The sequence below is a fragment of the Sphingomonas oligophenolica genome, assembly GCF_006438955.1.
GTDB classification, from domain to species: domain Bacteria; phylum Pseudomonadota; class Alphaproteobacteria; order Sphingomonadales; family Sphingomonadaceae; genus Sphingomonas; species Sphingomonas oligophenolica_A.
Map to the genome: position 1 here is coordinate 169,508 of NZ_RCZK01000005.1, position 52,576 is coordinate 222,083.

Annotated in this window: 68 protein-coding genes (2 of these 68 cut by a window edge); 24 read left to right on the top strand and 44 right to left on the bottom strand. The window is 66.0% G+C overall.

Annotated elements, in window-relative coordinates; all coding sequences use genetic code 11:
* On the bottom strand, nucleotides 1-13 hold the 5' portion of the coding sequence (gene murJ, locus EAH84_RS08245; RefSeq protein ID WP_140870473.1) for a murein biosynthesis integral membrane protein MurJ. 1,562 nt of this gene lie to the left of the window's left edge; 13 of the gene's 1,575 nt are visible here — the first part of the coding sequence; it begins with the start codon at nucleotides 11-13; its stop codon lies off the left edge, out of view.
* Nucleotides 14-37: 24 nt separating this feature from the next.
* A complete protein-coding gene (secB, locus tag EAH84_RS08250; protein ID WP_140870476.1) occupies nucleotides 38-553 on the bottom strand; it encodes a protein-export chaperone SecB in 516 nt (171 codons plus the stop codon).
* Nucleotides 554-744: 191 nt separating this feature from the next.
* On the opposite strand from secB, the gene EAH84_RS08255 reads away from it, so the two are divergent.
* The 3 genes from EAH84_RS08255 to EAH84_RS08265 all read left to right on the top strand — a co-directional run bounded on the left by EAH84_RS08255 (nucleotide 745) and on the right by EAH84_RS08265 (nucleotide 3,361).
* On the top strand, nucleotides 745-1,392 hold the full coding sequence (locus tag EAH84_RS08255; RefSeq protein WP_140870479.1) for a Tim44/TimA family putative adaptor protein: 648 nt from the start codon (nucleotides 745-747) through the stop codon (nucleotides 1,390-1,392).
* A gap of 117 nt (nucleotides 1,393-1,509) precedes the next feature.
* The gene (gene mltA, locus EAH84_RS08260; RefSeq protein WP_425326448.1) at nucleotides 1,510-2,832 is read left to right on the top strand and encodes a murein transglycosylase A; all 1,323 of its coding nucleotides are present in this window, start codon (nucleotides 1,510-1,512) and stop codon (nucleotides 2,830-2,832) included.
* Nucleotides 2,813-3,361 (top strand): Smr/MutS family protein, encoded by a 549-nt coding sequence (locus tag EAH84_RS08265; RefSeq protein WP_425326449.1) that lies wholly within the window; start codon nucleotides 2,813-2,815, stop codon nucleotides 3,359-3,361. Before mltA ends, EAH84_RS08265 begins: the two co-directional genes overlap by 20 nt.
* A gap of 24 nt (nucleotides 3,362-3,385) precedes the next feature.
* Here EAH84_RS08265 and dapE read toward each other — a convergent pair whose 3' ends face one another.
* Nucleotides 3,386-4,525, bottom strand: a complete 1,140-nt coding sequence (gene dapE / locus EAH84_RS08270) for a succinyl-diaminopimelate desuccinylase (RefSeq protein ID WP_241656512.1) — start codon at nucleotides 4,523-4,525, stop codon at nucleotides 3,386-3,388.
* Nucleotides 4,526-4,536: 11 nt separating this feature from the next.
* Between dapE and EAH84_RS08275 the strand changes: the two genes are divergently transcribed.
* Together EAH84_RS08275 and EAH84_RS08280 are read left to right on the top strand one after the other, a co-directional pair.
* Nucleotides 4,537-4,998, top strand: coding sequence for a cupin domain-containing protein (locus EAH84_RS08275; RefSeq protein ID WP_140870485.1), 462 nt, complete (start codon nucleotides 4,537-4,539; stop codon nucleotides 4,996-4,998).
* A gap of 447 nt (nucleotides 4,999-5,445) precedes the next feature.
* Entirely contained in the window at nucleotides 5,446-5,667 is a 222-nt protein-coding gene (locus EAH84_RS08280; RefSeq protein ID WP_140870488.1) for a hypothetical protein, read from the top strand.
* A 115-nt stretch (nucleotides 5,668-5,782) separates the two neighbouring features.
* Here the strand turns inward: EAH84_RS08280 and EAH84_RS08285 are convergent, their stop codons facing one another.
* The 8 genes from EAH84_RS08285 to EAH84_RS08320 all read right to left on the bottom strand — a co-directional run bounded on the left by EAH84_RS08285 (nucleotide 5,783) and on the right by EAH84_RS08320 (nucleotide 10,664).
* The gene (locus EAH84_RS08285) at nucleotides 5,783-6,451 is read right to left on the bottom strand and encodes a glutathione S-transferase family protein (protein ID WP_140870491.1); all 669 of its coding nucleotides are present in this window, start codon (nucleotides 6,449-6,451) and stop codon (nucleotides 5,783-5,785) included.
* Between the two features lie 39 nt (nucleotides 6,452-6,490).
* Nucleotides 6,491-7,096 (bottom strand): SOUL family heme-binding protein, encoded by a 606-nt coding sequence (locus EAH84_RS08290; protein ID WP_140870494.1) that lies wholly within the window; start codon nucleotides 7,094-7,096, stop codon nucleotides 6,491-6,493.
* 73 nt (nucleotides 7,097-7,169) lie between these two features.
* Complete coding sequence (yihA, locus tag EAH84_RS08295; protein WP_140870497.1) at nucleotides 7,170-7,805, bottom strand: ribosome biogenesis GTP-binding protein YihA/YsxC; 636 nt, start codon at nucleotides 7,803-7,805, stop codon at nucleotides 7,170-7,172.
* Nucleotides 7,802-9,508: a membrane protein insertase YidC gene (gene yidC / locus EAH84_RS08300; protein ID WP_241656513.1), complete on the bottom strand. Its 1,707-nt coding sequence runs from the start codon at nucleotides 9,506-9,508 to the stop codon at nucleotides 7,802-7,804. The genes yihA and yidC overlap by 4 nt, the downstream gene beginning before the upstream one ends.
* A 16-nt stretch (nucleotides 9,509-9,524) precedes the next feature.
* Complete coding sequence (gene yidD / locus EAH84_RS08305; protein WP_140870503.1) at nucleotides 9,525-9,737, bottom strand: membrane protein insertion efficiency factor YidD; 213 nt, start codon at nucleotides 9,735-9,737, stop codon at nucleotides 9,525-9,527.
* Nucleotides 9,734-10,084: a ribonuclease P protein component gene (gene rnpA / locus EAH84_RS08310; protein ID WP_241656514.1), complete on the bottom strand. Its 351-nt coding sequence runs from the start codon at nucleotides 10,082-10,084 to the stop codon at nucleotides 9,734-9,736. The genes yidD and rnpA overlap by 4 nt, the downstream gene beginning before the upstream one ends.
* A gap of 56 nt (nucleotides 10,085-10,140) precedes the next feature.
* A complete protein-coding gene (rpmH, locus tag EAH84_RS08315; protein ID WP_140870725.1) occupies nucleotides 10,141-10,275 on the bottom strand; it encodes a 50S ribosomal protein L34 in 135 nt (44 codons plus the stop codon).
* An 89-nt stretch (nucleotides 10,276-10,364) separates the two neighbouring features.
* Nucleotides 10,365-10,664, bottom strand: a complete 300-nt coding sequence (locus tag EAH84_RS08320) for a hypothetical protein (protein WP_140870506.1) — start codon at nucleotides 10,662-10,664, stop codon at nucleotides 10,365-10,367.
* A gap of 127 nt (nucleotides 10,665-10,791) precedes the next feature.
* On the opposite strand from EAH84_RS08320, the gene EAH84_RS08325 reads away from it, so the two are divergent.
* On the top strand, nucleotides 10,792-12,300 hold the full coding sequence (locus tag EAH84_RS08325) for a YifB family Mg chelatase-like AAA ATPase (protein ID WP_140870730.1): 1,509 nt from the start codon (nucleotides 10,792-10,794) through the stop codon (nucleotides 12,298-12,300).
* A gap of 124 nt (nucleotides 12,301-12,424) precedes the next feature.
* On the opposite strand, the gene EAH84_RS08330 is transcribed toward EAH84_RS08325, so the two are convergent.
* The 7 genes from EAH84_RS08330 to EAH84_RS08360 all read right to left on the bottom strand — a co-directional run bounded on the left by EAH84_RS08330 (nucleotide 12,425) and on the right by EAH84_RS08360 (nucleotide 18,103).
* Nucleotides 12,425-13,009 (bottom strand): DUF305 domain-containing protein, encoded by a 585-nt coding sequence (locus EAH84_RS08330; protein WP_206663951.1) that lies wholly within the window; start codon nucleotides 13,007-13,009, stop codon nucleotides 12,425-12,427.
* 43 nt (nucleotides 13,010-13,052) lie between these two features.
* A complete protein-coding gene (locus EAH84_RS08335; RefSeq protein ID WP_140870509.1) occupies nucleotides 13,053-13,646 on the bottom strand; it encodes a c-type cytochrome in 594 nt (197 codons plus the stop codon).
* Nucleotides 13,647-13,657: 11 nt separating this feature from the next.
* Entirely contained in the window at nucleotides 13,658-14,797 is a 1,140-nt protein-coding gene (locus tag EAH84_RS08340) for a copper resistance protein B (RefSeq protein ID WP_140870512.1), read from the bottom strand.
* Complete coding sequence (locus tag EAH84_RS08345) at nucleotides 14,794-16,656, bottom strand: copper resistance system multicopper oxidase (protein ID WP_140870515.1); 1,863 nt, start codon at nucleotides 16,654-16,656, stop codon at nucleotides 14,794-14,796. The genes EAH84_RS08340 and EAH84_RS08345 overlap by 4 nt, the downstream gene beginning before the upstream one ends.
* A gap of 111 nt (nucleotides 16,657-16,767) precedes the next feature.
* The gene (locus tag EAH84_RS08350) at nucleotides 16,768-17,349 is read right to left on the bottom strand and encodes an RNA polymerase sigma factor (RefSeq protein ID WP_241656515.1); all 582 of its coding nucleotides are present in this window, start codon (nucleotides 17,347-17,349) and stop codon (nucleotides 16,768-16,770) included.
* Complete coding sequence (locus EAH84_RS08355) at nucleotides 17,346-17,783, bottom strand: periplasmic heavy metal sensor (protein ID WP_140870517.1); 438 nt, start codon at nucleotides 17,781-17,783, stop codon at nucleotides 17,346-17,348. Before EAH84_RS08355 ends, EAH84_RS08350 begins: the two co-directional genes overlap by 4 nt.
* The gene (locus EAH84_RS08360; RefSeq protein ID WP_140870520.1) at nucleotides 17,783-18,103 is read right to left on the bottom strand and encodes a hypothetical protein; all 321 of its coding nucleotides are present in this window, start codon (nucleotides 18,101-18,103) and stop codon (nucleotides 17,783-17,785) included. Before EAH84_RS08360 ends, EAH84_RS08355 begins: the two co-directional genes overlap by 1 nt.
* A 211-nt stretch (nucleotides 18,104-18,314) precedes the next feature.
* On the opposite strand from EAH84_RS08360, the gene EAH84_RS08365 reads away from it, so the two are divergent.
* From EAH84_RS08365 to EAH84_RS08410, 10 genes are all read left to right on the top strand, one after another.
* Entirely contained in the window at nucleotides 18,315-18,650 is a 336-nt protein-coding gene (locus tag EAH84_RS08365) for a DUF3147 family protein (RefSeq protein ID WP_277753726.1), read from the top strand.
* A 697-nt stretch (nucleotides 18,651-19,347) separates the two neighbouring features.
* Entirely contained in the window at nucleotides 19,348-20,514 is a 1,167-nt protein-coding gene (locus tag EAH84_RS08370; protein WP_161978368.1) for a TolC family protein, read from the top strand.
* Nucleotides 20,511-21,776 (top strand): efflux RND transporter periplasmic adaptor subunit, encoded by a 1,266-nt coding sequence (locus EAH84_RS08375; protein WP_140870528.1) that lies wholly within the window; start codon nucleotides 20,511-20,513, stop codon nucleotides 21,774-21,776. Before EAH84_RS08370 ends, EAH84_RS08375 begins: the two co-directional genes overlap by 4 nt.
* Nucleotides 21,773-24,931, top strand: a complete 3,159-nt coding sequence (locus tag EAH84_RS08380) for an efflux RND transporter permease subunit (protein WP_140870531.1) — start codon at nucleotides 21,773-21,775, stop codon at nucleotides 24,929-24,931. The genes EAH84_RS08375 and EAH84_RS08380 overlap by 4 nt, the downstream gene beginning before the upstream one ends.
* 52 nt (nucleotides 24,932-24,983) lie before the next feature.
* A complete protein-coding gene (locus EAH84_RS08385; RefSeq protein WP_140870533.1) occupies nucleotides 24,984-25,523 on the top strand; it encodes a Chromate resistance protein ChrB in 540 nt (179 codons plus the stop codon).
* Nucleotides 25,516-26,226: an ABC transporter ATP-binding protein gene (locus EAH84_RS08390; RefSeq protein WP_140870536.1), complete on the top strand. Its 711-nt coding sequence runs from the start codon at nucleotides 25,516-25,518 to the stop codon at nucleotides 26,224-26,226. The genes EAH84_RS08385 and EAH84_RS08390 overlap by 8 nt, the downstream gene beginning before the upstream one ends.
* On the top strand, nucleotides 26,223-27,125 hold the full coding sequence (locus EAH84_RS08395; protein ID WP_140870539.1) for an efflux RND transporter periplasmic adaptor subunit: 903 nt from the start codon (nucleotides 26,223-26,225) through the stop codon (nucleotides 27,123-27,125). The genes EAH84_RS08390 and EAH84_RS08395 overlap by 4 nt, the downstream gene beginning before the upstream one ends.
* 17 nt (nucleotides 27,126-27,142) lie before the next feature.
* A complete protein-coding gene (locus EAH84_RS08400; protein WP_206663952.1) occupies nucleotides 27,143-28,282 on the top strand; it encodes an FtsX-like permease family protein in 1,140 nt (379 codons plus the stop codon).
* A 13-nt stretch (nucleotides 28,283-28,295) separates the two neighbouring features.
* Nucleotides 28,296-28,898, top strand: coding sequence for a cation transporter (locus EAH84_RS08405; protein WP_140870544.1), 603 nt, complete (start codon nucleotides 28,296-28,298; stop codon nucleotides 28,896-28,898).
* Nucleotides 28,899-28,998: 100 nt separating this feature from the next.
* Nucleotides 28,999-29,538 carry a J domain-containing protein gene (locus EAH84_RS08410; protein WP_140870546.1) on the top strand — a complete coding sequence of 180 codons (540 nt, stop codon included), beginning with the start codon at nucleotides 28,999-29,001 and terminating at the stop codon, nucleotides 29,536-29,538.
* A 67-nt stretch (nucleotides 29,539-29,605) separates the two neighbouring features.
* Here the strand turns inward: EAH84_RS08410 and EAH84_RS08415 are convergent, their stop codons facing one another.
* From EAH84_RS08415 to EAH84_RS16090, 12 genes are all read right to left on the bottom strand, one after another.
* Complete coding sequence (locus EAH84_RS08415; RefSeq protein WP_140870549.1) at nucleotides 29,606-30,010, bottom strand: SufE family protein; 405 nt, start codon at nucleotides 30,008-30,010, stop codon at nucleotides 29,606-29,608.
* 25 nt (nucleotides 30,011-30,035) lie between these two features.
* A complete protein-coding gene (locus tag EAH84_RS08420; protein WP_140870552.1) occupies nucleotides 30,036-30,275 on the bottom strand; it encodes a hypothetical protein in 240 nt (79 codons plus the stop codon).
* Between the two features lie 14 nt (nucleotides 30,276-30,289).
* A complete protein-coding gene (locus EAH84_RS08425) occupies nucleotides 30,290-30,526 on the bottom strand; it encodes a hypothetical protein (protein ID WP_140870555.1) in 237 nt (78 codons plus the stop codon).
* The gene (locus tag EAH84_RS08430) at nucleotides 30,526-30,810 is read right to left on the bottom strand and encodes a hypothetical protein (RefSeq protein ID WP_140870557.1); all 285 of its coding nucleotides are present in this window, start codon (nucleotides 30,808-30,810) and stop codon (nucleotides 30,526-30,528) included. Before EAH84_RS08430 ends, EAH84_RS08425 begins: the two co-directional genes overlap by 1 nt.
* A 7-nt stretch (nucleotides 30,811-30,817) precedes the next feature.
* Nucleotides 30,818-31,144, bottom strand: a complete 327-nt coding sequence (locus EAH84_RS08435; protein WP_140870560.1) for a hypothetical protein — start codon at nucleotides 31,142-31,144, stop codon at nucleotides 30,818-30,820.
* Nucleotides 31,145-31,156: 12 nt separating this feature from the next.
* Entirely contained in the window at nucleotides 31,157-31,426 is a 270-nt protein-coding gene (locus tag EAH84_RS08440) for a hypothetical protein (protein WP_140870561.1), read from the bottom strand.
* 25 nt (nucleotides 31,427-31,451) lie between these two features.
* On the bottom strand, nucleotides 31,452-31,757 hold the full coding sequence (locus EAH84_RS08445; protein ID WP_425326450.1) for a hypothetical protein: 306 nt from the start codon (nucleotides 31,755-31,757) through the stop codon (nucleotides 31,452-31,454).
* A gap of 25 nt (nucleotides 31,758-31,782) precedes the next feature.
* Nucleotides 31,783-32,073 (bottom strand): hypothetical protein, encoded by a 291-nt coding sequence (locus EAH84_RS08450; protein ID WP_140870739.1) that lies wholly within the window; start codon nucleotides 32,071-32,073, stop codon nucleotides 31,783-31,785.
* Between the two features lie 34 nt (nucleotides 32,074-32,107).
* Nucleotides 32,108-32,488 carry an envelope stress response membrane protein PspC gene (gene pspC, locus EAH84_RS08455; protein ID WP_140870564.1) on the bottom strand — a complete coding sequence of 127 codons (381 nt, stop codon included), beginning with the start codon at nucleotides 32,486-32,488 and terminating at the stop codon, nucleotides 32,108-32,110.
* A gap of 1 nt (nucleotide 32,489) precedes the next feature.
* The gene (pspB, locus tag EAH84_RS08460) at nucleotides 32,490-32,756 is read right to left on the bottom strand and encodes an envelope stress response membrane protein PspB (RefSeq protein ID WP_140870567.1); all 267 of its coding nucleotides are present in this window, start codon (nucleotides 32,754-32,756) and stop codon (nucleotides 32,490-32,492) included.
* Nucleotide 32,757: 1 nt separating this feature from the next.
* Nucleotides 32,758-33,426 carry a phage shock protein PspA gene (pspA, locus tag EAH84_RS08465; protein ID WP_140870569.1) on the bottom strand — a complete coding sequence of 223 codons (669 nt, stop codon included), beginning with the start codon at nucleotides 33,424-33,426 and terminating at the stop codon, nucleotides 32,758-32,760.
* A 66-nt stretch (nucleotides 33,427-33,492) separates the two neighbouring features.
* Nucleotides 33,493-33,639, bottom strand: a complete 147-nt coding sequence (locus tag EAH84_RS16090) for a hypothetical protein (protein ID WP_170209851.1) — start codon at nucleotides 33,637-33,639, stop codon at nucleotides 33,493-33,495.
* Between the two features lie 173 nt (nucleotides 33,640-33,812).
* On the opposite strand from EAH84_RS16090, the gene pspF reads away from it, so the two are divergent.
* Both pspF and EAH84_RS08475 read left to right on the top strand, forming a co-directional pair.
* Complete coding sequence (pspF, locus tag EAH84_RS08470) at nucleotides 33,813-34,859, top strand: phage shock protein operon transcriptional activator (protein ID WP_140870572.1); 1,047 nt, start codon at nucleotides 33,813-33,815, stop codon at nucleotides 34,857-34,859.
* A gap of 72 nt (nucleotides 34,860-34,931) precedes the next feature.
* Nucleotides 34,932-35,534, top strand: a complete 603-nt coding sequence (locus EAH84_RS08475; RefSeq protein WP_140870574.1) for a superoxide dismutase — start codon at nucleotides 34,932-34,934, stop codon at nucleotides 35,532-35,534.
* A gap of 93 nt (nucleotides 35,535-35,627) precedes the next feature.
* Here EAH84_RS08475 and dcd read toward each other — a convergent pair whose 3' ends face one another.
* Nucleotides 35,628-36,182 carry a dCTP deaminase gene (gene dcd / locus EAH84_RS08480; protein WP_140870576.1) on the bottom strand — a complete coding sequence of 185 codons (555 nt, stop codon included), beginning with the start codon at nucleotides 36,180-36,182 and terminating at the stop codon, nucleotides 35,628-35,630.
* Between the two features lie 60 nt (nucleotides 36,183-36,242).
* Between dcd and EAH84_RS08485 the strand changes: the two genes are divergently transcribed.
* The gene (locus tag EAH84_RS08485; RefSeq protein ID WP_140870579.1) at nucleotides 36,243-36,704 is read left to right on the top strand and encodes an NUDIX domain-containing protein; all 462 of its coding nucleotides are present in this window, start codon (nucleotides 36,243-36,245) and stop codon (nucleotides 36,702-36,704) included.
* Nucleotides 36,701-37,330 carry a GNAT family N-acetyltransferase gene (locus EAH84_RS08490; protein ID WP_241656516.1) on the top strand — a complete coding sequence of 210 codons (630 nt, stop codon included), beginning with the start codon at nucleotides 36,701-36,703 and terminating at the stop codon, nucleotides 37,328-37,330. The genes EAH84_RS08485 and EAH84_RS08490 overlap by 4 nt, the downstream gene beginning before the upstream one ends.
* Here the strand turns inward: EAH84_RS08490 and EAH84_RS08495 are convergent.
* The 3 genes from EAH84_RS08495 to EAH84_RS08505 are packed head-to-tail and all read right to left on the bottom strand — an operon-like array spanning nucleotide 37,311 to nucleotide 38,943.
* Entirely contained in the window at nucleotides 37,311-37,787 is a 477-nt protein-coding gene (locus EAH84_RS08495) for a cytidine deaminase (protein WP_140870582.1), read from the bottom strand. The genes EAH84_RS08490 and EAH84_RS08495 overlap by 20 nt on opposite strands.
* Nucleotides 37,784-38,449 carry a GH25 family lysozyme gene (locus EAH84_RS08500; protein WP_241656517.1) on the bottom strand — a complete coding sequence of 222 codons (666 nt, stop codon included), beginning with the start codon at nucleotides 38,447-38,449 and terminating at the stop codon, nucleotides 37,784-37,786. Before EAH84_RS08500 ends, EAH84_RS08495 begins: the two co-directional genes overlap by 4 nt.
* 11 nt (nucleotides 38,450-38,460) lie before the next feature.
* Nucleotides 38,461-38,943: a UPF0262 family protein gene (locus EAH84_RS08505; RefSeq protein ID WP_140870587.1), complete on the bottom strand. Its 483-nt coding sequence runs from the start codon at nucleotides 38,941-38,943 to the stop codon at nucleotides 38,461-38,463.
* A gap of 97 nt (nucleotides 38,944-39,040) precedes the next feature.
* Here EAH84_RS08505 and EAH84_RS08510 point away from each other — a divergent pair, with 97 nt between their 5' ends.
* Nucleotides 39,041-40,534 carry a replicative DNA helicase gene (locus EAH84_RS08510; protein WP_140870589.1) on the top strand — a complete coding sequence of 498 codons (1,494 nt, stop codon included), beginning with the start codon at nucleotides 39,041-39,043 and terminating at the stop codon, nucleotides 40,532-40,534.
* A gap of 45 nt (nucleotides 40,535-40,579) precedes the next feature.
* Here the strand turns inward: EAH84_RS08510 and EAH84_RS08515 are convergent, their stop codons facing one another.
* The 8 genes from EAH84_RS08515 to EAH84_RS08550 all read right to left on the bottom strand — a co-directional run bounded on the left by EAH84_RS08515 (nucleotide 40,580) and on the right by EAH84_RS08550 (nucleotide 48,060).
* Nucleotides 40,580-41,338, bottom strand: coding sequence for a phosphoadenylyl-sulfate reductase (locus EAH84_RS08515; RefSeq protein WP_140870592.1), 759 nt, complete (start codon nucleotides 41,336-41,338; stop codon nucleotides 40,580-40,582).
* Entirely contained in the window at nucleotides 41,331-41,759 is a 429-nt protein-coding gene (locus EAH84_RS08520; RefSeq protein ID WP_140870595.1) for a DUF934 domain-containing protein, read from the bottom strand. The genes EAH84_RS08515 and EAH84_RS08520 overlap by 8 nt, the downstream gene beginning before the upstream one ends.
* A gap of 117 nt (nucleotides 41,760-41,876) precedes the next feature.
* Complete coding sequence (locus tag EAH84_RS08525; RefSeq protein WP_140870598.1) at nucleotides 41,877-43,502, bottom strand: nitrite/sulfite reductase; 1,626 nt, start codon at nucleotides 43,500-43,502, stop codon at nucleotides 41,877-41,879.
* The gene (locus EAH84_RS08530; protein ID WP_140870601.1) at nucleotides 43,502-43,798 is read right to left on the bottom strand and encodes a DUF2849 domain-containing protein; all 297 of its coding nucleotides are present in this window, start codon (nucleotides 43,796-43,798) and stop codon (nucleotides 43,502-43,504) included. Before EAH84_RS08530 ends, EAH84_RS08525 begins: the two co-directional genes overlap by 1 nt.
* Nucleotides 43,795-44,622 (bottom strand): uroporphyrinogen-III C-methyltransferase, encoded by an 828-nt coding sequence (gene cobA / locus EAH84_RS08535; protein ID WP_140870603.1) that lies wholly within the window; start codon nucleotides 44,620-44,622, stop codon nucleotides 43,795-43,797. Before cobA ends, EAH84_RS08530 begins: the two co-directional genes overlap by 4 nt.
* Before the next feature lie 138 nt (nucleotides 44,623-44,760).
* Nucleotides 44,761-45,126 carry a hypothetical protein gene (locus tag EAH84_RS08540; RefSeq protein WP_140870606.1) on the bottom strand — a complete coding sequence of 122 codons (366 nt, stop codon included), beginning with the start codon at nucleotides 45,124-45,126 and terminating at the stop codon, nucleotides 44,761-44,763.
* Between the two features lie 106 nt (nucleotides 45,127-45,232).
* Complete coding sequence (astD, locus tag EAH84_RS08545; RefSeq protein WP_140870609.1) at nucleotides 45,233-46,645, bottom strand: succinylglutamate-semialdehyde dehydrogenase; 1,413 nt, start codon at nucleotides 46,643-46,645, stop codon at nucleotides 45,233-45,235.
* 56 nt (nucleotides 46,646-46,701) lie between these two features.
* Entirely contained in the window at nucleotides 46,702-48,060 is a 1,359-nt protein-coding gene (locus EAH84_RS08550; protein ID WP_140870610.1) for a protein adenylyltransferase SelO family protein, read from the bottom strand.
* A 38-nt stretch (nucleotides 48,061-48,098) separates the two neighbouring features.
* Between EAH84_RS08550 and EAH84_RS08555 the strand changes: the two genes are divergently transcribed.
* From EAH84_RS08555 to EAH84_RS08565, 3 genes are all read left to right on the top strand, one after another.
* Nucleotides 48,099-48,986 carry an alpha/beta fold hydrolase gene (locus tag EAH84_RS08555; protein ID WP_140870613.1) on the top strand — a complete coding sequence of 296 codons (888 nt, stop codon included), beginning with the start codon at nucleotides 48,099-48,101 and terminating at the stop codon, nucleotides 48,984-48,986.
* 1 nt (nucleotide 48,987) lies between these two features.
* Nucleotides 48,988-50,124: a glycosyltransferase family 4 protein gene (locus tag EAH84_RS08560; RefSeq protein ID WP_140870615.1), complete on the top strand. Its 1,137-nt coding sequence runs from the start codon at nucleotides 48,988-48,990 to the stop codon at nucleotides 50,122-50,124.
* Nucleotides 50,125-50,199: 75 nt separating this feature from the next.
* Nucleotides 50,200-51,603: an NAD(P)H-dependent flavin oxidoreductase gene (locus tag EAH84_RS08565; RefSeq protein ID WP_140870618.1), complete on the top strand. Its 1,404-nt coding sequence runs from the start codon at nucleotides 50,200-50,202 to the stop codon at nucleotides 51,601-51,603.
* Between the two features lie 44 nt (nucleotides 51,604-51,647).
* Here EAH84_RS08565 and EAH84_RS08570 read toward each other — a convergent pair whose 3' ends face one another.
* Nucleotides 51,648-52,052, bottom strand: coding sequence for a low affinity iron permease family protein (locus EAH84_RS08570; RefSeq protein ID WP_140870621.1), 405 nt, complete (start codon nucleotides 52,050-52,052; stop codon nucleotides 51,648-51,650).
* 12 nt (nucleotides 52,053-52,064) lie between these two features.
* Nucleotides 52,065-52,576, bottom strand: partial view of a 2-hydroxyacid dehydrogenase gene (locus tag EAH84_RS08575; RefSeq protein ID WP_140870623.1) — the 3' portion only. The gene runs 502 nt beyond the window's last position; 512 of the gene's 1,014 nt are visible here — the last part of the coding sequence; its start codon lies beyond the right edge, outside the window — the gene reads right to left on this strand; it ends in the stop codon at nucleotides 52,065-52,067.

Below are 52,576 nucleotides of genomic sequence, written 5' to 3' on the forward strand. Positions count from 1 at the left end.
TGGTGAGGTTCATGTCATCGACGCCCCCCGAGATCGGTCAGGCCTGACCCATCTCGCCGGTCGTCATCTCGCCGCCGCGCGCCTCGGCCTGCTGCATGTAGAGCTGAGCGAAATCGATCGGTTCGAGCAGCAACGGTGCGAAGCCGCCATCGCGGACGCAATCGGCCAGGACGCGGCGTGCGAACGGGAACAGCAGCCGCGGCGCTTCACCGAGCAGGAACGGCTGGACATGCTCGTCGGGAATGTTGCGCAGGCCGAACAGCCCGGCATAGGTCAGGTCGACGATGAACGCGGTCTGGCCCTCGGCCTCCGCCTTGACGTCGATCTTCAGCACGACCTCATGCACCTCGTCGCCGACCTGCGCGGTGCCGATGTTGAACTGGACGTCGATCGCGGGGGGCGTCGTGTTCTGGAAGATCGCGGGCGCGTTCGGATTCTCGAACGACAAGTCCTTGACATATTGCGAGATCAGGCCCGCCGCTGGCATCGTGTCCTCGCCGTTCGCGAGCGGTGCCGCGACGTTGATCGTGGTGCCGGTATTCTCGTCGGCCATCAATTCGGTCCTCTTATTTCGAAGGGTCTGCGGGCCGATGCGCGTCGCCGCGCGTTAGGTCCCGAATGGCGCTGGCGGGTAGCAGTGCCGCGCGCGGGTTTCAACGGGCGGTGTCGGCATGCGGCATGGCGCTGAGCCTTTGTTTGAAACCCGGTGCGGATGCGCCTATGTTGACGATGAAACGGAGGCCCATGTTCTACGTAGTTCTTCTTGCGATGGTAGCCGGGTTCCTGGCGCTTCGGCTGTACAGCGTTCTCGGCAAGCGTACCGGGCACGAGCAGCAACCGCTGCCGCGCACCGCCGACGAGCGTCCCGCGACCGTACCGGTCCCGCGGACGATCGATCTGGTCCCCGAGCCGCGTGAAGCCGCCAACCGACATATCGAGCCCAAGGCCGAGGCGGGGTTGCGTAGCGTCGTTGCAGGTGAGCCGGGGTTCGACGTCGGTCAGTTCATCGACGGCGCGAAGGCAGCGTATCGCATGACGCTCGAGGCGTATTGGCGCGGCGACGAGAAGGAACTCGAGCAATTGGCGCAGCCCGATGTCGCGCATGCCTTTGCCGAGGCGATCGCGGCGCGCGCCGATTCGGGCGAGACGCTGGAGAATCGGCTGGTGTCGATCGAGCAGGCGACGATCGTCGATGCCGCGGTCGCGGGCCGCGAGGCGCAGATCACGGTCCGGTTCGATGCCGATATCGCCGCAGTGACGCGCGACGCCGACGGCCATGTCATCGCAGGCTCGCTCACTGATGCTGACCAGACCCACGACGTGTGGACCTTCGCCCGGACGCTCAAGAGCGGCGATCCAAACTGGCGGCTGTCGGACACGGACGAGGAATAGGTCGGCGGCTGATCCGCGCAATCTGCGCTTGCATCATTATGTGATCGACGCGAGGTCGGGTGACGGCGCTGCGCCGTTGTGGCACGGATCGCAGCGCTGACAGTCGGGGGTACATGCGTGTCGAGTTTTCGTGTCTTGGGTGGATTGACTGCGGCGTTCGCGCTGGCGGCGTGCGGTGGCCGCATCGTGCCCCCGTCGGTGGGCTCCACGCCGATCAGGCAGACGGCCGCACGACCGCTGTCGCCGTCGCGCACCGCCTCCACCTATCGCGCCATTCCGAGCGGGCGACCGTTCGATGGGCGGATTTCGGGTGCCACCCCGTTGCTCGCAGCACCGGTGGCGACAACGCCCGGCGCCACCACCGCGGCTAGTGCCGGATTGGTGGCTGGCCCGGCGATCGCGTCACTGGCGATCCCCGACGCTCAGGCCGAGGCGGCGCGCGCGGCGTTTCTCTACAGTTGCCCCGGATTGTTACGCCGCACCGATGCATCGGGGCTGACCCGCGGTGCCGACTGGCAATCGGTGTGCGATGCCGCCCGATCGGTGCCGCGCGACGGCGCGATGCAGTTCTTCGCGGATAATTTCGAGACCGTCCAAATCGGTGACGGCAAGGCGTTCGCGACCGGCTATTACGAACCCGAGATCGCCGCCTCGCGCGAGCGGCGATCGGGATATGACGTTCCGATCTATGCCCGGCCCAGCGACTTGATCGATGTCGATCTCGGCCAGTTTTTGACCGACCTGAAGGGCAAGAAGATCCGCGGGCGGGTCGATGGCAGCAGTTTCGTTCCGTATTACGACCGCGCCGCGATCGTGCAGGGCGCGGTGACCACCAAGGCACCCGTGCTGGCCTGGGGTGCCGACGAGGCGGCGGTGTTCTTCCTCCAAATTCAAGGGTCGGGGCGGCTGAGACTGCCTGACGGATCGTATATGCAGGTCGGCTACGATACCCAGAACGGACGCGATTACACCGGCATCGGCAAGCTGATGAAGGATCGCGGGCTGCTGGGTCCCGGCCAGACCTCGATGCAGGGGATCGTCGCCTGGCTCCACGCGCATCCGGCCGAGGGCCGCGCGATCATGGACGAGAACAAGAGCTTCATCTTCTTCCGCGAACTCGACACGCCCCCGGTCGGCGCGATGGGCTATGTCGTCAGTGGCGGGATCAGCGTCGCCGCGGACACCAAGTTCGTGCCGCTCGGCGCGCCGGTGTTCCTGTCGATGGATCGCCAGGATGCGAGCGGGCTGTGGGTGGCGCAGGATACCGGCGGCGCGATCAAGGGATCGAACCGGTTCGACACCTATTGGGGCGCTGGCCCCGCGGCGGAAGCGACCGCGGGCGGGATGGCGGCGCGGGGAACCGCGTTCGTGCTGGTGCCGCGGGGGACGCTGGCACGCGCGGGCGCGCAGGCGGGACCGGGTGCGCCAACTCAATTCTGACGAAGCCGCGCTGTGGGCGAAGGTGATGGCGAGCGTGAAGCCGCTGCGCGCGGTGACGCTCGCGGCGCATGTCCCCGATCCGATCGCGGTCGAGCGACCGGCGGCGGTGCGATCCATGCCCGCCATCGAGCGACCCCGTGGCAGGCCAGCGCCGGTGGCCACGTCCACGCCAGCGCGCGCTCCCGCGAACACGCTCGACGGCGGGTGGGATAAGCGGATCGCGAAGGGCATGATCATGCCCGACAGCGCGATCGATCTTCACGGGGAGACATTGGCGTCGGCGCACGCGCTGCTCGACCAGGGGCTGGACCGCGCGATCCGGCGCGGCGACCGGGTGCTGCTGTTGGTCACGGGCAAGCCGCCACGGCCCGAGAGCGAACGTCCGCACGCGCGCGGCGCGATCCGGGCGGCGGTGGCGGACTGGATCGGCGCGTCGCGACACGCCGATGCGATCGCGGCGGTGCGCGGCGCGCATCCGCGGCATGGCGGGCAGGGTGCGCTGTATCTGGTGCTGCGGCGGGGGCGGTAGCGCACGGTCGCGATATAAGCGACGTTACAGCCTCGCAACGCGCGCGATAACGTCGGCATAGATCACGGTCAGCGATTCGAGGTCCGCGACCGCGACCGCTTCGTCGACCTGGTGCATCGTCGCGTTGACCAGCCCGAATTCGATCGTCGGGCACAGCCGTGACAGGAAGCGCGCGTCGGAAGTGCCGCCGGTGGTCGACAGGTCGGGGACCATTCCGGTGTGGGCGGCAATCGCGTCGCTCATCAGCGTCGAGAGCGGGCCGGGTTCGGTCAGGAAGGCTTCGCCCGAGATGCTGGCGGTGACGGTCGCCGCGGGGGCGTGACGCGCGACGATGGCGGCGATGTATTCGACCAGCGCCTCGCCGCGCTGTTCGTCGTTGAAGCGGATGCTGAGCCGCGCGGCGGCGCGGGCGGGAATGACGTTATGCGCGGGGTTGCCGACGGTGAGGTCGGTGACCTCGATGTTCGATGGCTGGAACCATTGGTTGCCGGTGTCGAGCACGATCGCCTCGATCTCTGCCAGGGCAGCGATCAGCCGCGTGATCGGATTGTCGGCGAGGTGAGGGTACGCGACGTGGCCCTGGCGTCCGGGTACGTCGATCCAGATATTGACCGACCCGCGCCGCCCGATCTTGATGGTATCGCCGAGCCGCGTCGCCGAGGTCGGTTCGCCGACGATGATATAATCCGGCGCGAGGCCGCGGTCCGCCATGCGATCGATCAGCGCGCGGGTGCCGAAGATGGCGGGACCTTCCTCGTCGCCGGTGATGGTCAGCGACAGCGGCGCGGTGCGCGGCGCCCGCGCGATGGCGGCGACGAAGGCGGCGATCGCGCCCTTCATGTCGACCGCGCCGCGCCCGAAGAGCATGTCGCCGCGGACCTCGCCCGACCAAGGCGATCCGGTCCAGCCTTCGCCGGGCGGAACGACGTCGAGATGCCCCGCAAAAGCCAGATGGCGTCCGGTGCCAGCACGCGTCGCGAGCATGTTTTCGACCGGGCCGTCGGGGGCTTCGCCGGTCACGAAGCGATCGATGGCGAAACCCAACGGTTCGAGCGCAGCGGCAAGCACCGTAAACACCATGGCCGGGGCGGGAGTGACGCTGTCGGCGCGGATCAGCGCTTGTGCGAGCGCGATCGGATCGGGCAGCATCGGAGAGGATATCATGGGAGGCGACATTGCCGAAGCTGGACCTCGACACAATCCCGCAGACCAACCTGACCGGTTATCCACCGCCGTTCGACGCGGCGGTCGAGGGGCGATGGTACCGACGGCTCGCGCCCGCTGCGGGGCTGTCGTGCTTCGGGGCAAGCCACGTCACGCTGAAACCGGGCGCGTGGTCGTCGCAGCGGCATTGGCACGCAGGTGAGGACGAGTTGGTCGTGATCCTGGCGGGCGAGGCGGTGCTGGTCGAGGATGGCGGCGAGACGATCGTGCGCGCGGGCGACATCGCGGCGTTTCCGAAGGGGGTACGCGACGGCCATCATCTGCAGAACCGGTCGGACCGCGACTGCATCTTCGTCGCAATCGGCGCGGGCGAGGACGATTGGGGCGACTATCCCGACATCGACATGCGTTTCACCGGCGATGAGTATCAGCACAAGGATGGGACTCCCTATCCGACCGAACGGATACCCTGAGCGACGTTTCGTGTGCGGGTGCGCGACAAAGGCCACACAAGGTCACGCCAGTGCGCGTTGCATCGTGGCGTTCGGACGAACGATCGGGAGTGATCGTCTGCCACGGGCGAATGTGGAATAGGTTGAACCGATCGCGCCAGTTTGAGGAACTGGTCGGCAGGGGCCGGTGAAAGGGCCAGAGGGCGGCAAAGATCGCATCGCGCGACCCTGTCATAGCGCGACGATGTAGGACAGCACGGGCGGCGTGAGAGTGCGGATCGTCATGCCGCTCCCCGTCATCCCGGTGGAGGCCGGGATCCATCAGGCCGCGCGGGCTGGTGGAGCGATGGACCCCGGCCTTCGGCGCAGTGACGACGGGGGCGGGTTTCGCCCCGGTTGCGGACTTTAGAGGTCATCTATGCGCTGCGCAATTGCGGTCGCTAGTTCACGCGCGCATACGAGGCAACGATGTTTATCGAGCGCTCCTACGCAGAACGAGAAAGCCTATCCGATCGCGATTTGGAACGGATTCGTGCCAGTCTTGTCGATCAGGTTCAGCGTTTTAAAGACGCGATACGCGGTTACGCGCCTGACAAAATGGAAAAGTACGGACAGCCGTTCCTAGCTGGCCTTTTACAAAAAGTAGCCGATGTTGATGCGACCATAGCTTCGCGCGGAAGCGGCAATTAAGCACAGCATCCCGTCCTAAGCTGCGGGACCGCCTTCCACCAATCCTTGCCATTCATGTAAAGCAAAGGCGGCTGTTCGCTCGCGTTTCCCGAACCTTCACGCGCCGCCCTCGGCGCTATTGCCCCGCGACCGGTTGCTCATATTGTTCGATCACCCATTCCTCTTCCTGCGCGGCGGCGATCCAGTCCTGCATGAAGGGGTGGCCGAACACCGCGTCCATGTACGGTTTGGCGAAGCGGGCGATCGGGAGCTGGTAGGTGACGATCCGGGTGCAGACCGGCGCGAACATGATGTCCGCCGCGCCGAATTCGCCGAACAGGAAATCGCCCGCGCCGCCGAACCGCGCGCGCGCCTGCGCCCATAATTCCATGATCCGCTGAAGCTCGGCGAGCACGTCGGCATCGGGCTGCTGACGGGGAAAGACCTGGCGGATGTTCATGCTGTGCTTGCGGCGCAGCGCCTGGAAGCTCGAATGCATCTCCGCGGCCATCGATCGCGCCATCGCGCGCGCCGCCTCGTCCGCGGGCCAGAACCGCTCGCGGCCGACCTTGTCGGCGAGATAGTCTATGATCGCGAGGCTGTCCCACACCACCGCCTCGCCGTCCCACAGGATCGGCACCTTGCCCGACGACGGCGCGAATTCGTCGCCTTCGCGGCGCTTGTCCCATTCGTCGTCGTACAGCGGCACGACGACCTCTTCGAACGCGATGCCGGACTGTTTGGCGGCGAGCCAGCCGCGGAGCGACCAGGATGAATAGGCCTTGTTGCCGATGATCAGTTTCATGCCCGCAATCGGTAGAGTGCGCGTCCGCGCCCGGCAAGATCAGCGTGCGATCGGGATCAGCACCTCGTTCCGGCGCAGCGGCGGCGCGACCATCGGCGAATTGTAGAAGGCGTATTCGGCAGCCCCGGCGGGGACGTGACCCTTGGCGACCAGCCATTCGCGCAACGTGCGCTCGCGTGCGCGGAGGGTATCGTCGCTGGCGAGACCGGCGAAGCGGATCGCGGCGACGCGGCGCGGGGCCAGGGTTTCCTTGCCGACCCCGGCGGCAGGGGTCGGGAGCGTGCCGCTGGTCATCGTGGCCGGCATGACGAAACGGGTCCGCCAGCGTCCACCCGCGCGATCCTGTAACACCGGTGCGGTCATCGCGATCGGTTGCTCCGACGCGCCGTCGCCGCGCTTCTTGGCACCGATATAGCTGACGAGGCGGCGGAACCCCTCGCCGAGCGCGTGGTCGCGCTCGCCCGAGGTCAGCGTCTCGACGACGAGGAGATCGGGGTAATCACGGAGCTCGATCGCGCCGGTCTCGATGCTGGTATAATCGGGCTGTTCGACCGATTTCTCGCGGAGTTTGAACAGCGCCGATGCCGCGCCGGTCAGCGCGATCAGCCCGCCGCCGATCGCTGCGATCCTGGTCCAGGTCTTCATGCGTCTCTCCCTCGACTGTTCGAGACTGCCATATAGGCAGCGGGCACGATCATGCCACCGGCAGCGTCCGCGATCAGCCGATCGCTTCGATCACCGCGGCGCGCAGTTCGGGGATGCCCATGCCGCCCTCGCTCGAGGTCGCGAGGATATCGGGATGCGCGGCGGGGCGCTTGCGCGCCTCCTCGGCGGTGGCCTTCATCACCGCGTCGAGATCGGTCGCCTTGATCTTGTCGGCCTTGGTCAGCACCAGCCGATAGCTGACCGCGGCGCGATCGAGCATCTCCAGGATGTCGCGGTCGACGTCCTTGATGCCGTGCCGCGAATCGATCAGCACCAGCGCGCGTTTGAGCGTGTCGCGCCCGCGCAGGAAATCGTTGACCAGGAATCGCCATTTCTTGACGATATCCTTGGGCGCCTTGGCGAAGCCGTAGCCCGGCATATCGACGAGGCGGAAGGTGAGCGGATCGCCGACGTCAAAGAAATTGAGCTCCTGCGTCCGCCCCGGCGTGTTCGAGGTCCGCGCCAGCGCGTTGCGCCCGGTCAGCGCGTTGAGCAGCGAGGATTTGCCGACGTTCGAGCGGCCCGCAAACGCGACTTCGGGGACGTCGGCGCCGGGCAGGAATTCGAGCGCGGGGGCCGATTTCAGGAAGGTAACCGGCCCCGCGAACGTCTTGCGCGCGGATTCGAGCGCGTCGTCGTCGAACGTCACTTCACCGCCGCCGTTTTCAGGTCGGGATGCCGCGCGTACAGGATCCGCTGTTGCAGGATCGCGAGGCAGTTCGAGGTGATCCAATAGACCTGCAGCCCGACCGCAAACGGGGCCATGACGAACATCAGTACCCAGGGCATCAGCGCGAAGATCTGTTTCTGCGTCGCGTCCATCGGCGCGGGATTGAGCTTGAACTGGAAATACATGCTGATGCCGAGCAGGATCGGTACGACCCCGATCGCGATGAAATGCGGCGGCACGAAATGCAGCATCCCGAACAGGTTGACTGGGGTGAGCGGATCGGGCGCCGACAAGTCCTTGATCCACGCGACGAAGGGCTGGTGGCGCATCTCGATCGTTAGCATCAGCACCTTGTAGAGCGCGTAGAAGATCGGGATCTGGAGCAGGGTGGGCAGGCAGCCCGCGACGGGGTTGACCTTTTCGGTCTTGTAGAGGGCCATTACCTCCTGCTGCTGCTTGACCTTGTCGTCCTTGTAGCGTTCCTGCAGCGCCTTCATTTTGGGCTGGATCGCGCGCATTTTGGCCATCGAGGCGAACTGGCGCTGCGCGATCGGGAACATCAGCCCGCGGATCGTAACCGTCAGCAGGATGATCGCGACGCCGAAATTACCGACCATCCGGAACAGCCAGTCGAGATAGGTGAAGATCGGCTTTTCGACAATTTCGAACCAGCCCCAGTCGATCGCCTTGTCGAGTTTGGCGACACCGCCGTCGTTCTCGTAATGCTGGAGAAGTTTGACCTCCTTGGCACCCGCGAAGAAGCGGCTGGTCTGCGAGAACTGCTGGCCCGGCGCGACTTGCTTAGGCTGATAGGTGTAATCGGCCTGGTAGCTCGATTGGTCACCGCTGCGGAACTGGCCGTCGAACGCCGCGCCCTGATCGGGCACCAACGCGGTCAGCCAATATTTGTCGGTGAACCCGAGCCAGCCGCCCGTGGTCGAGAACTTCTCGGGCGCGTCATCGACGTCCTTGAACTTGACGCCATAGTCGGCACCGCCGTTGTGGACCGACATCGGGCCGGTGTGGATCGTCCAGCTGCCCGGGTCCTTCGACACCCCGGCGCGATTGACGAATCCATAGGGCGCGACGGGCACGGGACTCGATCCGGCGTTGAACACGGTTTGCTTGACGGTGAACATATAGCCGTCGTCGACCGCGATCTCGATCCGAAAGCGCTGGCCCGCGCCGTTCGCAGCCTCCAGCGCAACGGGGTGGCCGGGCGAAAGAACGCTCGATGACGTCGTCCACACCGTATCAGGGGCGGGCGGGGCGAGACCGTCGGTGCGCCAGCCGAACCCGGCAAAATACGCATCAGGCGCGCCCGCGGGCGACAGCAGCCGGATCGGCGGCGAATTCTTGGCGATCGTCTCCTTGTAATCGGCGAGCACGAGGTCATCGATCCGCGCGCCCTTGAGGTTGATCGACCCCTGCAGCGTCGGCGTGTCGATGCGGATCCGCGGGGTTTCGGCGATCACCGTCCGCCGATCGCGGACCGCGGCGGGGCTGTCGGCGGTGGGATCGGCATTCGGCTTGGCGACGGGCTGCGACTTGCCGTTGACGATCGTGGTCGCCGGTGGGTTCGCGGTCGGGAAGAACTTGCCCTGGATCAGCGGCCAGCCGAACAGGATCAGCGCCGCGACTACCGCGAACAGCACGAAATTCTGGCGGTCGTTGTTGTTCAAAATCTTGCCCCAATCGTCAGGGTACGGGATCGGGTCCGTACCCGCCCCAGGGATGACACCGCGCGATGCGTTTCGCCGCCAGCCACCCCCCCTTGCGGGCGCCATAGCGGCGAAGCGCGGTGATTGCATAGGCCGAACAGCTCGGACTGTAGCGGCACGACGGGGGCAGGATCAGCGATGGCCCGAGCTGCCACCCGCGTGCGACCAGGATCAGGAGCCGTGCGATCACTTACTTTTCCGTTCGCCCTGAGCCTGTCGAAAGGCGTGGGCTCCAGGTGCTTCGACAGGCTCAGCACGAACAGGAGGGGTAGAACGCCGGATCTTTGCCAGCGCCTTGGCCAGTTCGACCTTGAGATGCGCGAAATCACGCTCGATTCCGCCCTGGCGCCCGATCAGGACATGGTCGGCGCCCGGAACCCCGCTCGTCGGAAGCAGATCGCGCGCCAGCGCCCGCAAGCGACGCTTCATGCGGTTGCGAACGACCGCGTTGCCGATCTTCTTGGTGACGGTATAACCGACGCGCATCGCCGGATCATCGTCGCGGCGATCGCGCACCAGCAGGACGAAGCCCGGCATCGGTGCGCGCTTGCCGCTGTTCGCCGCGAGGAAATCGCGGCGTTTCGAAATTACATTTATGCCGAGAGCTTCTTGCGGCCGCGGTTGCGGCGCGCGCGAATCACCGACCGGCCGCCGACCGTCGCCATCCGCGAGCGGAAGCCGTGACGGCGTGCCCGCACTAGGTTGCTCGGCTGAAAGGTCCGCTTCATGGGTCATTCCTCGATACGTCTGAATAGAAAATGGCCGCCACGCGGGACGGCCTTGCTGAGGGTGCGCTTAGCGAGGAGGGGGCGATAAGTCAATTCGCGCTCGGGGCATCGGCGAGCTCGCGTGATCGCTGCTTGTCGCGTGCATGACGCCGAAGCGCGGATCGGCGTCGCATCGTGCGATCGAGCAAGCTGCCGATCCTGGGCCAACGCCGTTTGGCGCGCGCAAACCGCAGCCGCGCCCAGCGCGAATTGCGGAGAATGAGGATCAGCCCACCCGCGAACAGGAAAATCCCCCCCGGCCCCGGCAACGGCCCGATCACGCCCGCGCCGATGATCAGCAACACCCCGATCACGAGCTGGACGATGCGGCTGACGGGGTGGCGGGTCATCGGCCACACGTGGGTGCGCTGTGGTGGATCGGCAAGACGGCGGCCCGGACCGTGGCCCAGTGGACGGTAAGGCCGTTTCCCCGCTTGCGAAAACGCGTATGAACGGGAGGTGACGGGGGGGACGGTGATGGTGGCGATCGTGCAGACGGTGGCGTATCTGGGGCTCGAAGCGCGCGGCGTCGAGGTGCAGGTGCAACTCATCCCCGGCCTGCCCGCATTCAATGTCGTCGGGCTGGGCGACAAGGCGGTCGGCGAAAGCCGCGAACGGGTGCGCGGCGCGATTGCGGCGATGGGGCTGGCGTTGCCGCCCAAGCGGATCGCGGTGAACCTCTCCCCCGCCGATCTGCCCAAGGAAGGATCGCATTTCGACCTGCCGATCGCGCTGGCGCTGCTCGGCGCGATGGGTGTCGTCGATGTCGAGGCGCTGGCGGATTACGTCGTGGTCGGCGAACTCGGGCTCGATGCCCGGATCGCGCCGTCGCCCGGCGTGTTGCTCGCCGCGCTCCATGCGAGCGCAGAGGGCAAGGGGCTGGTCTGCCCCGCCGCGCAAGGATCCGAGGCGGCGTGGGCGGGGTCGGTCGAGGTGCTGGCGGCGCCCGACCTGCTGGCGCTGATCAACCATTTCAAGGGACATGGCCTGCTCAGCCCGCCGCCGCCGGGCGAGGCGGACGATGCGGTCCACGGCCCCGACCTCAACCAGGTGAAGGGACAGGAGACCGCCAAGCGTGCGCTGGAGATCGCCGCCGCCGGGGGGCACAATTTGCTGATGTGCGGGCCGCCGGGGGCGGGCAAGTCGCTGATGGCCGCGTGCCTGCCGGGAATATTGCCACCGCTCGATGCCGCCGAGGCGCTCGAGGTGTCGATGGTGCAATCGGTCGCGGGGACGCTGATGGCGGGGAAGCTGACCCGCAACCGCCCGTTCCGCGCCCCGCATCACTCGGCGTCGATGGCGGCGCTGACCGGGGGTGGGCTCAAGGTGAAGCCGGGCGAGGTCAGCCTTGCGCATCTGGGGGTGCTGTTCCTCGACGAGTTGCCCGAATTCCAACGCGCGGTGCTCGATTCGCTGCGGCAGCCGCTTGAGACCGGCACGGTCAGCGTCGCGCGCGCCAACGCGCATGTGACCTTCCCTGCACGCGTCCAGTTGATCGCGGCGATGAACCCCTGCCGGTGCGGGCATTTGGGCGACGCCAGCCTGGCTTGTGCGCGCGCGCCGCGCTGCGCGGCCGATTACCAAATGAAGGTGTCGGGGCCGCTGATGGACCGGATCGACCTGCACGTCGATGTCGCCGCGGTGAGCGCCGCCGACCTCGCTCTGCCACCCCCGGCAGAGGGATCGCGCGACGTCGCCGCCCGGGTCGCCGCGGCGCGGCGGGTCCAGGCGGACCGGTATCGCGACGCGGCGGTGCGGACCAACGCGGAGGCCGATGGCGCATTGCTCGATACGGTCGCGACACCGGACGAACCGGGGCGCCGGTTGCTCGCGCAGGCCGCCGAGGCGACGCGGATGTCGGCGCGCGGCTATTCGCGGGTGCTCCGCGTCGCGCGGACCATCGCCGATCTCGCGGACAGCGACGCGGTCGGTCGAATCCACATCGCCGAGGCGCTGAGCTATCGCCGCCGCGCGCCGGTGAATTGACGCCAGACGGTTGCGACGGCGGGCCGTGGGTGGTCGCGGGAAAGCATCGCGCGATCAAACCGTGGAATCGAACACCCCGCTTGCGTCAGCGACGCGGCGAGCGCGTCGGCAAGAACCGAACAACTCAGTTAATCGGCTGCTGCGTGTCGATCCCTGCGCTGGCGTCGGTCTGCGGTGCGGGAGGAGCGGCGCCCGCTTCCTGATATGACGGCAGATCGGGCGCGCCGGTCGGAGTTGGCCTTGCCTCCAGCCTGGTGATCATCGCCTTCATCTCGGCAATTTCGCGCACCTGCGCGTCGATGATGCCGTCAGCCAGCTTGCGGACTTCGGGATCCTTGATATGGGCGCGCTCGCTGGTCATGATTGCGATCGAGTGATGCGGGATCATCGCCTTCATGTAGGAGACGTCATCGACCGTCTCCTGACTACGGACCAGCCACAGTGCGCCCGCGAAGACGACGACGCTGCCCGCGATGATCGCCAGGTTGACTCGCCGGTTCGAATACATCGACCACATGAAGCCGATCATGATGATCGCCATCACCGCACCCATGTAAATCGCCATCCAGGTGCGCGTCTGGCTGTAGAAGGCGTGGCTGAGCGCATAGGTGTTGAGATACATCAGACCGAACATCACGACGGTTGATGTCGCGATCATCGCCGCGAACCGGGCATAGCCCATCGTCATACTGCCCTGTTTGTCCTGCATAGTTACTCCTTTGATGGGGTCGATCACGCGCCGCAACGCGCGATCAATGGTGATGATCTGCCCCGTGACCGTGGGCCGCCTCACCCATCATCTCGTCGTGATCGGCGGGCGCGCTGGCGATGGCGGCCTGATATTGCGCGGGGGTCATCGTCGGCAGGCGGCGCAGGAATGCGACCATGTCCCAGATCAGCGGATCGGGATGGGTTCGCCCCCAGGCGGGCATCGCGGTCAATTTGACGCCGTGCTTGATGATCCAGAATTGCTGCGCGGGGTTCATGTCCTGCGACTTGGCGAGTTCGGGGGCCTGAGGGTACAGCCCCTGGCTCAGTTCGCTCCGCTCCAACCCTGGGCCGAGATGGCAGCCGGTACACATTTCGGCGTACAACCCGGCACCGCGGTCGAGCCGCGCCGGGGAGGCCAGATCGGCGGGCACCGTGATGGCACGCGCGCGCACCGTGATCGATCGGTCGCGGACGCGTTCGAGCAGTGCATGAACGGGCGCGGTATGCGGCGCATCGGCGGCAACGTCATACGCGCCGACCTGGACCGCGATCGCACTGACCAGGATCACGAGCGCGATGGCCACCGCGACGAATCCCAAGCTCGGGAAATGACGCCGGAAAAAATCATTGGTCATTGTTCGTAACCTCAGAACCAGAAGTGGACGCCAGCGACGAAGCTGGTCGTCGTCGGATCCTCGCCATCGGCGCGGGCGAAATCGGCGGTCCGCCCAACCTTCGCCTGATAGGACACGCCGACATAGGGCGCGAATTCGCGGCTGATCTCGTACCGTAACCGCAGCCCAAGTTCGGCGTCGACGAGGCCCGCACCATAGCGGTTCTCGGGCACGTCCTGCGCGGCGAGGTTGAGCTCGACGCGGGGTTGAAGGATCAGGCGCTGGGTGAGCCGCTGGTCGTAATAGCCTTCGAGTCGTCCCAGCACATCGCCCCGGTCCGACAGGAAGGCCGCGCCTTCGAGATCGAACATATAGGGGGCCAGCCCTTCGAACCCGACGGTCGCATAGGTTCGGGTCGGTGAGGGCTGGAAGTCGTGACGAACGCCCGCCTGCAGGTTGAAATAGGGACCGATCGCGCGGCTGTAGAGCGCCTGGAGTTCGGCGCTCTCGACGCCCTTGTTGAAGGCGCCTTCGCCTTCGGTCTTGAGCACCAGCCGATCGAGATCACCCCCGAACCAGGCCTCGCCATCCCAGCGATAGCCGTCGTGGCCGTTGCGGACCTGCAGCTCGGCAAGGTTGAACATCACCTTTGCAAACCGCTGTCCGCCCTGCTCCCGCATCATCTCTTCACGCGCCTCGGTCATCGCGTCGGCGGGGTAGAAGCGGTCGGCATAATGGTCTGCGGGGGGCATCGGCGCCGGTGCATCGCCCGCGGCAAGCGCGGTGCCGGTCTTCGCGCCGATCGACATCGCCATGGCCTGGTCCTGGTCGCCGGCTCCCATCGCCATCCCGGACCTCGGCGCTTCCTTGCCCGGCATCGTCCCCGGGTCCATCGCCCCGTGATCCATCGCCCCGTGATCCATCTGCGCCATCGGCTGGTCGGTGGTTGAGTTCGGCTTCGTTGTCACGCGGCGGGCAGGCTTAGCGATCGGGCTTTTCGCAGGCGGCTTCTTCGCGGCGGGTTTGGCGACGGGTGGCTTGGCGACGGATGGCCTGGCCGGGGGCATTTTCATGCCGGGCATCATCATCCCCGGCATCGAATGATCCTGCGCCAGCGCCGGGGAGGCCGCGACCGCGACCGCCGCGACCGCGATCGTCAACACCCGGCTCACGCCGCCTTCCCCTTGGGCCGGACGCTCACGGTGCGCATCATCCCGGCATGCATGTGGTAAAGCAGGTGGCAGTGGAACGCCCAATCGCCAACCGCATCGGCGGTAAGATCCCACGTCACCTTGCCCCCCGGCTGGACGATCACGGTATGCTTGCGCGGCGCATGATCGCCATGCCCAGTTACGAGTTCGAAAAAGTGGCCGTGCAGATGGATCGGATGCGCCATCATCGTATCGTTGATCAGCGTGACGCGGACCCGCTCACCCTCGGTGAACGCGAACGGCTCCATCGTGTCGGACATCTTCACTCCGTCGAACGACCACATGAACCGCTCCATGTTGCCGGTCAGGTGGATGTCGAGCGTGCGCGACGGCGCGCGGACGTCGGGATTGACGTCGAGCGCGATCAGGTCGCGATAGGTCAGGACGCGATGGCCGACGTCCTCCAGCCCCTGCCCCGGATAGTCGGTGCGATCGGCCGGCATCGCGGCGATCGTCGCGACCCCGGCGGATTTCTTGACGCCCGGCGCGTGATCGAAATCACGCATCGACATCTCACCCATCGCCATGCCGCCGTGATCAATTCCGGCCATCGCGCCCATATCCATCGCACCCTGCTTCATGGCGGGCATCGCCATGTCGCCCATCGGTGCGGCGGCGACGGTGGCGAGGGCGGCGGAGGCGTTCTGCTCGGCGGTCGGGTCGATCCCGCGGTCGCCCGCCATGCCGCCCATCGCCATGCCGCCCATGTTCATTCCCATGTCGGTCATCGTCGCGAGCGGCCGGTCGCGCAGCGCGGGGACGGGTGCGACCATCCCCGCGCGCGGGGAGAGCGTGGCGCGCGCCATGCCCGATCGATCGACGCTTTCGCCGACCAGCGTTAACGCGCGGTCCTCGGTCGGCACGACGATCGCGTCATAGGTCTCGGCGACCCCGATCTGGAACTCGTCCACGCTCACCGGCTTCACGTTCAGTCCGTCGGCCTGGACGATCGTTAGCGGAAGTCCCGGAATCCGGACGTTGAAGGTCGTCATCGACGAGGCGTTGATGATCCGCAGCCGCACGCGTTCGCCGGGCGTGAACAACGCGGTCCAATTGTCGCGCGGGCCGTGGCCGTTGACGAGATACGTATAGGCCGCGCCGGTACCGTCGGCGATGTCGGTTGGTTCCATCCGCATCCCGCCCCACTTCAGCCGTTCCGCCGCCTTCTGATCGTCGCCCGCGATCAGCCCCGACAACGTCTGTTTCTGGCGGTTATAATAGCCCGACATCAACTTCATGTGGCGGAAGATGACGTCGGGGCTTTCCTGGCTGTGGTCCGACAACACGATGACGTGCTCGCGGTCGTACCCAATCGGGTCGACGCCCGCGGGATCGATCACGATCGGGCCGTAATGCCCCAGCTGCTCCTGCAACCCTGAATGGCTGTGATACCAATAGGTGCCCGCCTGACGGATCGCGAATTCATAGTCGAAGGTCGAGCGCGGCTTGATGCCGGGAAACGAGATTCCCGGCACGCCGTCATATTGCATCGGTACCAGCAGCCCGTGCCAGTGGATCGAACTGTCCTCGTCGAGATCGTTGGTGACGCTGAGCCGCACCGTCTGGCCTTCGCGCAACCGGATCAGCGGCCCGGGCACGACGCCGTTCAGCCCGATCGCGTTCGAGCGATGCCCGTCGATCATCATCGTCTGGCGCGCGATCCTCAGCGCGATCGTGTCTCCCGCGACGGTCGGCAGCGGTGCGACGATGCCCGGCGACACGCTCTGCGCCCAGGCGGGCAGCCAGGCGATAAGGCCGACTCCCGCCGCGCCGATGCTCGCACCGCGTAACAGCTGGCGACGATCGATAATGCTGTTCATGGGCCTCCAAGGTGCTGCAATAGAATGATTCATCTCCATTACGCACCAAGGGTCCGGACCCCTCAGCTGCCAAGAATTATTCGTGACAGCGCGCGAACTAAAGACCGAATGTCAGCTCGCGAGGATCTCGACGAGCTTTGCGCGTGCGCGCCGGATGCGGGTTTCGACCGCCTTTTCGCTGATCGACAATATCTCGGCGGTCTCCGCCTGGCTCATGCCCTCGATCGTGTGCAGGACCAGCGGCTCGCGCATCGACGCGGGAAGGTCGCGCACCGCTCGTTGCAGGCGTACCAGTTCCTGTCGATCCGCCTCCTGGTGTTCGGGCGATGGCCGGTCGGACGCGATGTTTTCGATGTTGTCATCGATCGGCCGCGCGAACCATAGAGCCCGCCGTACGGCTCGGCGCCGCCCCCAATCGCGACACTTGTTGATCGCGATGGCCGCCAGCCATGCGCGGATCGATCGTGCCGCATCGTAGCGACGCAGCGCGCGGTGTGCCGACAGGAATGTTTCCTGGACGAGATCAAGAGCCTCATCGGCATCGCCGATATTGCCGACGACCAGCCGGTAGATCATGGTCCGATGCCGGTTCATGATCTCGGCGTAGGCCGCGTCGCGTCCCGCAATACTCAACGCGACCAACTCGTCATCAGTGAGCAACGACAGGTCCAGCCGCGTCGCCGGGTTCGTCACTGCGCGTCGGCGGTCAGTGCTTTCACCACCGCCCGGTCGAAAACAGGCCACTGCGCTGGCTTCAGAATCTGCCGCATCGCGAAGACGTGAGCGAGCGTCGCTTTTTGAAGTTCGCCCATGACTCGATGCGACGCATCGACCGCCGCCGTGACGCGAGGACCGTTACCATGTTCCGCCTCGATGGCCTCGGCGAGCTGCGCGTTCTTGGCGCGCAACTCGAGCTCCAGTGCCTTGCGACGGATGACGAAACGGTCTTCGAGCGCCGCTAGCTGTGCCTGCTGCGCACCATCGAGGGCAAGCTGATGGTGTAATAGTTCGTGCAATTCGGATTGCGGGGCTGCGCGCGGGGGTATCAGCGCGCGACCAAGAAACACCCCCGCGATCGCCGCAAGAAAGGTGATCGCTGCGATCAGAACGAGCCGCCGAACGGGCATCAGCGATCAGTCGCCAGCAAGGTCGATGGTGCCAGCGGACCCAACGGTGCGAACGGCGCAAGCGCTGGCCCTGACATCGGGTTTTCGAGTGCCCGCGTTGACGCCGCGCCGATCGCCACCGCCGCCAGCGCGGCTAAGATCGGGAGGCGAAATCCAATATGCTGATCGTCACCACGCCGCGCATGAATGTGCGCCATCACCGCGTCATCGATCACCGCAAGCCGAGGATGATCGGTAAGCGCCGACAGGCGGCGAAGGTTCGCATCGATGTCCATCGTCACTCCCTTGGGTCCATAGGGCCATTCGTCGATACTACGCATCCGTGCCGCGTTCCCCTCGCCTTATGCCATCCCGTCTGGCTTGTAAGGGGCGGGCGGGTCCGATGCGGATTTTGTAATAGACCCGAAAGCCGCGCATGGCGTTGGGTGAGTGGGGAAAGATTTACACTATGCGGCGAACGGCAGTGTCGGAATGTGCTTCTCGTGGAACGCGACCCGATCTACGGGACACGCAGTCACGTTTTAACTCGCGCTGAAAGCTGCACTGTCGGGCGTGATGATCGCCATCGCGTCGACCCTAGCGAAGCGCTATCCGGGATTCGGCGCGCTGGTGGCGTCATTGCCCCTGGTTTCGGTCATCGCGATGATCTGGCTGTGGAGCGATAAGCCCGACGCCGAAGACATGGCCGCGCATTCGGGGGCGACGTTCTGGTATGTCCTGCCATCGGTCCCAATGTTTCTGCTCATCCCGGCGTTGCTGCGCCACGGCGTCGGATTTTGGCCCGCCCTCATCGCCGGATGCGCGCTGACCGTCGCGCTGTATGCGACGATGACCTGGCTGGGTCCCCGCTTTGGGTTGCAACTCTGATGCGACGGCGTCAGACCGTTCGTCCAGCGCGATCCCAACGGTGCGGGGCGACTACCTGAATATTGCCGCCCACGACAGCGAGACCGTCGCACCGATCCCGGCGAATTGACTTTGGTGCGCGGTGCGATCACTCGACGGCCTGTGTTGCGCCGTCTTCGCCTCGTTCTCTTCGCCATCGCGGCGTTCGGGCTGTTCGGCCAGTCGACGGCCATGGCGATGGCACCGGCGGGCGGGGTATCCGCACCGATGGCGGGGATGGCGGGGATGACCTGCGCGGACATGCCCGCGCCGAGGTCACCGAAGGCTCCCTGCAAGGGGATGACGCTCCAGTGTATCGCGCAAATGGGTTGTACGGCTCCGGCGGTACTTGAACCGACTACGGTCAGCCCGCGCGAACCTATTCGCAGCGGTTATCTCCATCATTCGACACAGGCCGCGCCGCTCATCGGCCGCGCCGATGCGCCTTTCCCGGATCCTCCCACACTCCTCATCTGACACCCGCAATCCGTCCTCGCGGCCGCTTCCAGCGGCACCGGGGACGCCCCTGTTCAGATCGAGGATCCAGTCCGTGCTCATCCAATTCGTCGCTCCTTACAGCGCCACGACGGCTCTGTTGCGTGTCACACCAACACAAATGATCCGCGTTGCCGCCGGTGTTGCGATGCTCCTGACCGCTCCATCGGCAACCGCGCAACGCTTGACGTTCGGGCAAGCGCTCGATGTCGCCGCGGCCAGTTCTCCCAGGGTCGATGCGCGCGAAGCGACGACCGCGGGAGCTCGGCGTACCGCGGTGGCGGCAGACCAACTCCCCGATCCGAAGCTGGACCTCAACTTCAACGATGTCAGGCTCACCCAGGCCGAACGCGATCCGCCGTTTCCCAACACCTACATCCGCCAGACCGTGGGGGTGCGACAAGATATTCCCAATGCGAAGAAGCGCCATGCGCGCGCCGAACGCGCGAGCGCCGATATCGTCGCGGCGGAGGCCGGTGAAGCGGTCGCGACGCGCAACGTTCGGATCGGTGCGGCGCTCGCCTGGATCGACCTTTATTATGCCGAGCGCCGGTTGGACATCCTGAAGAAACTCGCGGTCCAGATCGACGACCTGACGCAGACCATCGGCGCGCGCCTCACGTCGGGCAGCGCCACCGCGGCGCAAGCATTCGATCCGCAAATCCTCAAAGCCCAGCTCTCCGATCGACAGAGCGAACGGCAGGCCGCGATCGACAAGGCCAGGGCGCAGCTCATCCGGTGGACCGGCGTCGCCGATCCCGAAATTGCGGGGCAGGCGCCTTCGCCCGCGATCGATGCGGAGCGCTTGCGGGCGGGCGTAGCCACGCTACCCGATCTGCGCGCCGCCGACGCCTCGATCGCCCAGAGCGAGGCGGATATCGCGCTCGCGCGGGCGCAGAAGAATCCGGACATCAGCGTGACCGCGTCGCTCGCGCGGCGCCAGCCACAGTTCGGTACGTTTGCGTCGGTCGGCGTTTCGATCGATTTACCGCTGTTCGCCAAGAAGCGGCAGGATCCGCGGATCGATGCAAGTGTGCGGGCGGCGCAAGCCGCGCGGCTCGACCGCGCCGACGCCGAGCGCGCGGCGCTCGGGGCGCTCAGTTCCGATCTGGCGGATCATCGCATGTACCGCGAGAAGTTCGAGCACGCGCGCGACCTGATCGTTCCCCTATCGAGGCAGCGCGCGCTGGCGGCCCAGGATAGCTACGCGGCGGGACGCATCGACCTCGGGAGCGCGCTCAGCGAAACCGTCGCGCTCGCCAATGCCGAAATCGATCTGCTCGACCGTGAGGCCGCGCTGGAGCGCGATGCGGTGCGGATCATGCTCGTGAACACAGGAGATGTCCGTTGACACCCGATCGAACGCAAAAGGCAACACTTGGCGCTGCGATCGCCGCGATCGCGCTCGCGGCGGCGGGCGGGGGCTATTATCTTGGCACATCGGGAGGCGATGCGAAGACCGCCGCCGATGGTCGAAAGATTCTCTATTACTTCGACCCGATGGTGCCGCAGGAGCATTACGACAGCGCGGACGCGAAGTCGTCGATGGGGATGGCGGTCGAACCCAAATATGCCGACGAAGGCGGAACAAGCGCACCGGGCGTAAAAATCCCTGCCGAGGCGATGCAGAATCTCGGCGCCCGCACCGCGATCGCGCGGATCGGTACGCTGGAATCGAGCCTCGACGTTACCGGCGCGATCGACTTCAACCAGCGTGATGTTGTGATCGTCCAGGCGCGCGCGGGCGGTTTCGTCCAACGCACCTATGGCCGCGCGCCGAGCGACATCGTTCGCGCGGGCGCCCCGATCGCCGATCTGCTGGTGCCCGAATGGGGCGGCGCGCAGGCCGAGTATCTGGCGCTCCGGCGCAGCGGTAATGCGGGACTGGCGAACGCCGCTCGCGAGCGGTTGAAGCTCTTGGGGATGCCGACGGGCACGATCGCCAGCGTCGCACGCACCGGGCGGCGTCAGGATGTCGTTACGATCTCGACGCCGGTCGGCGGGGTCATCCAGACGCTCGACGTACGCCCTGGGATGACATTGGCCGCGGGGCAAACGCTGGCGCAGGTCAACGGGCTCGGCACCGTCTGGCTCAATGCCGCAGTGCCCGAAACACGCGCGGGGGAGATCAGAGTTGGCCAGTCGGCGGTCGCCGAACTGGCGAGCTTTCCGGGTGAGCGTTTTGCCGGAAAGATCATCGCGGTGCTTCCCACCGCCGAAGTGACGAGCCGTACGCTGACGGTGCGGGTGGAGTTGCGCAATCGTGGCGGGCGGTTGAAGCCGGGGATGTTCGCGACCGTGCATCTGGGCGATGTCGGCAAGCCCGCGCTGCTGATCCCCAGCGAAGCCGTGATCCGTACGGGTAAGCGCACGCTGGTGATGCTGGCCGGAAATGGCGGCCGCTATCAGCCCGCCGAAGTCCAGATCGGCGGGAGCGGGGGCGGGCAGACCGAAATTCTCGCCGGGCTCTCGGCGGGCGAGAAGGTCATCACGTCCGGGCAGTTCCTGATCGATTCCGAAGCCAGCCTGTCGGGGATTCAGGTGCGGTCACTGGACTCGGCGGCGGCGCCCAAACCTGCCGCGAGCAACCAGCCGACGAGAGCCGCGCCATGATCGCTGCCATCATTCGCGCCAGCGTGCGCGGCCGGTTCCTGGTATTGCTCGCGATCGCGGCGTTGCTCGGGGTCGGGCTGTGGGCGGTGAAGACGACGCCGGTTGACGCGCTGCCCGACCTGTCCGACGTCCAGGTCATCATCCGCACCAGCTATCCGGGGCAGGCCCCCCGGATCATCGAGGATCAGGTGACCTATCCGCTCGCCACCACGATGCTGTCGGTGCCGGGCGCGAGGACCGTCCGCGGCTATTCGTTCACCGGCGACAGCTACGTCTACATCATCTTCAAGGATGGCACCGATCTCTATTGGGCGCGCAGCCGCGTGCTCGAATATCTCAGCCAGGTGCAGAGCCGCCTGCCCGAGGGGGCGGTGGCCGCGCTCGGTCCCGATGCGACCGGGGTCGGCTGGATCTACGAATATGCGCTGGTCGACCGCTCGGGGCAACACGACCTCGCCCAGCTACGGAGCATCCAGGACTGGTTCCTGCGCTATGAATTGAAGACCGTCCCCGATGTCGCCGAGGTCGCCAGCATCGGCGGGATGGTGAAGCAATATCAGGTCGTGCTCGATCCCGTCCGGATGGCCTCCTATGGCGTCACGCAGGACGCCGCGATCGCCGCGATCAAGCGCGCCAACCAGGAAGCGGGCGGTTCGGTCGTCGAAATGGCCGAGCGCGAATATATCGTCCGCGCGACGGGCTATCTGCAGAAACTCGACGATTTCCGGCTCATTCCGCTGAAAACGCTGGCAGGCGGCGTCCCGGTTTCGCTCGGCGACATCGCCACCATCCAGGTCGGGCCGGATATCCGGCGCGGGATCGCCGAGATCAACGGCCAGGGCGAGGTCGCGGGCGGGGTCATCATCCTGCGGTCGGGCGAGAATGCGCGCACCGCGATCACCAACGTCAAGGCCAAGCTCGCCGACCTTGCCAAGAGCTTGCCGCCCGGCGTCGAGATCGTTCCGACCTATGACCGGTCGACGCTGATCGATCGCGCGGTCGAGAATCTCAACAGCAAGCTGATCGAGGAGTTCATCGTCGTCGGCCTCGTGTGCGGGCTGTTCCTCTGGCACGTCCGCTCGGCGCTCGTCGCGATCATCACGCTGCCGTTCGGGGTCATGATCGCGCTGATCGTGATGCGCATCCAGGGGGTCAACGCGAATATCATGTCGCTCGGCGGGATCGCGATCGCGATCGGCGCGATGGTCGATGCCGCGATCGTGATGATCGAGAATGCGCACAAACATGTCGAGCGATGGCGTCACGACCATGACGACCGCGAACCGCCCGCCGCGGACCGGTGGCGGCTGATCACCGAATCCGCGGTCGAGGTGGGGCCGGCGCTGTTCCTGTCGCTGCTGATCATCACCTTCTCGTTCATCCCGGTGTTCAGCCTCCAGGGGCAGGAAGGCAGGCTGTTCGCGCCGCTCGCGTTCACCAAAAGCTATGCGATGGCGGGCGCGGCGCTGCTGTCGGTCACGCTGATCCCGGTGCTGATGGGCTATCTGATCCGCGGCAAGATCCCGCCCGAGAACGCCAATCCGGTCAACCGCTGGCTGACGCGCATCTACCGGCCCGCGCTCGACCAAGTCCTGGCGCGTCCCAAGGCGACGCTGGTCGTTGCCGGGCTCGTCTTTGCGACCGCCCTATGGCCGGTCAGCCAGCTCGGCGGCGAGTTCATGCCGCAGATCGACGAGGGCGACGTGCTCTACATGCCATCGGCGCTCCCGGGGATTTCGCCCGCCAAGGCGTCCGAACTGCTCCAGCAGACCGATCGCCTGATCAAGACCGTGCCCGAGGTCGCCAGCGTGTTCGGCAAGGCGGGGCGCGCCGATACCGCCACCGATCCCGCGCCGCTGACGATGTTCGAGACGGTCGTCCACTTCAAGCCGAAGGACCAGTGGCGCAGCGGGATGACGTCCGAGAAACTGGTCGAACAGCTCGACCGGGCGGTGAAGGTGCCGGGCCTTGCCAATTTCTGGATTCCCCCGATCCGCAACCGTATCGAAATGCTCTCGACCGGGATCAAGAGCCCGATCGGGATCAAGGTATCGGGATCGAACCTCGCCAGCATCGACCAGGTCGCGCAGCGAATCGAGACCGTCGCCAAGACGGTGCCGGGGATCAGCTCCGCGCTGGCCGAACGGCTGACGGGGGGCAATTATATCGACATCAAGATCGATCGCGCGCGCGCCGCGCGCTACGGGCTCAACATCGCTGACGTTCAGTCAGTCGTATCGAGCTCCATCGGCGGACAGACGATCGGTCAGACCGTCGAGGGACTCGCGCGATACCCGATCAGCGTGCGCTACCCGCGCGAGATCAGGGACAGCGTCGACAGCATCCGCGGCCTCCCCGTGCTGACGCCGACGCTGCAGCAGATCACGCTCGGCGATGTTGCCGATGTCGCGGTGAGTTCGGGACCACCGATGCTGCGCAGCGAAAATGGCAGGCCGACCACATGGATCTATGTCGACAGCCGCGGTCGCGATCTGGTGTCGGTGGTCGATGACCTACAACAGGCAGTGTCGCGGCAGGTCAAGCTGCCCCCCGGCGTCAGCCTCGCCTACACCGGCCAGTTCGAATATCTGCAACGCGCCGAACAGCGGCTGATGATCGTCGTGCCCGCGACGCTGCTGATCATCTTCGTGCTGCTGTACCTGACGTTCGGGCGGTTTGACGAGGCGCTGCTGATCATGGCGACGCTGCCGTTCGCGCTGACCGGCGGGCTGTGGCTGCTCTATCTGCTTGGGTTCAATCAATCGATCGCGACCGCGGTCGGGTTCATCGCGCTGTCGGGGGTCTCGGCGGAGTTCGGGGTGGTGATGCTCATCTACCTCAAACAGGCGTTGGCGGATCGTGGAGACAATCCGACATCGCACGAGATCGATGACGCGGTTCGCGAGGGGGCGTTGCTGCGGGTTCGTCCCAAGGCGATGACGGTCGCGGTGATCCTCGCCGGATTGCTGCCGATCCTGCTCGGGACCGGAACCGGATCGGAGGTGATGCGCCGGATCGCCGCGCCGATGATCGGCGGGATGCTGACCGCGCCGCTGCTGTCGATGCTGGTGATTCCCGCCGGGTATTTGATGCTGAGGCGGCGGGAAGCGCGGCGGCGATCGCTGCTCAAAGAGGACGTGGGTGAGCAAGTATAGAAGTGTCGTCGCTCGGATTGTAATGTTACAGCCGTAACATTATATCCGTGTGATGCAAATTCAGTGGTTGTTATTTACTTACAAAATTCCCGCCGAGCCCGCTGCAGGGCGGGTCGGGGTCTGGCGCCGACTCAAGGGCATGGGGGCGGTGTACCTGCAAAGCGGCGTCTGCCTGCTGCCCAAGACCGACGATCACATTCGTCGTCTCAAGATGCTCGAACATGACGCGATGGCGATGGGCGGTGAGGCGGTGCTGCTCGAAACCTTCGCGTTCGACGCGGTGCAGGAAGCCAAGGTGCTCACCCGGTTTCGCGCCGATCGCGATGATCAATATCGCGAATTCATCGGCAAGTGCGACGCGTTCGAGGCGGAAATCGCGAAGGAATTCGCCAAGGAGAAATTCACCTACGCCGAGCTGGAGGAGGAGGATGCCGATCTCCGCAAGCTGCAAGGATGGATCGAAAAGATCAGGAAACTCGATTTCTACGATGCGCCGCTCGGGGTCACGGCGGCGGACCAGCTGGTGACGTGTGAAGCGGCACTGGCACGCTATGCGGAGCGCGTGTTCGAGGTGCAGGGCGACGATGCCTGACGCCGCGGCGGTCGCGGCGGTGTCATGCCGCGGGCTCACCAAAAACTATGGTCGCGGTGAGGCCAGTGTCGCGGCGCTGCGCGGGGTCGATCTCGATGTCGCTCGCGGCGAGGTCGTGATGCTGATGGGCCCATCGGGCTGCGGCAAGACGACGCTGCTCTCGATCATCGCCGCGCTGCTGGACGCCGACGCGGGGCGCTGTGCGATTGGGGGCACCGACACCGCCGGGATGACGCGCACCGCGCGCGCGACACTGCGCGCGGCGAAGCTGGGGTTCGTGTTTCAGGCGTTCAACCTGCTGCCCGCGCTCACCGCCCGCGAAAATGCCAGCGTACCGCTCCTGCTCGCGGGGGTGGCGCGACGCGCGGCGGAAGCGGCGGCGGAAAACGCGCTGGCCGAGGTCGGCCTCGCGGATCGCCGCGATTATTTCCCGCGCCAGTTGAGCGGGGGACAGCAACAGCGCGTCGCCATCGCGCGCGCCATCGTTCATCCGCCCGACCTCCTCTTGTGCGACGAACCGACGAGCGCGCTCGATCATGACGCGGGGCACCAGGTCATGGCCGTGCTGACGAGCCGCGTTCGTTCGCTGGGCGCGGCGTTGCTGGTGGTAACGCATGACCCCCGCATCGCGCCGTTCGCCGATCGGGTGATCCGGATGGAGGATGGCGCGATCGTGGCCGATGACGGGCGCGTCGCCGCATGAACTGGCCGCTTCGCATCATGATCGCGCTGGCGGTGGCAGGCGGGATCGCGGGGGGCGTGATGGTGGTGCGCGACTCCGCGGTGCCGTCGTCCGCGACCGCCGCCCCTGCGCCGGCGAACGACGGCCGGGTCGCGGGCAGCGGGATCGTCGAGGCGAGCACGGGGACGATCGCGGTCGGCACGCCGGTGACAGGGCTGGTCGACCGGATGGACGTGACCTGGGGACAGCAGGTCGTCAAGGGCGCGCCGTTGTTCACCATCGACGCGCGCGATCTGATCAACCGGCGTGCGCCGTTGATCGCCGCGATCGACCAGGCGAACGCGGGACTGCCCGCGGTGCAGCGCAAGCTCGATGCGATTACCGATCCGCGGATGGCGGGTTTCGTCACCCGCAACGATCTGGTCCAGCGCCGGTCGGACCTCGCGGTCGCCCGATCGAACGTCGCCGCCGCCCGCGCCCAATTGCACGAACTGGACGCCGATATCGCGCGCCGCACGGTCCGCGCGCCGGTGACGGGCCGGATCCTCAAGATCAACGTCCGCCGGGGAGAAGTCGCGGAAGCGACCGGCGTGGCCCAACCCGTGCTGCTGCTGGGTGGCGACGAACGGCTGAACGTCCGCGTCGATATCGACGAACATGATGCCTGGCGCGTGCGCGGCGGCATCCCCGGCGAAGCGTTCGTGCAGGGCCATCACCAACTCCACACCCCGCTGCGGTTCGTGCGGGTCGAACCGTTCATCCAGCCCAAGACGAGCCTGACCGGCGCCGCCGCCGAACGCACCGACACCCGCGTCCTGCAACTCATTTACAGTTTCGATCCCAAGGCATTGCCGGTGTATATCGGACAGCAGGTCGATGTCGTGCTGGACGCGCGCGATGCGGCCAAGTCCCACCCGTGATCCGGGTTGCGCTTCGTATGCTAGTCGGCGACATCGGCAAGTTCGCCGGGCTGGTCGCGGGAATCGCGTTCGCCTCGTTCCTGTCGTGTTTCGCGGCCGCCTATTTCGCGGGATTCATGACGCGCAGCTTCGCGCTCGTCGCCGAACAACCCGGCGACGTGTGGGTGATGGACCGGGCCACCGCGTCGCCGGACCAGTTCGCCAACCTCTCCGCATCGGCGCGTGATCGGGTACGGTCGGTCGCGGGCGTCGCCGACGCCAATGTGCTCGCGCTCGGCACTGCCGATGCCCGCTTCCCTGACGGTCGGCTGCAACCGATCGACGTGATCGGGCTCGATGATGCGACGTTGGCAGGGGCACCGCGGGTCGGCGATGCGGCGGGAGGACCGCTGCTGCGCGCCGCCGATGCCGCGATCGTCGATCCGGGCGGATCGGACGCCGCCAAGCTGATGACCCACGACCGCGCCGGTACGGGTCCCGCGCGACCGTTGCGTGCCGGCGACGAGATGCTGATCGCCGATCATCGCGTCGTGGTGGCAGGTATCGCGCACGGCCTGCCCCGATTTCCGCCGCGCCCGCTGCTCTATATGAGTTGGTCCAACGCCGCGCGCGTGCTGCCGATCGAACGCCTGCGGACCTCGTTCGTCATCGTCCGTGCCGCGCCCCGAATCGATCACCGCGCGCTCGCGACCGCGATCGAGCGACGTACCGGCTTCGCCGCTTACACGCGCGATGATGTCGAGGCCGCGACCGTGCGCTGGTTTCTTGCCACGTCGGAAGATGTCGGCGACATCGCGACCATGTTGACGATCGCGGTCGCGATCGGGTTCGGGTTCACCGCGGTGATGCTTTACATCTTCACCGCGGAGCATTTGCGACAATATGCGATGCTGACCGCGCTCGGCGCATCGCCCGCAACGTTGCGCCATATGGTGTTCGCACAGGCCGGGACCGCGGGGCTGCTCGGCACGGGAATCGGCATCGGCCTGTGTACGATCGGAGGGCTGGTCGCGACATCGGTCGGCCTTCCCTATCGGATGATGTGGTGGGCGGTGGCGGGATGCGCGTTGCTCAATGCGCTGGCGTGCCTTGGCGCGGCGCTGCTGAGCATGCGGCCGGTGCTGCGGCTGGAACCGGCCCGCGTGTTTGCGCCATAGGATGGAGAACGCGATGTCACACGATCCGGACGGTCCACCGAACCGAGCGCTCCGCCGCGTGGTCGGCGTGGTCGCGTTCCTCAACCTGGCGTATTTCGGGGTCGAATTCGCGGTCGCGCTCAGGATCGGATCGGTATCGCTGTTCGCGGATAGTGTCGATTTCCTCGAAGATGCATCGATCAATCTGCTGATCCTCGCCGCGCTGGGCTGGTCGGCACGCGGCCGTTCACGGGTGGGCATGGGCCTTGCGCTGATCCTGCTCGTGCCGGGACTCGCGACGCTATGGACCGCCTGGGCCAAGATCACGCTGCCGGTCGCGCCCGCACCGCTGCCGCTGACGATCACCGCGTTGGGCGCGCTGGCGGTCAACCTGAGCTGTGCGGTGATGCTGACCCGTTATCGCGATCATGGCGGAAGCCTGACCCGCGCGGCGTTCCTGTCGGCGCGCAACGACGCACTTGCCAATGTCGCGATCATCGCGGCGGGGCTGATGACGGCGACATTGTGGCGATCGGCGTGGCCGGACTTGATCGTCGGCCTGGCGATCGCGGCCTTGAACGCCGATGCCGCGCGCGAGGTGTGGGTGGCCGCCCGCGAGGAACGTCGCGTGACCTGATCGCTGATTGCCGCGATGCGTCGAACCCTTGGCAGTTGAAAGCTGCGCGGGCGGCCCTGCGAAGGTTGCGCTCTTCGTCGCTGGGCTTATCTGGCTAGTGATGGCACGCACATCCTCGCGCTCGAACGATTGGGGCTTTCCCCGCTGGCGCGGCTATGAAGAGGGGCGCGATGCGACGACGGTGCGGCTGTGCGATCGGCATGGCTGCGCGGAACCGGGCAATTGCCCCGCGCCCAAATCGCCCAACAACCCCGAGCGCTGGTATTTCTGCGCGGTCCATGCGGGCGAGTATAATCGCGGGTATAATTATTTCGAAGGGCTGTCGGCGGAGGAAACCGCGGAGCGCGAGGCGGCGGAACAGCGGACCGCCGACGGCTATACCCAGGCCAAACACTATGCGTGGGGCGGCCCCGGCGACGGTACCCGATCGCGCGACGAACTCCGCGCGATCGAGATGCTGGGGCTGGAGAGCGACGCTGAGTTCGACGAGATCAAGGCGGCGTGGCGGCGGCTGGCCAAGGAAAACCATCCCGACGTCAGGCCGGGCGATGCCGATGCGGCGGTGAGGTTCCAGGCGGTGCAGGCGGCGTATGAGGTGTTGAAGGCGGGTGAGGAACAGCGCGAGTGGCGGCCGCGATAGGGGCGCGTCGGGAGCGATTTCCGCGCGTTTCGTTACTCCGACTTGGTCCGGGGTGACGGTTACCGCTTCAGACGTAGCGCGTCGCGGTGTCGCGGATCAGCGCGATCATGTTGGGAATGCCCTGGGTGCGGTTGCTGCTGAGCTGATTTTTGAGGTCGAACGGCGCGAGCGCGGCGTCGATGTCGGTGTTGCGGATCGCGACGGGCGCGCGGTCCTGGACGGTGATCAGCACGAGCGCGATGATCCCCTTGGTGATCGCGGCGTTGCTGTCGGCGAGAAAGTGGAGCGCACCGTCGTCGCGGGTGGTGGGATAGACCCAGACCGAGGCCGAACAGCCCCGCACCAAAGTCGCGTCGGTCTTGAGCGCATCGGGCATCGGTTCGAGACCTTTGCCGAGATCGATCAGCAGGCGGTAGCGATCGTCCTTGTCGAGGAAGTCATATTCGTCGCGGATATCGTCGAGCGTCGGCATCCGCGCGCGCTAGCAGGCGGGGACCTCACAGGTCCACCCCGGCGGCGATCGCTTCGAGCTTGCGGATGCGTTCCTTGAGGTCCGCGATCTCGATCCGCGCGCCCGCATTCGGGGTAGGGAGCGCTTGATCGCCGCGCGTGCCGTCGAGTTCGCGGCGCTTGAGGGCGAGCCAGTCGCGCCAGCCTGAGAGCCCGGCGATGACGATCATCGCGAGGCCCGCGAGCGCGGCCATCGAGAGCGAAATGTACAGGGTAGGTTCGGTCATGGTCCGCCTCCTTCCTAGCGGTCGCGCAGCCGTTCGATCTCCTGAGTGAGATCGGTGCTGCCATGGTCGTCGGTAATCGCGCGTTCGAGAATGTGGATCCGCGCGCGCAGTTCGGTGACCTCGTCGGCGAGGCGGCGTGCCTCGCTGTCGATAACGGGTTGGTCGGGCGTCGCCGCGGTGCGGCGGCGCTGGAGGACCAGCGCCACGATCACCGCGAGGAGCGCGACGACGATGAGGTCGACGAACGCCATCAGTGCTGCTCCAGTCGTTCGGTGCGGGGCGCGTCGTCGCGGAGCAGGTCGATCTCATGCGCGAGATCGGCGCCGCGATCGGTGGCGATCCGTTCGAGGACGCGGACGCGCTGTTCGAGCCGTTCGGTCTGCGCGGCATATTGCGCGGCCTTTTCGGCGACCCGGTCGGCCTCCAACTCCATCTTGCGATGCTGGAGTTTCATCCAGGGGGTGAAGATCGCCCGGCTGAGGATCGCGACGATCGGGATCATCAGTGCGAGAATGGGGATGAGAAGGGGGCTCATATTATCCTCAGTTCGGTTTGACGCGGAGCGCTTCGATCTCGCGATCGAGCGTATGGGCGCCATCGGTGACGATGCGTTCGACGTTACCGAGGCGATCCTTGATCGAGCCGAGTTCGGCGCGCAGCTGCGCATTTTCCTGGCTCAGCAGCTTGACGCGCTCGGTCGTCTCCTGGTCGCTGCGCGGGTAGACCGATTGCTCCCAGGCACCGTCGAGCGGGTAGCCGTTCTTGATCCGCAGCCAGGTGGTGAGCACCCAGCCGCCGACCCCGACGCTCGCCATGATCGCGATCAGGGGAAAGATCATCTGGATAATTTCGAACTTTTCGTGGGACATGATGCGGGTTCCTCAGCGCGCGCGGAGCGATTCGATCTCGCGATCGAGGCCGTGCGCGCTATCAGTGACGATCCGTTCGACGGTGGCGAGGCGATCCTGGAGCCGATCGATCTGGCCGATCCGGCGGGCGTTCTCGCCGTCGAGCAGTTCGACGCCGCGGCGAGCGTCGAGATCGGGCGCGAGCGTCGCCTGGCGGACCTTGCGGCGGCCATACCATTGGATCAGCAGCGTCGCGATCGTGCCGCAGATCAGGCCGATGATGAAGGCGGGTTCGGGTGGCATGATGGTTCCCCTCTATTCGGTCGGATCAGCGGTCGCGGAGTGCTTCGATTTCGCGGGCGGTGCGCTCGGCCGGATCGGTGGCGATGCGTTCGAGCACCGCGATCCGTTCCTCGAGGCGGCTGACCTGCCCGGTCAGGCGTTCGTTCTCGTTGGTGAGCAGCGTTACCGTGCGATCGGTTTCTGGCGGGATACCGTCCCGCGACCGGCGCGACCGGCGACCGTTCTCGTTTTCGAGCGGGTAGCCGTGCTTGGCACGGACCCATGTCGAGAACGCTCCCCGCGCCGATATCGCGGCGACTACGCCGACCGGCACCATCCAACCCATGTCCATCGTCTGTCTCCCCAAATGCCGCCGATCAGCGGAGCGTATCGATCTCTTTCGCGGTGCGTACGGCGGGATCGGTGGCGATCCGTTCCAGCACCGCGATGCGTTCCTGCAACCGGTCGACCTGGCCCAGCAGCCGATCGTTCTCGCCTGCCATCAGTTCGAACCTGCGCGCTGTCTCGGGATCGTCGCGGCTCAGCGTTTTTCCCCAATCGTCGCTCGGCGCGTATCCGTGGCGGGCACGGATCCAGTTATTGATGAGCCATCCCGCGGTTGAGATCGCGATCAGGATCAAGACGAAGTCCGGTCCTCCCCAGTCCATATCCTTGCCCTTCTCCAAATACGTTGCTGCGCTTTCAGCGCAGGCTCTCGATTTCCTGCGCGAGCTGGCTGTTGCGGCTGGTGTAGTGCATCTCGATGTCGGCGAGGCGGCGGTCGACATCGCGCAGCTTGCTGCGAACCTCGGTGGTCGAGCGCTTGGTGTTGCTGCGCACGCCCTGCCAGAATTTCGCGTCCTCGGGGGATTCGTACAGCCCGATCGGCTTGGGCGATGCGACCCAGGCGATGATGATATAGGCCGCGACGATCCACCATTGTTGCGCGATGATCGTCAACGCTGCGGTGCCGAGTCGGACCCAGAGTGGATCAACCCCGGTATAGTCGGCGATCCCGGCGCAAACGCCCTTCCACTTCGCGTTTTGTTTATCGAGATAGAATTTGGTGCGGCTGTCGGACATCTCAGTTCCTCCGATCGATCTGATATGGGGGGGACTGGGTGCCGATCGCCGGTTTCCAGTCGGGGTTGTCGGCGGCGACGATCCGCTCGACGGTGTTGACGCGATCCTCGAGACGGCGCGCGAGATTGTACATCTCGTCGAGCAGCTTCTCGTCCTCGTCGGTGATTTTGGGCGCCTGTTTCCATTTGGTGACGTAGTGCATGACCACCCACGGCGCGCCGATGAAGAGCATCGCGCAGACGAAGATGGGGACGATGATATCTTCCATCTCAACCTTCCTTCTTCGCGATGCGGGCCTTCAGTGCGGCGAGTTCGGCGTCGACCTTGTCGCTGGCGCGCAGTTCGCTGAACTGGTCGTCGAGCGTCTTGATTGCGCCCAGCCCCATCGCTTCGGCGCGGCCCTCGGCATCGTCGACGCGGCGTTCGAGCTGGTCGAAGCGGCTGAACGCCTCGTGGGTCTTGGGACCGGCGTACATCTCGCGGAGCCGATAGCGGTTGTTGGCGCTGTCGAGCCGGGTCTGGACGTTCGACTGTTTGGCGCGCGCCTCGGTCAGCTTCTTCTGGAGCTTGGCGATATCCTCTTCGGACGCGCGGAGCGCATCGTCGAGCACGCCGACCTCGATCTTGAGCTGTTCGGCCATGTCGGCGGCCTTCTGGCGTTCGACCAGCGCGGCCTTGGCGAGATCCTCGCGATCCTTCGACAGTGCCAGCTCGGCCTTTTCGGTCCAGCTGTCCTGGAGCTGGTCGAGCTTGGTGATGTGACGCCGCATCTCCTTCTGATCGGCGATCGTCCGCGCGGCGGAGGCGCGGACCTCGACCAGCGTTTCCTCCATTTCGAGGATGATCATACGGATCATCTTGGCCGGATCCTCGGCCTTTTCGAGCAGATCGGCGAAGTTGGCGGCGACGATGTCTCGGGTGCGGGAAAAAATGCCCATCTAGCTGTTACTCCTGAAAAATTGGCCGGGGCGGGCGAGGGAAACGAACCCGTCCCGGCAGGCCACTTACGCCGTCAGGCGCGCGGCCGTCGCGGTGGCCGCAGGGGTGCCGCCGACCTGGGCCGGCCCGACCGCGCTCAGCACGCAGGTGGCGCTGAAGACGATGGAGCAGACGATGGCGGCGAACGTGCGACCGATATCCGAAATGACCATGATGACCTCCTTGATTTGAAACCTTGTGACCGCCCGAAAGCGGGATATCCGATGCTTTGCACGCCGCGTGCCAATTCGGATAAGGTAGCAAAACCAAGTATTTGTCGGATTTGTCGATCGGCGCGGTGCCGCGGCACTTGCGTAGGATTGGGAAACTGCGCCAAACATTGGGAATGGAACGAACTAGCCAGGTCATCGGAGAGTCGGGCGCGTTTCTCGACGCGCTGGAACGCGCCAGTCGGGCGGCGGCGCTCGACCGCCCCGTGCTCGTCATCGGCGAGCGGGGAACGGGCAAGGAACTGGTCGCCGAACGGCTGCATCGACTCTCTCCCCGATGGGACAATCCGCTTGTTATCATGAATTGCGCCGCGCTGCCCGAAACACTGATCGAGGCGGAGCTGTTCGGGCATGAACAGGGCGCGTTCACCGGCGCGACCAAGGCGCGGGTGGGGCGGTTCGAAGAGGCCGATGGCGGTACGCTGTTCCTCGACGAGCTCGGCACGCTGTCGATGGGTGCGCAGGAGCGGTTGTTGCGCGCGGTCGAATATGGCGAGGTGACGCGGATCGGGTCGTCGCGCCCGATCCGGGTCGACGTGCGGATCGTCGCGGCGACCAACGAGCATTTGCCCGACAAGGTCGACGCGCACGAATTCCGCGCCGATCTGCTCGACCGGTTGAGTTTCGAGGTCGTTACGCTGCCGCCGCTACGCGCGCGAACCGGTGATATCGTCGTGCTCGCCGAACATTTCGCGCGACGGATGGCGTCGGAGATCGGGTGGGAGAGCTGGCCCGGGTTCGGCCCGACCGCGCTCGACATGCTGACCAACCATCGCTGGCCGGGTAACGTTCGCGAACTGCGCAATGTCGTTGAACGCGCGGTATACCGGTGGGAGCGTGGCGGCCCGGTCGACCATATCGAGATCGACCCGTTCGATTCGCCCTATCGCCCGCGCCGGTCGCGCCCCGCCGCAGCACCGGATCCGCTGCCCGAGCCGCTGTCCGGCCCAGGCGAGCATGAAGACGATCCGGTGGTCGCGTGCGATACCGGGCCATCGGATTTCAAGTCGCGGGTCGCGCGGTTCGAGCGCGACCTGCTGGCGCGCGCGCTGGCCGATCACCGGTTCAACCAGCGTAGCACCGCCGAGGCACTGGGGCTGACCTATGATCAGTTGCGCCACGCGCTGCGCCGCCACGAACTGACCGGCACCGATAATTCATGACGCTTGCGTAATAATGCGGGAGCCATCACGACCCTGCGGCGTTGATCAGGAAAGCCAACCCAGGAGGACACCATGGCATTCGAACTTCCCGCACTTTCCTATGCGTATGACGCGCTGGAACCGGTCATCTCGAAGGAGACGATGACGTTCCATCACGACAAGCATCACAAGGCCTATACCGACAAGCTGAACGAGGCGGTCGGCGAGGAGGGTCTCGACGGCAAATCGATCGAGGATATCCTCGGCCAGATTTCGGGCCTGTCGAGCAAGGCGCGCAACAACGGCGGCGGCTATTGGAACCATGATTTCTTCTGGAAGATCATGGCGCCCAAGGGATCGAGCCAGCCGTCGGGCGCGCTCAAGGACGCGATCGACGCCTATGGCGGGCTCGACAAGCTCAAGGAAGACTTCAACGGCAAGGGCGCGGGCCAGTTCGGGTCGGGCTGGGCCTGGGTGATCAAGGATAAGAGCGGCGGCCTCAAGGTCACCTCGACTCCTAACCAGGACAATCCGCTGATGGACGATGCCAAGGACAAGGGCGCGCCGATCCTGGGCAATGACGTGTGGGAGCACGCCTATTACCTGACGTACAAGAACGATCGTCCCGGGTATCTCAAGGCGTGGTGGGATGTCGTGAACTGGGACGAAGCGGGCAAGCGGTTCACCGCCGCCTAAGCCACAATCCCACAAGGGAACTTAAGGGTCGATTACGTCGGTGGCGTGATCGGCCCCGATGGTTGGCGGCTAGGAAATTTGCGCCAACGCGCGTTACAGTTTCGGCAGCGTCACCCCGCGCTGGCCCATGTATTTGCCGGCGCGATCGGCATAGCTGACCTCGCACGGCTCGTTGCCCTGGAGGAACAGGAACTGGCACGCACCTTCGTTGGCGTAGATCTTGGCGGGCAATGGGGTGGTGTTCGAGAATTCGAGCGTCACATGCCCCTCCCAGCCGGGTTCGAGCGGGGTGACGTTGACGATGATTCCGCAGCGCGCATAGGTCGATTTGCCGAGGCAAATGACGAGCACGTCGCGCGGCACGCGGAAATATTCGACCGTCCGCGCGAGTGCGAAGCTGTTGGGGGGGATGATGCAGCAATCGGTCTTGCGATCGACGAAGCTGTTTGCCGCGAAATCCTTGGGGTCGACGATCGCCGAATCGATGTTGGTGAAAATCTTGAATTCGTCCGAGACGCGCGCGTCGTAGCCGTAGCTCGACAGCCCGTAGCTGATGCAGCCGTCGCGCCGCTGCGCCTCGACGAACGGCTCGATCATCCCGTTCGTCATCGCCTGTTCGCGAATCCAGCGGTCGGATTGGATGGACATGGCTTCCCCTTTCGGGCTGTCTTGCCGGGTTTGGGGCCAAGGGCAAGACGGAGAAGCGCGATGCGACCGTTGATCGATCTTGCGCATCGCGTGCGGCGGTGGGCGATGCGCGTCGTTGGGTGGCGGACGACCGGGGTGAAGGCGATGGTGTTCGATCGGACGGGCGCGCTGCTGATGATTCGACATCGCTACGGGAATACTAGCTTGTGGATGCTGCCGGGCGGCGGGGTCGCGCGTGGTGAAGAGCCCCAGGCGGCGGCGTTGCGCGAAGTTCGCGAAGAGACGGGATGTGTCATGACGGGAATCGCGCCGATCGGAATGTATCGGGCCCGCGGCGAAGGGCGGCGCGATACGGTGCATCTGTTCCGCGGTACGACGGACGATGGCCCGATCGCCGACGGGGCCGAGGTGGCGGAGGCCGCGTTCTTCGCGCTGGATGCGTTGCCCGAGACGATGTCGCCCGCGACGATGCGGCGGATCGCCGAACTGATCGGGCAGCGCGTGCCGACGGGGGACTGGTGAGCGCGCTGCTCGATTCGGTCATTCGCGACTGGGCGACCGCGCGCAGCGTCGCGCGCGGCTTGCCCGTGCCCGTCGCCGATCACGGCGGGTGGCGGGTCGATACGCGGTCGCCGGGCGAAGAGTGCCGCTATTTCTTCGCCGCGCCGGTGCCGGGGCTGGCCGCGCTCGCCGCGACGATCGATCGGCCGCGCGTCTTCATCAAGCTGTGCGACACGCGCGAAGTGCTGGCCAGGCTGGTGCCCGCGGGTTGGGTGTTCGAGGTCGATACCTGGGTGATGGAAGGCGCGCCGATCGCACGGGGCGGGTTGGCGCCGGGCTACCGCGTCGATCGGACCCAGGAAGGCGAGCGGGTCGAGGTCCGGATCGTCGCCGATGACGGGACGTTCGCCGCGAGCGGCTATGGCGGGCGCGCGAGCGGGGTGTTCGCCTATGACCGGATCGTGACCGATGACCGGCACCGTCGCCTGGGGCTGGGACGCGCGGTGATGGCGCTGCTCGGCGAGGCGGCGTCGCCCGGCGATCGGCATGTGCTGGTGGCGACCGCGATGGGCCGGGCGCTCTACGAATCGATCGGGTGGTGCGTCCGGTCGGATTATACGACCGCGTTCATCCCCGAACCGGGGTGATGCCGAGATCGGCGGGGCCGAAGGCGTGGGGCAGCAGGTCCGACAGGCGATAGCTCGCGACCGCGTTGCCCTCCGCCGCGCCGCAATGGACCGCGAGGTCGACACCCGCCATCTGTCCGGCTTCGTTGAGGACTTGGCGGCACCGGCCGCACGGGCTGACCGGCGCGATGCCGGTGGCGCGGCCATCGGCGTCCATCGCGCCGCCTATGACCCCGACCGCGACGATGTCGCCGATCCTGCCTTGCGCGCTGGCGGTCGCAACCGCGACCGTTTCGGCGCACAGCGACAAGCCGTAGCTCGCGTTTTCGACATTGGCTCCGGTGACGATCGTGCCATCACGTAGCAGCAGCGCGGCACCGACCGCAAATCGCGAATAGGGCGCGTGGGCGTGGCGAGCAGCGTCGCGCGCAGCCTGGATCAGCCGCGTCGTGACCTCGGGCGAAACTTGATCGGTCATCGTGCCACTACGTCCCAGTTGACCGCGCCGTCGATCCCGTCGACGCGGCGAAAATCGGTGGCGCGCCAGAGCCGCCACGGGCGCGCGGCATAGGCTGGCGCGAACAAATTGGCCACCGCCCAGACCGGGCGGTCGATCGCGGCGGACAGGTGATAGGCGGCCTCTACCGGCTTGCTGATTCGTAGCAGCATGGGCTTGCGGGTGTGGGTTTCGACCATCGCGATGAACCGCGCGAGTTCGTTGACCACGACCGCACGATCAGGGCGCGCCGGGCAATCGTCGGCAAAGTGGATATCGACCGCAGCGGGAAGCGAATCCTTGGTGCGGGGGACGAAGGTGTTGAAGGCGTTGGCCTGGTCGCTGGCGCGCTCGCACAGCGAATAGACGTGGAGCGCGCCGCGCCGCAGCCCCGCTTCGGGCAGCGCCGCCCAGTTGGCCTCGAACCCCGGATCGCGCCGGGTCGCGCCTATGGTGGCGGTGAGGTAGGCGAAATCCGCGCCGCGCGCGCGTACCGTGCCCCATTCGACCGCGCCCGGATTGGGGCCGAGGTCGACGCCCTGGAGCGGGTATCGCGTCGCCGAGGGATGCCAGCTGGTCGCGACGCTCCACCCGCCCACGCCGAGCATGGCCAGCCCCGCCAGCACCGCCGCCGCCTTGATCACGCCCCCTGCCATCAGGCGCGGATATGCAGCACGCAGATCAGCGTGAACAGCCGTCGTGCGGTGTCGAAGTCGATCTCGATCTTGCCCGCCAGCCGCTCCTTGAGCAGGTCGGCGGCATCGTTGTGGATCCCCCGGCGCGCCATGTCGATCGTTTCGATCTGTTGCGGGGTCGATTGCTTGATCGCCTGATAATAGCTGTCGCAGATCGCGAAATAATCCCGGATCGGGCGACGGAAACGCCCGAGTGCGAGGACCAGGGTTTCGAGCGGGGTATCGTTGTCGCGCTTGATCTGGATCGCGAGCCGCCCCTCCTCGACGCTGAGCGCGACCTTGTACGGCCCGGCATAGCCGTCGTCATGCGCCCGCTGGGGCGCGAAGTGGTTGCCCTCGATCAGATCGAAGATCGCGATCCGGCGTTCCTGCTCGATATCCGCCGAGCGCCACAGGATCGTGCGTTCGTCGAGCGTGACGTCTATGATCCGGGGGTCGGCCATCGCCCCGCGATAGCGGCGCGGGTGTGGGCTGTCACTTATCCGCATCATTCCAACGCAGGTCGCTTGAGCGTGGCGGGGGGGAGGGTAGAAGCGGCGCATGGCCACCCTCGCGTTCCCGACCCCCACCGCTGCCACCGAGCCCCAGCAGCTTCCGCGCAACGTCGAGGCGGAGGCCGCGATGCTGGGTGCGATGATGATCGACAACCGGCTGGCCGACGACCTGGTCGACCGGCTGGAGCCGACGCATTTCTTCGAACCGCTCCACGGGCGGATCTTCGCCGCGATCAAGACGCTGCGGTCGAACGACATGCTCGCGACCCCGGTGACGCTGAGGCCGATGTTCGAGGCCGACGAGGGGATGAAGGAGCTCGGCGGCCCCGCCTATCTCGCCAGCCTGACGGGCAGCGGCGCGGGGCTGATCGGCGCGCGCCAGTTCGCGCAGCAAATCTACGACCTGGCGATGCTCCGCGCGCTCGTCACCGTTGGGCGGACGCTGGTCGACCGCGCGATGGACACCAGCGAAGAGGTCAATCCGCGCGCGCAGATCGAGTTGGCCGAGGAGGAATTGTTCAAGGTCTCCTCGGACGGCGACATCGAGGGATCGGTCAAAACCTTCGCGCAGGCCACCACCGCGGCGGTGAAAATGGCCGAGCGCGCGCTGAATTCAGGCGGCAACCTGTCGGGCGTGACCACGGGCATCGACAGCATCAACGCCAAGATCGGCGGGATGCATCACAGTGATTTGATGATCCTCGCCGGGCGTCCTGGCATGGGCAAGACGTCGCTCGCCACCAACATCGCGTTCAACGCCGCGCGGCGCTGGATGCGCGACATGGCCGACGGCATCGCACCCGCCGATTCGGTGGGGGCGAAGGTCGCGTTCTTCAGCTTGGAAATGTCGGCGGACCAGCTCGCGACGCGTATCCTGGCCGAGCAATCGCGAATCTCGTCCGAGGCACTGCGGATGGGCAAGATCAGCCGCGCCGAATTCGGGCAGCTCGCGGCGGCGGCGGCGGAGCTGGAGAATCTGCCGCTGTTCATCGACGACACCGGCGGCCTCAGCATCGGTGCGCTGCATACGCGGGTGCGAAGGCTCCAGCGGCGGCACAACAACGAGATCGGGCTGGTCGTGGTCGATTATCTCCAGCTGCTGACCGGATCGGGAAACAACCGCGAGGGCAACCGCGTGCAGGAGATATCGGAGATCAGTCGCGGGTTGAAGACGATGGCCAAGGATCTCAACGTGCCGGTGCTCGCGCTGTCGCAGCTGTCGCGCGCGGTCGAGCAGCGCGAGGACAAGACGCCGATGCTGTCGGACTTACGCGAATCGGGATCGATCGAGCAGGACGCCGACATGGTGTGGTTCGTCTATCGCGAGGATTATTATGTCGCTTCGAAGGAACCCAAGCGCCCCGTCGAGGGCGACAGCGCCAAGGTCCACGACGACCACAATGCCTGGGCAGCGGACATGGAGCGGGTCTATGGCCTCGCCGAACTGATCATCGCCAAGCAGCGCCACGGCTCGACGGGTAAGGTGCGGATGAAGTTCGATCCGACGATCACCAAATTCACCGACCTGGCGGAGTATTGAGCCGCTTCGGCACCGGGCTCCGCGGCGACGATTGAAACCGCACAATCAGAAAATCGGGTCTTCGCCGGGCTTTGCGGGTTCATGAATGCCGCATTCGACCTTGTCCCAGCCGCGCCAGCGACCCGCGCGCGGATCTTCGCCGGGCTGGACCTTGCTGGTGCAGGGTTGGCACCCGATCGAGGGATAGCCGTCGGCTTCGAGCGGGTGGCGGGGGAGGGCATGTTCGTCGAAATAGGCGTCGAGATCGGCCTTCACCCAATCGCCGAGCGGGTTGACCTTCAATCGGCAGTCCTCGTTCTCGAAGCGCGCGATGTTCTGGCGGGTCGAGGACTGGAACGCCTTGCGGCCCGAAATCCAGCTGTCGAGCCCCGCTTTGGCGCGCGCGAGCGGTTCGACCTTGCGGATCGCGCAGCAGCCGTCGGGATCGTACGACCAGCGCAGGCCCTTTTCGTCCTGCGCCGCAAGCGCGAGCGCGTCGGGTTCGACCGTCCAGCTGTTTTCAATCCCGAACGCGGCGACGAGCCTGTCGCGATACGCCAGCGTTTCGGGAAACATCTTGAGCGTGTCGACGAATATCACCGGGATCGACGGATCGGCGGCGGCGACGAGGTGGAGCAGCACCGCGCTCTCGGTGCCGAACGACGACACCACCGCGGTCTTGCCGAGCATGCCCTCGGCGAACACCGCGCGCAGCATCGGCAGCGTCTCGACACCGGCGAAGCGCGCATTGAGCGCATCGGCGTCTTTCTGGGTGAAGACGGGGCCGACGTCGATCATGTCGAGCTTGCGCAGCGCATTAGCCATGACGGAGTTTCCAGACCGGCACGATGGCGTCCGCGGCCGGCTGGTAATGATAGTCGTAGCGTTCGAGACTGCGCGTCAGGACCGCCTCGTCGATCGGCGCATCGGGGGCGAAGGCGTCGAATCCGCAGCGGCGCATGAAGTCGATCTGGTCGACCAGCACGTCGCCGGCCGCGCGAAGCTCGCCGGTGTAGCCCGCCTCGCGCAGGATCCGCGCCGACGAATAGCCCCGGCCGTCGCGGAATTTCGGGAAGCCGATTTCGACGAGCATGATCCGATCGAGATAGGGGATGAGGACGCGGGCATCGTCGCCCGCCTCCAGCCGCACCGCCGAGGCATTCGCCTGGCCCTCGACGAAGGCGTCGAGCGACACCGCGGGTTCTTCATGCGCGGCATCGGTGCGGAAGCGCAGGAGATCGGTCATTGCTGCCCCTCCCCTTCAGGGGTGGGGTTAGGGGTGAGGGATGTCTCGCAGAGGGTGAGCGCGGCATATTGCCCCACCCCAACCCCTCCCCTGAAGGGGAGGGGCTTTTGATTGGGATCATCCATAGATCGCCTCCTTGAAACCATCCATGCCGACGCGGCGGTAGGTGTCGAGGAAGCGTTCGCCGTCCTGACGTACCGCGATATATTGGTCGGTGACGCGCTCGATCGCATCGACGATGCCGTCTTCGGAGAACCCCGGCCCGGTGATCTTGCCGAGGCTGGCATCCTCCGCGCCTGAGCCGCCGAGCAGCAGCTGGTAGTTTTCGGTGCCCTTCTTGTCGACGCCGAGGATACCGATGTGGCCCGCGTGGTGATGACCGCAGGCGTTGATGCAGCCGCTGATCTTGAGCTTCAACTCGCCCAGATCGCGCTGGCGACCCGCGAACCGCGTCGCGATCTTCTGCGCGACGGGGATCGAGCGTGCGTTGGCGAGGCTGCAGTAATCGAGCCCGGGGCAGGCGATGATGTCGCTGATGAGATCGAGATTCGATTCGGCCAGCCCTGCGTCGACCAGCGCCTGCCAGATCGTGTAGAGATCGGCCTTGCGGACGTGGGGCAGGACGATGTTCTGCGCGTGGGTGACACGCAGTTCGTCGAAGCTATGGCGTTCGGCGAGATCGGCCATCAGATCGATCTGGTCGGCGGAAGCATCGCCGGGGATGCCCCCGATCGGCTTTAGGCTGATGTTGACGATCGCATAGCCGGGATGTTTGTGCGGCTTGACGTTCTGGTCGAGCCAGACCGCGAAATCGGGGTCGGCGCGATCGGGTTCGCGATCCCCCGCCTCGAACGCGGGCGGGGTGAAATAGGCGGCGATCCGGTCGAATTCGGCGCGGGGAACATCCGACTTGTTGGGCAGGATTTCCTGCCATTCGGCCTCGACCGCCGCGGCGAAAGCCTCGGCGCCCATCTGGTGGACGAGGATCTTGACCCGCTGTTTGTGGATGTTGTCGCGGCGCGCGGTGCGGTTCCACACCCGCAGGACCGCCTCGCAATAGCTGAACAGGTGGTCAACCGGCAGGAACGCGCGGATCAGCGGCGCGATGAATGGGGTGCGACCCATCCCGCCGCCGACATAAACCTCGAACCCCAAGTCGCCCGCGTCGTTCGCGACGAGCCGCAGCCCGATATCGTGGAGCCGCATCGCGGCGCGATCCTCCGCCGACGCGATGACCGCGATCTTGAACTTGCGTGGCAGGTAGCTGAATTCGGGGTGGAAGGTCGTCGCCTGGCGGATCAGTTCGGCCCAGGGGCGTGGGTCGGCGATCTCGTCGGCGCTGGCACCGGCATATTGGTCCGACGACACGTTGCGGATGCTCTCGCCGCTGGTCTGGATCGCGTGCATCTCGACCGTCGCGAGATCGGCGAGGATGTCGGGGGCTTCCTCCAGCTTGATCCAGTTGTACTGGATGTTCTGGCGCGTGGTGAAATGGCCGTAGCCGCGATCGTAGGTCCGCGCGATGTACGCGAGCTTGCGCATCTGGCGACTGTCGAGCGTGCCGTACGGGATTGCGACGCGCAGCATGTACGCATGAAGTTGCAGGTATAGACCGTTCTTGAGCCGGAGCGGCTTGAACTGATCCTCGGTGATCTCGCCGGCGAGGCGGCGACGCGCCTGGTCGCGGAATTCATCGACGCGGGCGTCGACGATCGACTGGTCGTATTGGTCATATTTGTACATCAGATCACCTGCGCGATCGCCGCAGCGTCGTCGGGCTTGAGGGTCAGGTCGGGGCGCACCGTGGGGCCGAGCGCGCGGACGCGGTCCTTGATATGGGCGGGGCGGGGGCCATCGGCGGTGTCGGTCGCCTCGATCACGTACGGGTTGTTGACGCGGCGCAAGGCTTCTTCTGCCGCGCCGGTCGTCTCGCCGGTGGTGCCGACATCGACCGCGTCGGCGACGTGGCGCGACCAGCCCGCGCCGGTCCACCAGATCACGTCGCCGGTCGGCAGATCGTTACCCGTGAGGATGTTCATGCTGCGAGCTCCATGGGCCCCACGAAAGTATTACTTTCGTGGGCTCTCTCTGCAATCCTGGCCCAGCGGGCGAGTTTGTCCTGCGCGTCGGACAGGTCGACGACCTCGCCGACGACGATGATCGCGGGGCTCTGGACGCGCTCGCGCGCCACCATCGCGCCGAGATCGGCGAGCAAGGTCTTCATCGCGCGATGTCCCGCCAGCGTACCCTTTTCGATGACCGCGACGGGCATGTCGGGGGTGACGCCGTCGGCGATCAGCTTGTCGGCGATGTCGTTTGCGGTGGCGACGCCCATGTAGATCACGAGCGTGCGCCCTTGCCCTGCGAGCCCCGACCAGTTCTGGTCGGCGAGGCCCTTGCACTGGCCCGCGACGAAGCTGACCGCGCTGGAATAGTCGCGGTGGGTGAGAGGCAGCATCGCCTCGGCCGCGCAGCCGAGCGCAGCGGAGACGCCGGGGATGACTTCGACCGGCAGCCCCGCGGCGCGGACCGCCTCTACCTCTTCGCCGCCGCGCCCGAACACGAAGGGATCGCCGCCCTTGAGGCGGACGACGACGTTGCCTGCCTGCGCCTGCGCGACGAGAAGCGCGTTGATCGCGTCCTGCGGCAGCGTGTGGCGCGCGCGCTGCTTGGCGACCGAGATGCGCCGTGCGGTAGCGGGGGCGAGATCGAGGACACGCGGGTCGATCAGTCCGTCGTGGACGACGACATCGGCGATTCCGAGCGCTGCGACCGCGCGGACGGTGAGGAGACCCGGATCGCCGGGACCGGCGCCGACCAGGATTACATGGCCGGCCGGGGTGGAGTCGGGAAGGCTTGTCATAAGAGCCGAGATGGGCGGTTCGTCGCGATGCGACAACCGAGCGATCCTTGGGACGAGGGTAGCGGAGCTTGGGCCTAAGGGTCGTGGCCCGCCACCGCCTCCCCGATCGGCAGGGGAGGCATGCGGCGGGCGGACCAATCAATAGCCGTAATAGTTATTGTAGCCATAGTTCCGATAGCGTGGACGCCAGCTATTGCGGCGGTGTTCACGTTGATGTTGACGCGCTAGCCGATAATCGGCGTACGCGTGTTGCTGCGCGAGGTCGCTGTGGAGCTGCGCATGGCCCCAGCGCGATACCCCCCGCTCGTGCGCCTCTTCATGCTCCTCGTCGAGCTGATCGTGATTGTTGTCGTGGCGGTCTTCGAGATGCTCGTGCTCATGCTCGTGGCGGTCTTGGCTGCCATAGCTGTATCCGTAGCCGAAGCTTTGAGCCGACGCGGCGGCAGGGATCAACGCCGCGAACGCCGCCGCGCCGATCAACGAACCAATCAATGTAACCTTCATGTCACCTTCCCCTCGGGCTGTGGTGACTATTGATTGCGCTTCGCCGACTGGATCGATCCTGAATGTGGATGTCAGTCGCCGTTCACGGTCCGCGCCGCGCGCAAGGTCAGTCGTCGCGGAGCCCGATCCCCAGCGTGGCGCGCGCGCTGTCGGCCTCGTTGCTGACCACCGGATAGGCGCAATAGTCGGCGGCGTAGAACGCGCTGGGGCGGTGGTTGCCCGACCAGCCGATGCCGCCGAACGGCGCCGACGACGACGCGCCGTTGGTCGGGCGGTTCCAGTTGACGATTCCGGCACGGATACCCGACCAGAACCGGTCGTAGAGCGCGGGCGTCTGGCTGATCAGCGAGGCTGACAGGCCGTAGCGGGTGTTGTTCGCCTCCGCGATCGCACCGTCGAAATCGTCGGCGCGGATGACCTGGAGGATCGGGCCGAACAGCTCGACATCGGGGCGTTCGGGCATCGCGGTGACATCGATCATCGCGGGCACCAGGAACGGGCGCGTGTCGTCGAGCCGTTCGAGGTGACGGATGACGCGGCCCCCGTTCATCAACAGCGTCAGGAAGCTTTCGGTCAGCATGTCCGCGGTGTCGTTGTCGATCACCGGGCCCATGAACGGCTGCGGATCGTCGTGCGGCGATCCGACGATGAGCCGGCCGACGAGCTTGTTCAGGGTTTCGATCAGCGGGTCGTAGAGCGAGTCCTGGACGATGAGGCGCCGTGCGGCGGTGCAGCGCTGCCCCGCAGTGGTGAACGCGGACTGCACCACCAGCACAGCGGCGGTGTGGATGTCGGGGGTGTCCCAGACGATGATCGGGTTGTTGCCGCCCATTTCGAGCGCGAGAATCTTTTCGGGCTTGGTAGCGAACTGGCGATTGAGCGTGATCCCGGTCCGCGCCGATCCGGTGAAGAGCAGGCCGTCGATATCGGGATGCCCGGCCAGCGCCTTGCCATGATCGGGACCGCCGATAACGAGGCGGATGCACGCTTCGGGCACGCCCGCGGCGCGGTAGCAATCGACCATGAACGCGCCGGTCGCCGGCGTCTTCTCCGACGGTTTGAAGATCACCGCGTTGCCCGCGATCAGCGCGGGGACGATGTGGCCGTTGGGCAGGTGCGCGGGAAAATTATAGGGGCCAAGGACCGCGAGTACGCCATGCGGCTTGTGGCGCAGCGCCATCCGTGTGTTCATCGGCGCGTCGAGCCGCCGCTGCGCGGTACGCTCGGCATAGGCGGTGACCGAGATGTCGACCTTGGCGATGACGCTGTCGACTTCGGTGCGCGCCTCCCACAACGGCTTGCCGGTCTCGCGCGCGATCAGGTCCGCGAAGGCGTCGGCGCGCTGACGGACGGTGTTGGCGAAGCGGCGCATCGTCTCGACGCGGACCGCCAGCGGCTGCGCGGCCCAGCTCGCCCAGCCATGGCGTGCGGCGGCGACCTCGGCATCGACGTCGCTGGTTTCGCGACGCCATAATTCGGCACCCGTCGCGGGTTCGTAGGAAATGAGTTCGTCCGCCATGCGCGGGAGGTAAGCGAATGCCGCGGGGGCGGCAAGACGGTGTGACCCGGGCGGATTTACCGCAAGGCGTCGCCCATCTTGCGAATTGCAGCTATCTTGGCGTGGAGCGGCGCCCAGTCGTCGCGATCGGCGATCGCGGACCAGATGCTCTCGACCTCGTCGATCAGCATGGCGCAGGGTTCGCCGCGCCAATAGTCGTGGTCGCGCGCCCGGCGGGCGGCATAGGGGCCGAGCGCGGTGCGGACGGCGGCGAAAGCGTCGCCATAATGATCGGGAAGCGCCCCTCCGAAGGCGTCGAAGAAGAAACGGTCGATCGGGGTGGCGGTGGTGCGGAGCGCCTGTTCGATCGTCTGGACCAGCGCGCGATCGGTGTCCGGGTCCTGCGGGATCACCCCGAGCCGCCACAGGATCGCGGTCGCGACGGCGGGCTGATAGCGTTCGCCGAAGCGCTCGAGCGTTTCAACCAGTGGGCCGCTCTCCGCGATCAGGCGCAGGCTGGCGGCGAGTTGCATCACGTCCCAGTGGATCGCTTCGGGCTGGCGGCCGAAGGCATAGAGGCCCCGATGGTCGAAATAGGCGGCGGTGAACGCGGGGTCCCAAGTGGGGGCGAAGCGCCACGGGCCGTAATCGAAGCTCTCGCCGGTGACGTTGATATTGTCCGAATTGAGGACGCCGTGGACGAAGCCCGCGGCCATGTAGCGCGCGGCGAGCGTCGCGGTGCGCGCGACGACGAGGTCGAGCAGGCGGATCGGGTCGTCGCTGTCCTCGCCGTACAAGTTGCGGAGCGTGTAGCCGACGAGGCGGCGCATCGCGGCCTCGTCGCGCTCATAGGCGATGCGCTGGAAGGTGCCGATGCGGATGTGGCCGTGGTTGAGGCGGACCATCACCGCCGAGCGGGTCGGGGAGGGTTCGTCGCCGCGATCGAGCGCCTCGCCGGTCTCGATCAGCGATAGCGTGCGGCTGGTCGGGACGCCCAGCGCCTCGAGCATCTCGGTCGCGAGGATTTCGCGCACGCCGCCTTTCAGCGTCAGCCGCCCGTCGCCGAACCGGCTCCATGGGGTCTGCCCCGATCCCTTGGTGCCGAGGTCCATCAGACGATCATCATCATCGCGCAGTTGCGCGAAGGTGAAGCCGCGCCCGTCGCCGATCTCCGGGTTATAGGTACGGAACTGGTGGCCGTGGTAGCGGAGCGCCAGCGGCTGGGGCAGCGTGCCGGGGAGCGGTTCGAACCGCCCGAGATGCGCGATCCATTCGTCGTCGGTCAGTGCGTCGAGACCGACTTCGGCAGCGGCGCGGTCGTTGCGGAAGCGCAGCCGCGTTTCGGGAAAGTCCGCGGCGGCGACGGGATCGAAGACGGTGTCGCCGAGCGTGAGGAGCGTCTTCGCGGGGCGATAGGCTTGCGGGTTGATGGGCATCCCGCGATATGGAGGCCGGATAGCCGGGGACGCAACACGTGGCAGCTTATGAAAACCGCTATTGGTCGTCCAACGACGGGTTGCGGCTCCATTATCGCGACTATCCGGGTGGCAATGGCCCCGGCGACGAGATGCGCCCGCCGATCCTGTGCCTGCCCGGGCTGACCCGTAACGCGCGCGACTTCGACGGGTTCGCGGCGCGGCTGGCGGGGCGGTGGCGGGTGATCGCGGTCGATTTTCGCGGTCGCGGTGAAAGCGCCTATGCGAAAGACCCGATGTCCTATGCGCCGTCGACATATGTGCAGGATATCGAGGCGCTCTTAGCGGAGATCGGTGTCGACCGTTACGTCGCGGTGGGGACGTCGCTCGGCGGGGTGGTGACGATGTTGTTGGCGGAGACCGCGCGCGAGCGGATCGTGGCGGCGCTGCTCAATGATGTCGGGCCGGAGATCGATCCCGCTGGGCTCGCGCGGATCCGCAGTTATGTCGGCAGGGGCGGCAATTTCCCGACCTGGATGCATGCGGCGCGGAGCGTCGGTGAGGCGAACGCCGACGTCTATCCCGATTGGGATATCGCGGACTGGCTGGCGATGGCCAAGCGGCTCTATCGGCTCAATGGGGCGGGGCGGATCGTGCTCGATTACGACATGAAGATCGCCGAGCCGTTTCGCGTGCCGGGCAACGAAGCAGGCCCCGACATGTGGCGGGCGCTGTCGTCGCTGCGCGCGGTGCCGACGCTGATCGTTCGCGGCGGGCGATCCGACGTGTTATCCGCCGCGGTCGCCGAGCGGATGACCGCCGCGATCGACGATGTCGAACTGGTGACGGTCGAGGGTGTCGGCCACACCCCGATGCTGACCGAAGACGAACTCCACGCGCCGATCGACCGCTGGCTGGCGAAGGCGCTGGCGGGGGTCGCGGCCTGAGATGGCGCGCCCGGTCAATATCCTCCATCTCCATTCGACCTTCGACCTTGGCGGCAAGGAAGCGCGCGCGGTCCGGCTGATGAACGCATTTGGCGACAAGGCGCGGCACACGATCGTGTCGAGCATCCCCGGCGCGCTGTCGGCGCGGCAATCGATCGCGACGGGCATTACGTACGAGATCGCACAGAACCCGCCGCCGTTGACGGGGCGGCCATCGGTTGCGCGCTACGAGGCGATCGCGGCCTATATGCGCCGGTTCGACCTGGTGCTGACGTATAATTGGGGCGCGATCGACGGGGTGATGGCGCGGCGGGTGTTCGCCAAGGGATCGCCGCCACTGGTTCACCATGAGGATGGGTTCAACGCTGACGAGGCGGGGGGTTTGAAGGTCCAACGCAACGTCTATCGCCGGATCGCGCTGGCCGCCGCCGATGCGCTGGTCGTGCCATCCGAAACGCTCGAGGTCATCGCGCATCGGCAGTGGAAACAGCCCGCGGGGCGTGTCCACCGCATCGCCAACGGCATCGATACCGCCCGCTACGCAACAAAGCCCGATCCCAAGGCCATCCCGGGGTTCGTCAAGACCGGCAAGGAGGTCGTGATCGGCACGCTGGCGGGGCTGCGCGAGGTAAAGGACCTGACGACGCTGGTGCGCGCGGCGGGGGGCTTGTCGGGGCGGTTTAGGCTGGTGATCGTGGGCGAGGGGCCGGAGCGCGGGCGGATCGCGCAGGCCGCCGCGGCGATGGGAATCGCCGACAGGTTGGTGATGCCGGGCTTTCTCGACCGGCCGGAGCGGTTCGTCGGACTGTTCGACCTGCTCGCGATGTCGTCGCGCAGCGAGCAATTCCCGATCTCGGTGGTCGAGGCGATGGCCGCGGGGCTGCCGATCGCGTCGACCCCGGTCGGCGACATCCCACGGATGGTGGCGGTGGAAAACCAGCCGTTCATCGCGGAGCATGGCGGCGAGGTCAGACTGCGCGATGCGATCCAGCCGCTGTTGCTCGACGCCGATCTGCGCTGCCGGGTCGGTGCCGCCAACCAGGCCAAGGCGCGGACCGATTATGACGAGAAGCAGATGATTGTCCGTTATCGCGCACTCTACGAGGTGGTGATGGGGAAGGCAGGCAGCCTAACCTGAGTCGGTATTTCCTCGCATGGACGCATCCAACCGTTATAGAAATTCGTTCATTTCCAAGAAGAGGTACGCATTCCCGTGTTCAAAGGCCTGACCCCGATCCTGTACAATGGCCGCGAGGTCTGGCCGCTGGTCGAAGGCGGCAAGGGCGTCGCCGCGACCAACCACGCCTCTGCGGGCGCATGGGCGGCGGCGGGCGGGATCGGGACGGTGTCGGCAGTCAACGCCGACAGCTACGATCCCGACGGCAAGATCATTCCCCAGGTCTATCACGCGCTAACCCGGCGCGAACGGCATGAGGAGCTTGTCGAATACGCGATAGAGGGCGCGGTCCAGCAAGTGAAGCGCGCGTACGAGATCGCGGGGGGCAAGGGCGCGATCAACATCAACGTGTTGTGGGAAATGGGCGGCGCGCAACGCGTGCTCCACGGCGTCCTCGACCGCACCCGGGGCATGGTGGCAGGCGTCACCTGCGGCGCGGGGATGCCGTATAAACTGTCGGAAATCGCGGCGTCGTACGGCGTGCATTATCTGCCAATCATCAGCTCGGGGCGCGCATTCCGGGCGTTATGGAAGCGGGCGTATTCGAAGGCGGCGGAGTGGCTGGCGGCGGTAGTCTATGAAGACCCCTGGCTCGCGGGTGGCCATAATGGCCTGTCCAACGCCGAAGACCCGCTGAAGCCGCAAGACCCGTATCCGCGCGTCAAGGAGTTGCGCGAGGTGATGCGAGAGGGCGGAATTCCCGACACCACCCCGATCGTGATGGCGGGCGGGGTCTGGTATCTGCGCGACTGGAGCAACTGGATCGACAATCCCGAACTCGGGTCGATCGCGTTCCAGTACGGCACCCGCCCGCTGCTGACGAAGGAAAGCCCGATCCCGCAAGGGTGGAAGGACAAACTGACCGAGATCGACGAGGGCGAGGTACTGCTCCACCGCTTCTCCCCGACCGGATTCTATTCAAGCGCGGTCAAGAACCCGTTCCTGCGCAACCTGGAATCGCGCTCCGAACGCCAAATCGCGTTTTCGACGCAGGAGGCAGGCGATCATGTCTTTCAGCTCGACGTCGGGGTGAAAGGCAAGAATTTCTGGGTGACGCGCAACGACCTGTTGCGCGCGCGGACGTGGTTTGGCGAGGGCTATACGGACGCGCTCAAGACCCCCGACAACACGCTGGTATTCGTGACCCCGACCGAGAAGGGGATCATTCGCAAGGACCAGGCCGACTGCATGGGCTGCCTGTCGCAATGTTCGTTTTCAAGCTGGGCGGATACCGATACCAATTCGACCGGACGGCTCGCCGATCCGCGCAGCTTCTGCATCCAGAAGACGCTGCAGGACATCGCGCATGGCGGCGATATCGAGCAGAACCTGATGTTCGCCGGGCATTCGGCGAGCAATTTCAAGCGGGACCCGTTCTATTCGAACGGCTTCGTGCCCACCGTGAAACAACTCGTCGATCGGATTTTGACGGGGGATTGATCTCCGGGCAATTGAGTGTCCCGACGTCGAGGCTGTGCCAGCCGTTAAAGTCGATCTTCGAGGAGATTGACGGTACGCTTGATGCTTTCGACGTCTGAGCCGGATTCTGCCTCTAGCGACGCGCGCAGCTTTTCGAGTTTTTTATCGGTCATGTGCTCGATCCCGATGAAACCGTTGCGCGCACCATCGAGCGCGCGGATCAGCTCATCGAGCTTGGCCTGTATCGCTGCCGCGTCGCGATTGGTCGAATTCTGGATCAGGAACACCATGAGGAATGTGACGATCGTCGTCGCGGTGTTCACAACCAACTGCCATGTGTCGGAATAGTGGAACAGCGGGCCGGTCGTGCCCCACAGCACAATCAGCCCGACCGCGGTGACGAAGGCGGCAGGCTGGCCAGCAAACCCGGCGATACCACTCGCGATCCGGGTGAAGAAGCGATCGAGCATATCACGTACCTCCTAGGCCCAACCCTCCAGCACCTGGTCGGGCGGGCGGTGGCCGTCGGCCCACATGCGGATGTTCTGGATCACCTTTTCGCCGGTCGCGATCCGGCCTTCATAGGTCGCCGAGCCCATATGCGGGGTCATCACCACATTGGGTTGGGCGAGGAGGCGTGGGTCGATGCGCGGTTCGTGTTCCCAGACGTCGAGACCCGCGCCCGCGAGGCGCCCCGCTTCGAGCGCGTCGACCAGCGCGTCTTCGTCGACGACGCCGCCGCGGCTGGCGTTGATGAGATAGACATGGGGGCGCAGCAGCGCGATCCGGCGGCGGTCGATCAGGTCGCGGCTGTCGGGGTTCAACGGCGTGTGAATCGTGACGATGTCGGCGGCGGCGAGGAGATCGTCGAGGTTCGCGTGCCAGGTCGCGGCGAGTTGCGCTTCGAGCACCGCGGGCAGGCGATGGCGGTTGTAGTAATGGATCGACAGGCCGAACGCACGCGCACGCAGCGCCACCGCCTGACCGATCCGTC

Coding starts and splice junctions, on each gene's coding strand:
- secB (WP_140870476.1), bottom strand. CDS start 553: ATGGCCGACGAGAATACCGGCACCACGATCAACGTCGCGGCACCGCTC.
- EAH84_RS08255 (WP_140870479.1), top strand. CDS start 745: ATGTTCTACGTAGTTCTTCTTGCGATGGTAGCCGGGTTCCTGGCGCTT.
- dapE (WP_241656512.1), bottom strand. CDS start 4,525: ATGATATCCTCTCCGATGCTGCCCGATCCGATCGCGCTCGCACAAGCG.
- EAH84_RS08280 (WP_140870488.1), top strand. CDS start 5,446: ATGTTTATCGAGCGCTCCTACGCAGAACGAGAAAGCCTATCCGATCGC.
- EAH84_RS08285 (WP_140870491.1), bottom strand. CDS start 6,451: ATGAAACTGATCATCGGCAACAAGGCCTATTCATCCTGGTCGCTCCGC.
- EAH84_RS08290 (WP_140870494.1), bottom strand. CDS start 7,096: ATGAAGACCTGGACCAGGATCGCAGCGATCGGCGGCGGGCTGATCGCG.
- rnpA (WP_241656514.1), bottom strand. CDS start 10,084: ATGCCGGGCTTCGTCCTGCTGGTGCGCGATCGCCGCGACGATGATCCG.
- rpmH (WP_140870725.1), bottom strand. CDS start 10,275: ATGAAGCGGACCTTTCAGCCGAGCAACCTAGTGCGGGCACGCCGTCAC.
- EAH84_RS08320 (WP_140870506.1), bottom strand. CDS start 10,664: ATGACCCGCCACCCCGTCAGCCGCATCGTCCAGCTCGTGATCGGGGTG.
- EAH84_RS08325 (WP_140870730.1), top strand. CDS start 10,792: ATGGTGGCGATCGTGCAGACGGTGGCGTATCTGGGGCTCGAAGCGCGC.
- EAH84_RS08330 (WP_206663951.1), bottom strand. CDS start 13,009: ATGCAGGACAAACAGGGCAGTATGACGATGGGCTATGCCCGGTTCGCG.
- EAH84_RS08335 (WP_140870509.1), bottom strand. CDS start 13,646: ATGACCAATGATTTTTTCCGGCGTCATTTCCCGAGCTTGGGATTCGTC.
- EAH84_RS08345 (WP_140870515.1), bottom strand. CDS start 16,656: ATGAACAGCATTATCGATCGTCGCCAGCTGTTACGCGGTGCGAGCATC.
- EAH84_RS08355 (WP_140870517.1), bottom strand. CDS start 17,783: ATGCCCGTTCGGCGGCTCGTTCTGATCGCAGCGATCACCTTTCTTGCG.
- EAH84_RS08360 (WP_140870520.1), bottom strand. CDS start 18,103: ATGCGTAGTATCGACGAATGGCCCTATGGACCCAAGGGAGTGACGATG.
- EAH84_RS08380 (WP_140870531.1), top strand. CDS start 21,773: ATGATCGCTGCCATCATTCGCGCCAGCGTGCGCGGCCGGTTCCTGGTA.
- EAH84_RS08385 (WP_140870533.1), top strand. CDS start 24,984: ATGCAAATTCAGTGGTTGTTATTTACTTACAAAATTCCCGCCGAGCCC.
- EAH84_RS08390 (WP_140870536.1), top strand. CDS start 25,516: ATGCCTGACGCCGCGGCGGTCGCGGCGGTGTCATGCCGCGGGCTCACC.
- EAH84_RS08395 (WP_140870539.1), top strand. CDS start 26,223: ATGAACTGGCCGCTTCGCATCATGATCGCGCTGGCGGTGGCAGGCGGG.
- EAH84_RS08400 (WP_206663952.1), top strand. CDS start 27,143: ATGCTAGTCGGCGACATCGGCAAGTTCGCCGGGCTGGTCGCGGGAATC.
- EAH84_RS08405 (WP_140870544.1), top strand. CDS start 28,296: ATGTCACACGATCCGGACGGTCCACCGAACCGAGCGCTCCGCCGCGTG.
- EAH84_RS08410 (WP_140870546.1), top strand. CDS start 28,999: ATGGCACGCACATCCTCGCGCTCGAACGATTGGGGCTTTCCCCGCTGG.
- EAH84_RS08415 (WP_140870549.1), bottom strand. CDS start 30,010: ATGCCGACGCTCGACGATATCCGCGACGAATATGACTTCCTCGACAAG.
- EAH84_RS08420 (WP_140870552.1), bottom strand. CDS start 30,275: ATGACCGAACCTACCCTGTACATTTCGCTCTCGATGGCCGCGCTCGCG.
- EAH84_RS08425 (WP_140870555.1), bottom strand. CDS start 30,526: ATGGCGTTCGTCGACCTCATCGTCGTCGCGCTCCTCGCGGTGATCGTG.
- EAH84_RS08430 (WP_140870557.1), bottom strand. CDS start 30,810: ATGAGCCCCCTTCTCATCCCCATTCTCGCACTGATGATCCCGATCGTC.
- EAH84_RS08435 (WP_140870560.1), bottom strand. CDS start 31,144: ATGTCCCACGAAAAGTTCGAAATTATCCAGATGATCTTTCCCCTGATC.
- EAH84_RS08440 (WP_140870561.1), bottom strand. CDS start 31,426: ATGCCACCCGAACCCGCCTTCATCATCGGCCTGATCTGCGGCACGATC.
- EAH84_RS08445 (WP_425326450.1), bottom strand. CDS start 31,757: ATGGACATGGGTTGGATGGTGCCGGTCGGCGTAGTCGCCGCGATATCG.
- EAH84_RS08450 (WP_140870739.1), bottom strand. CDS start 32,073: ATGGACTGGGGAGGACCGGACTTCGTCTTGATCCTGATCGCGATCTCA.
- pspC (WP_140870564.1), bottom strand. CDS start 32,488: ATGTCCGACAGCCGCACCAAATTCTATCTCGATAAACAAAACGCGAAG.
- pspB (WP_140870567.1), bottom strand. CDS start 32,756: ATGGAAGATATCATCGTCCCCATCTTCGTCTGCGCGATGCTCTTCATC.
- pspA (WP_140870569.1), bottom strand. CDS start 33,426: ATGGGCATTTTTTCCCGCACCCGAGACATCGTCGCCGCCAACTTCGCC.
- EAH84_RS16090 (WP_170209851.1), bottom strand. CDS start 33,639: ATGGTCATTTCGGATATCGGTCGCACGTTCGCCGCCATCGTCTGCTCC.
- pspF (WP_140870572.1), top strand. CDS start 33,813: ATGGAACGAACTAGCCAGGTCATCGGAGAGTCGGGCGCGTTTCTCGAC.
- EAH84_RS08475 (WP_140870574.1), top strand. CDS start 34,932: ATGGCATTCGAACTTCCCGCACTTTCCTATGCGTATGACGCGCTGGAA.
- dcd (WP_140870576.1), bottom strand. CDS start 36,182: ATGTCCATCCAATCCGACCGCTGGATTCGCGAACAGGCGATGACGAAC.
- EAH84_RS08485 (WP_140870579.1), top strand. CDS start 36,243: ATGCGACCGTTGATCGATCTTGCGCATCGCGTGCGGCGGTGGGCGATG.
- EAH84_RS08495 (WP_140870582.1), bottom strand. CDS start 37,787: ATGACCGATCAAGTTTCGCCCGAGGTCACGACGCGGCTGATCCAGGCT.
- EAH84_RS08505 (WP_140870587.1), bottom strand. CDS start 38,943: ATGGCCGACCCCCGGATCATAGACGTCACGCTCGACGAACGCACGATC.
- EAH84_RS08510 (WP_140870589.1), top strand. CDS start 39,041: ATGGCCACCCTCGCGTTCCCGACCCCCACCGCTGCCACCGAGCCCCAG.
- EAH84_RS08515 (WP_140870592.1), bottom strand. CDS start 41,338: ATGGCTAATGCGCTGCGCAAGCTCGACATGATCGACGTCGGCCCCGTC.
- EAH84_RS08520 (WP_140870595.1), bottom strand. CDS start 41,759: ATGACCGATCTCCTGCGCTTCCGCACCGATGCCGCGCATGAAGAACCC.
- EAH84_RS08525 (WP_140870598.1), bottom strand. CDS start 43,502: ATGTACAAATATGACCAATACGACCAGTCGATCGTCGACGCCCGCGTC.
- EAH84_RS08530 (WP_140870601.1), bottom strand. CDS start 43,798: ATGAACATCCTCACGGGTAACGATCTGCCGACCGGCGACGTGATCTGG.
- cobA (WP_140870603.1), bottom strand. CDS start 44,622: ATGACAAGCCTTCCCGACTCCACCCCGGCCGGCCATGTAATCCTGGTC.
- EAH84_RS08540 (WP_140870606.1), bottom strand. CDS start 45,126: ATGAAGGTTACATTGATTGGTTCGTTGATCGGCGCGGCGGCGTTCGCG.
- astD (WP_140870609.1), bottom strand. CDS start 46,645: ATGGCGGACGAACTCATTTCCTACGAACCCGCGACGGGTGCCGAATTA.
- EAH84_RS08550 (WP_140870610.1), bottom strand. CDS start 48,060: ATGCCCATCAACCCGCAAGCCTATCGCCCCGCGAAGACGCTCCTCACG.
- EAH84_RS08560 (WP_140870615.1), top strand. CDS start 48,988: ATGGCGCGCCCGGTCAATATCCTCCATCTCCATTCGACCTTCGACCTT.
- EAH84_RS08570 (WP_140870621.1), bottom strand. CDS start 52,052: ATGCTCGATCGCTTCTTCACCCGGATCGCGAGTGGTATCGCCGGGTTT.